The organism is Paraburkholderia kururiensis (assembly GCF_034424375.1).
Taxonomy (GTDB): domain Bacteria; phylum Pseudomonadota; class Gammaproteobacteria; order Burkholderiales; family Burkholderiaceae; genus Paraburkholderia; species Paraburkholderia kururiensis_A.
In genome coordinates this window covers 4181394-4238562 of sequence record NZ_CP139965.1, presented here as the reverse complement: position 1 = coordinate 4238562, position 57169 = coordinate 4181394, and the positions used below count along the sequence as shown (strand labels likewise).

Sequence of the window (57169 nt, the reverse complement as noted above, 5' to 3'; positions counted from 1 at the left end):
TGCGGCATTGCGGTGAAGCCTCCTGAATGATTGGTCCTGCGCGTGGGGCTCGAGCGCGGACCTGAACAAGAGAACAAATTCAGCACATCATCAGACTTCGACAGCTTACGGCGGCAGGTCGGGCCACGCCATGACGCGCACCATGCGCCACCGCAAGCGCGGCTCAGCACTCGACGATGTTCACCGCCAGGCCGCCGCGCGACGTTTCCTTGTACTTGGTCTTCATGTCGGCGCCGGTTTCGCGCATGGTTTTGATGACCGAGTCGAGCGACACGTAGTGGCTGCCGTCGCCGCGCAGCGCCATGCGCGCGGCGTTCACGGCTTTCACGGAAGCCATCGCGTTGCGTTCGATGCAGGGAATCTGCACCATGCCGCCCACGGGGTCGCAGGTCAGGCCGAGGTTGTGTTCCATGCCGATCTCCGCGGCGTTTTCCACCTGCTTCGGCGTGCCGCCCATGACGGCCGCGAGTGCGCCGGCCGCCATCGAGCACGCCACGCCCACCTCGCCCTGGCAGCCCACTTCGGCGCCCGAAATCGACGCGTTGAGCTTGTAGAGAATGCCGATGGCCGCGGCCGTCATTAGAAAGTCGAGCACGCCTTGCTCGTTCGCGCCCGGCATGAAGCGCGTGTAGTAGTGGAGCACCGCGGGAATGATGCCGGCCGCGCCGTTGGTGGGCGCCGTGACCACGCGCCCGCCTGCGGCATTCTCTTCGTTCACGGCGATGGCGTAGAGATTGATCCAGTCCACCATCGAAAGCGGGTCTTGCAGCGCGCGTTCGGGGTTGCCCGTGAGCGCGCGGTAAAGCTGCGGCGCGCGGCGCTTCACCTGGAAGGGACCGGGCAGCGTGCCGTCCGCGTCAGGATTGTTGATGCCGCAGCCGCGCGCCACGCACGACTGCATCACGTTCCAGATCTTCAAGAGGCCCGTGCGCGTTTCTTCGGCGGTGTGCCAGGCGCGCTCGTTCTCCCACATCAGCTGCGCGATGGTCTTGCCCGTGGCGGCGCACATGGCGAGCAGTTCGTTGCCGGTGCGAAACGGATGCGGCAGTTGATCGACGGCGGCGAGCACCTTCGTGTTCGGCGCGCCCGCCGTCACGACGAAGCCGCCGCCCACGGAGAGATACGTCGATTCGCGCAGCGTGGTGCCTTGCGCGTCGAACGCGTGCAGCTTCATACCGTTGGGATGCTCGGCGAGGGCCTGACGGAAGAAGCCGATGTGGTCCTTCTGCACGAACGGCACGGCGTGCCGGCCCAGCAGCGCAAGCGTGCGCGACTGCTTCACGGCTTCGAGGCGCGCGGCGATCGTATCGGGATCGACGGTATCCGGCGCATCGCCCATGAGACCGAGCATCACGCCGCGGTCGGTGCCGTGGCCTTTGCCGGTGGCGCCCAGCGACCCGTACAGATCCACTTTCACCGATGCGGTCGCGCCGAGCAGACCGTCGCGCTCGAGCCCCTGCGCGAACATCAGCGCCGCGCGCATCGGACCCACCGTGTGCGAGCTGGAGGGACCGATGCCGATTTTGAAGAGGTCGAACACGCTGACTGCCATTACTGCTCCTGGAACGAATGATTGAGTGAAAGTCTTCCGCCGCGACTCAGCGCGCCGGCAACGGCAAGCACACCGCGAGCCACGCCGGCGGCGTGGGCGCGAGCTTCAGCGCGATGGGGGCATAGCGTCCGTCGAGGCGCGCGGCCAGATGAAACAGTTCGGCCGCGTTCTTCGGGTCCCAATCGCCCGAATAGCCGGGCAGGCCGGCTTCGCGGCGCTTCGCGTCGAAGGCGACCGTGGAGTGCACGAACTCTTCGTGCGTCTTCTGACCGAGCGCGTACGGCGTGAGCCAGTTGAGCGCGGCGGCGAGCGTCGCGCCGCCTGGCGCGCGCTCGGACAGCCAGTTGCGGTTGTGCCGGCGCGCCGCGAGCGCGGCGGTGACGAGCGGCTGCAAATCGTACGTGACGTAGTGCAGCGCGTCGCGCTCCGCGAAATCGACGGTGGAGCCGTCCGGCTCGATGTTGTCGCCGACGTGCTCCACGAAAAGCCGCTGCGCGGCCGCAATCATCTTGCGGTTATCCAGCGTGAACGCCGCCATCGCGATCAGTTTGATGCGGTGGCTTTGCCAGTTGTTCCTGAACGTGCCCGCAAGCGGGCGCGGCTGCGCGTCGATCTGCGCGATGTAGCCGTTGGCGAACTTCGTGAGGAACGCCATCGTGGCGTTGCGCGTCTTCACGGGCAGCGCGCTCGCGGTCATGTCGTAGGCGAGGATCAGCCCTTCGAAATGCGTTTCGTCGATGGGATTGAAGCTCGGTTGATACGTGGTGACCCATGCGTAGAGCAGGCGGTCGACGAGCTTCAGAAAGCGGTCGTCCGTGGTGGCGCGCCAGGCGAGTGCGGCGTTGCGCATGAGATCGAGGTCTTTTTCGGCCTCCACGCTCTGGTCGTAGAGGCCTTCGTGCGGCAGCGTGCCTTCGGTGTGCAGCCGCGGCACTGCGTGAGGCACCTCGTTCACGCGCGCCTGCACGTCGGCCACCAACGCCTTGACGCCCGGGTCCGCGCTCGTGCGTTCGCTGCTTTGCAGCGCGGGCGCCGCACAGAAATTCATTGCCGCAAACGCCGCGGCCGCGGGCCATGCGAGCGTGCCACCGGTCGCAACCAGCACGGCGAGGCGAATCGCCCACGAGGAAGCCGCACGCCGCGAGCCGTGGACGGGCCTTGTTGTTGTCGTTCGCACCTTTCGCACCATGCGGGACTCCCGAGTCGAGCTGACAGGTGTGTGATGTTAACGGTTTGCGAGGCGCGAAGGCGAGTTTCCCGCGTCGCTATTGCGGCAGCTGCTCGCGGGTTGAATCGGAAAGTGAAGCGAAGGCGCTGCGGCGGCCCGGGAGCCGGGCCACCGCAGGCTGGCAGCGATTACGAATCGGCGTAGTCCGAGACCGGCACGCACGAGCAGAACAGATTGCGGTCGCCGTAGACGTTGTCCGCGCGGCCCACCGGCGGCCAGTACTTGTTGGCCAGCAGCGAAGGCACGGGGTACGCCGCCGTTTCGCGCGAGTACGCGTGCGGCCACTCGTTGGCCGTGACGACTGCTGCCGTGTGCGGCGCGTGCTTGAGCGGGTTGTCCTCGCGGTCGGCGCGGCCTTCTTCCACGGCGCGAATCTCTTCGCGAATCGCAATCATCGCGTCGATGAAGCGATCGAGTTCCTCTTTCGACTCCGACTCGGTGGGCTCCACCATCAGCGTGCCCGGCACCGGGAAGCTCATCGTCGGCGCGTGGAAGCCGTAGTCTGCGAGGCGCTTGGCCACGTCGTCCACGGTGATGCCGCTCGTTTCCTTGATGGGGCGCAGGTCGAGAATGCACTCGTGCGCGACGAGCCCGCCGGGACCCGAATACAGCACCGGGTAATGCGGCGCGAGCTTCTTTGCGACGTAGTTCGCGTTGAGGATCGCGGTTTCCGTCGCGGCGGTGAGGTTCTTCGCGCCCATCATCGCGATGTACATCCACGAGATCGGCAGGATGGATGCGGAGCCGTACGGCGCCGCCGACACCGCACCAATGCCCTGTTCCGCGCGACGATAGCCCGACGAAAGCTGGTTCGGCAGGAACTGCGCGAGGTGCGCGCCCACGGCGACGGGACCCACGCCCGGGCCGCCGCCGCCGTGCGGAATGCAGAACGTCTTGTGCAGGTTCAGGTGCGAGACGTCGCCGCCGAACTGGCCCGGCGCCGTGAGGCCGACCATCGCGTTCATGTTGGCGCCGTCCACGTAGACCTGGCCGCCGTGCGCATGCACGATCTCGCAGATCTCGCGCACGTTCTGCTCGAATACGCCGTGCGTGGACGGGTACGTGATCATGATGGCGGCGAGCTTGTCCGCATGTTGCGCGGCCTTCGCCTTGAGGTCTTCGATATCGACGTTGCCCTGCGCATCGCACGCCACGACCACCACCTGCATGCCGGCCATGTGTGCCGACGCCGGATTGGTGCCGTGCGCGGACGCCGGAATCAGGCAGACGTTGCGATGGCCTTCGCCGCGCGACGCGTGATACGCGTGAATGACGAGCAGACCCGCGTACTCGCCCTGCGAGCCCGCGTTCGGTTGCAGCGAGACCGCCGCGTAACCGGTGGCCGCAACGAGCATCTGTTCGAGCTGGTCGATCATTTCGCGATAGCCGACCGTCTGTTCCGCGGGCGCGAATGGGTGGATCTGACCGAACTCAGGCCACGTGACGGGCAGCATTTCCGACGTGGCGTTGAGCTTCATCGTGCACGAGCCGAGCGGGATCATCGAGCGGTCGAGCGCGAGATCCTTGTCGGCGAGGCTGCGCAGATAGCGCAGCATTTCCGTCTCCGAATGGTGACGGTTGAAGACGTGGTGCGTGAGGTACGCGCTCGTGCGTTCGAGTCCGGCCGGCACCGAGCCGAGTGCGCCCGAGGCGCTCGCCGTGAGTTCGGCGTCGAGCACATCGACTTGCGGCACGTCGGTGGCGAAGGCGGCTTGCGCGAACACGGCGAGCAGGTCGGCGAGGTCGGCGCGCGTCGTGGTTTCGTCGATGGAGACGCCCACGCGCGTGTCGTTCACGTGGCGCAGGTTGATGCGGCGCGCGAGCGCGGCGTCGTGCAGCGCCTGCGTGCGGGCGCCGGTTTCGAACGTGAGCGTATCGAAGAACGTTTCGTTGACGAGCGTGTAGCCGAGCTTCTTCGCGCCCGCCGCGAGCAGCGACGCGATGCGGTTCACGCGCAGCGCAATGGTCTTCAGGCCGCGCGGGCCGTGATAGACGGCGTACATGCTGGCCATGATCGCGAGCAGCGCCTGCGCCGTGCAGACGTTCGACGTCGCCTTCTCGCGGCGGATGTGCTGTTCGCGCGTTTGCAGCGCGAGGCGCAGCGCGGGCTTGCCTTGCGCGTCCACCGTCACGCCCACGAGGCGGCCCGGCATCTGGCGCTTGAATTCGTCGCGCACGGCGAGGTAAGCGGCGTGCGGACCGCCGAAGCCCACCGGCACGCCGAAGCGTTGCGCGTTGCCCACCGCGACGTCCGCGCCCCATTCGCCCGGCGGCGTTAGCACGGTGAGCGCGAGCAGGTCGGCCGCGGCCACCACATGGCCGCCGGCAGCGTGGATGGCTTCGGCCAGCGCGCGGTAGTCGCGCACGTCGCCGTTCACGCCGGGGTACTGCAGCAGCACGCCGAACGCGTTGGCGCTGGCGGCGTCGGCGGCGGGGCCCACCTTCACTTCGATGCCCACGGGCGTGGCGCGCGTCTTCACGACTTCAATGGTTTGCGGCAGCACGTCGTCGGCCACGTAGAACACGTTCGACTTCGGCTTGCCCACGCGTTGCAGCAGCGTCATGGCTTCCGCGGCGGCCGTGGCTTCGTCGAGCAGCGACGCGTTCGAGATGGCGAGGCCCGTGAGGTCCGTCACCATCTGCTGGAAGTTGAGCAGCGCTTCGAGGCGGCCTTGCGAAATCTCCGGCTGATACGGCGTGTAAGCCGTGTACCAGGCCGGGTTTTCGAGCACGTTGCGCAGGATCACCGGCGGCGTGTGCGCATTGTAATAACCCTGGCCGATGTACGTGCGGAACACCTGGTTCTTGTTCGCGAGTTCGCGCAGCGCGGCGAGCGCTTCGGCTTCGGAGAGCGGCTGGGCGAACGGGCCCAGCGGCAGCGGCTCGGCACGTCGGATCGCCTTCGGAATCACCGCGTCGATCAACGCGGCGCGCGATGCGAAGCCGAGCACGTCGAGCATCGCCTGCTGGCCGGCTGCGTCCGGGCCAATGTGGCGCTCGGCGAACGCGTCATGCACTTCGAGCGCGGCGAGTGAAAGGGGAGTGCGGTTCATCAGGTGATCCGGGTGGTCGAGCTTCATAAGGGTTCCTGCCGGCGCGGCGTTCCGGGGTCGCTACGTTGCGGCGATGTCGCTGCAACCTGGCGAAGGGCCGGAGGCGCCGCGCCTGTCGTGGTGACGGCTATAAAAACTGCGCGGACTACGGTTGAAGACTGAGGTTGAACTCAGGCGCCGATGGCTTTCTCGTAGCCGGCGGCGTCGAGCAGCTTGTCGGTGCTGGCGCCGGCAGCCGGCTTGATGCGGAAGAGCCAGCTTTCGTACGGCGCGCCGTTCACCTGGTCGGGCGTATCGACGAGGCTCGTGTTCGATTCGACGATCTCGCCCGAGACCGGCGCGTAGATGTCCGAGGCGGCCTTCACCGACTCCACCACGGCCACGCCGTCGCCCGCCGAAACGGTCTTGCCGGCTTCCGGCAGTTCGAGGAAGACGATGTCGCCGAGCGCTTCCTGGGCGTGGTCCGTAATGCCGACGGTCAACGTGCCGTCAGCTTCGGTGCGGACCCATTCGTGCGATTCGGTGTATTTCAGTTCGGCCGGGATGCTCATTGGATGCTCCTGTGCTTGATTCGGTAATGGCTAAAAAGAGGGCGGGACGCGCGCTGCTGGTGGGGCGATCCGGCCGCTTCAGCCGGTGAGCACCTTGCCGTTGCGCACGAAGGGCAGTTTTACCACGCTTGCGGGAAACGCCCGGTCGCGAATCTGCACCTGAACGGCGTCGCCGGGCTGCACGCCTTTCGGCACGCGGGCGAACGCAATGGATTCCTGCATGGTCGGGGAGAACGTACCGCTCGTGATTTCGCCGTCGCCCAGCGGCGTGATCACCTTCTGATGCGCGCGCAGCACGCCGCCTGCCTTGCCGTTTTCCTTTTGCAGGATCAGGCCGACGAACGCGCAGCGCGAGGCTTGCGCTTCGAGTGCTGCACGGCCCACGAAGTCGCGCGGGGTGGCGAGGTCGACCGTCCAGGCGAGGCCGGCGTCGAGCGGCGAGACCTGGTCGTCCATGTCCTGGCCGTAGAGATTCATGCCGGCCTCGAGGCGCAGCGTGTCGCGCGCGCCGAGCCCGCAGGGACGCACGCCTTGACGCACGAGCGCGTCCCAGAATTCGCAGACGAACGTGGCGGGCAGCACGATTTCGAAGCCGTCTTCGCCGGTGTAGCCCGTGCGGGCCACCATCAGTTCGCCGAACGGCGTGTTTTCGATCTTCGCGGCGTTGAAGGGTTTGAGCAGCTCGGTTGCGGTGCGCGTAGAGGGCGCGACCTGCCAGACTTTGTTGCGCGCGTTCGGGCCCTGCACGGCGACGATGGCGAGATCGCGGCGCGGCGTGATGGTGAGCCCGAAGCCGCGCTCGGCGTTGAGCGCTTCGAGCCAGGCGATGTCCTTGTCCGCCGTGCCCGCGTTGACGACGAGCCGGAAGCTGTCTTCGGCGAAGTAGTAGACGATCAGGTCGTCGATCACGCCGCCGTCGCGGTTCAGCATGCACGAGTAGAGCGCACGCCCCGGCGTTTGCAGCTTGCCGACGTTGTTGGCCAATGCGTACTCGAAGAAGGCGCGCACGCGCTCGCCCGCAAAGTCGATGACGCACATGTGCGAGACGTCGAACATGCCCGCGTCGGTGCGCACGGCACGGTGTTCGTCGATCTGCGAGCCGTAGTTGACGGGCATGTCCCAACCGCCGAAGTCGACCATGCGTGCATTGAGCGCGCGGTGCGTGGCGTTGAGCGGAGTGCGTTTGAGTTCGGTCATGGGGCCTCAGGCTTGGCTTGTTGAACAAGCGGCGAAAACAAAAAGGGCCATGCAGCGAACCTCACGCGGCGAAATGCCGGCGGACGGTTCGGTGCATGGCCCCTCTGTCCTCGATACCTGAGAGATTGCGTTGCCGTGGCGATCCAGCGATACACGGCGAAGCGCGCGCCCCTTCGGTGGGCAGCCTGCCCGCAAGGCTTGCGCCGGGGCTACTGCCGCTCTCCAGAGTTCGGACGGTGTGCCAGTTTTACGCCCGTTTCCGGGGGCGGCTGGCGGTCCGGCGCGCACGGTCCTTTTGCCTGAGAGTTTGCGGGTTGCCCCTTCGGCGGCGCCGGCTCAAAAAACCGGCGCGCTCTCCCGGCGCGCGTGGCGATTGTGAGGGAGCCGCCGGGGTCGTGTCAATTACTCGCCAATTATCCGCGAGGCGCCGTCCAGTTCCTGATTCAGCACGCGCTGTTCGTCAGCGGAAACGCCGCCGCCGTGCTGCGCGGCCATGTCGTGCGCTTCCTCGCGGATCACGTCGAGCCGGTGATGCAGCGAGTCGCCCTGGGGCTGCGGATAGAAGCCCTTGTCGACGCGCACGTCGATGCGGCGATGCAGGATGTCGATGCGGCTGTCGACCTGGTCCAGCCGGTCGAGGCCGATGTCGCGCGGCGGCGGCGCCGGAGTGGGGGCAGGCGCGGGGCGCGGCTGGGTCTGCGAAGGAGGGGGCGGTGCATGGGGTTTGCGCGGCGGCCGGGGGGCGACACAGGCGGCCAGAGCGGAAATCAGCGCGCAGGCGGCAAGCGCGCGGATCATGCGAGGCATTCCAGTTCTCCTTATAGCGATGATGGCGGGGGGGCTTATGGTTTTTCCAGGGAGCGCGAGCGACATCACGCGCACGCGAAAGCGAGCGTGCGGCCTTCTTCGGCGCTGCGGTTGGCCAGTTCAATGATGGTCATGACATCCACCGCGTCCTGTGCGCTGACGGGAAACGGCGCACCGTCGCGAATCGAGGCCGCCAGCGCCCGATAGAAGCCGATGTAGTCGCCGTCGCGCGTGGCATGCGCGCGCTCCACTTCCTGCTCGCCTTCGATCACGTGCAAGAGCCCCGGTTCATTGCCGCCGCCGAAGCCGGTGTCGCCGGGACGCAGCCCCGCCTTCAGCTGGTCTTCCTGGGTATCGAGCCCGTTCTTGCGGTAGCTGCCACGCGTGCCGTGAACCACGAAGCGCGGCGCGATGGCGGCGAGCGCGCTGGCGTGCAGCACCACCTGGTGCGCCGCGTAGCCGAGTTGCAGATGTACGTAGTCGGGCGCGGTGCCGTGATCGCGATGCGTCTTCACGGTGGCGGTGACGGTTTGCGGCGTGTCGAACAGCACGAGCGCCTGGTCAATGAGATGCGGGCCGAGGTCGAACAACAGACCGCCGCCGCGCGCCGCTTCTTCACGCCAGCGTTGACGCACGACCGGACGGAAACGGTCGAAATGCGATTCGAAGTGCGTGATGCGGCCCAGCTTGCCGCTTTCCACGAGGTCACGAACGGTGAGGAAGTCGCCGTCCCAGCGGCGGTTGTGGAACGGCGCGAAGAGGCGGCTCTGCTTCGCCGCGAGGTCCGCGAGCGTACGCGCTTCGGCGGCGGTGAGCGTGACCGGCTTGTCGACTACCACGTGCTTGCCGGCTTCGAGCGTGCGGCGCGCGAGATCGAAGTGCGTGTCGTTGGGCGTGGCGATGACGACGCATTCGATGTCGGCCAGCGCGAGCAGCGCGTCGAGGTCGGGCACCACGGTGGCCGAAGGGAAATCGGCGCGGGCGCGCTCGGCCTGGCCCGTGGCGATGGCCGCAACGGTCGCGCTGCCGCAATGCGCGATGACCGGCGCGTGAAACGTCTGGCCGGCGAAGCCGTAGCCCATCACACCTGTTTTCAGCGGAGAAGTCATGAAAGCTTCCTGCAAAAAAAGGCGCGCTGTCCTGCCACCATGGCGGCCGCGCGAGACAGCGATTGTGACACGCTGAAGGCGCGGGCGTTGCCGTATGACACGCAGGGCGCGGCCGTCCGATGCCGTGCTTGCCTCCGACTGAAGCCGGGGCGGTTTCGTCTCAGGCTGAAGGGGCTTGCGTCCGAAGGTAAAGGCGCGCCCCGTGTTAACATCGCGGCTCCAACTTCCGCCGCCGCGCGTGACTCGCGCCCGCGGCGGTGCCACCTGTCATTCCCCATTCCAGCAACGATGTCCGCAGGCCTGAATTCCGCCCAAAGCGAAGCGGTGCGCTATCTCGACGGTCCCTGTCTCGTGCTCGCCGGCGCGGGCAGCGGCAAGACGCGCGTGATCACCCAGAAGATCGCGCATCTCATCGAGGCCAAAGGCTTCGAGCCGCGCCATATTGCCGCCGTCACCTTCACGAACAAGGCCGCCGCCGAAATGCGCGAGCGGGTGGGCAAGCTGCTCGAAGGCAAGACGCTCACCACGCCGGGCAAGGAAGGCCGCAAGGTGCCGGTCAACCAGCTCACCGTGTGTACTTTTCACTCGCTGGGCGTGCAGATCCTGCGGCAGGAGGCCGAGCACGTGGGCCTCAAGCCGCAGTTCTCGATCATGGATTCCGACGACTGCTTCGCCATGATCCAGGAGCAGGTGGGCTCCACGGACAAGGGCTTCATCCGCAAGATCCAGACCATCATTTCGCTGTGGAAGAACGGACTCGTGACGCCTGAAGAGGCCATGGCCACGGCGTCGAACGAGGACGAGCACCAGGCGGCCATCGTGTACCGCAATTACGTCGCGACGCTGCACGCGTATCAGGCCGTGGATTTCGACGACCTCATCCGCCTGCCGACCGAGCTCTTCGCAAAGAACGAGCCCGTGCGCGACCGCTGGCAGAACCGGCTGCGTTATCTGCTGATCGACGAGTACCAGGACACCAACGCGTGTCAGTACGAACTGCTCAAGCTGCTGGCCGGACCGCGCGCCGCGTTCACGGCCGTGGGCGACGACGACCAGGCCATCTACGGCTGGCGCGGCGCGACGCTCGAAAATCTTGCGCAGCTCGGCAAGGACTTCCCGAAGCTGCACGTCATCAAGCTCGAACAGAACTATCGGTCCACCGTGCGCATTCTCACGGCGGCGAACAACGTCATCGCGAACAACCCGAAGCTGTTCGAGAAGAAGCTGTGGTCCGAGCACGGCATGGGCGACTCGATCACCGTGACCGGCTGCAACGACGAGGAGCACGAGGCGGAGTCCGTCGTCTTCCGGCTCTCGGCGCACAAATTCGAGCGGCGCGCGCAGTTTCGCGACTACGCGATTCTCTATCGCGGCAACTTCCAGGCGCGCATCTTCGAGCAGGTGCTGCGGCGCGAGCGCATTCCGTACGTGCTCTCGGGCGGCCAGTCGTTCTTCGACAAGGCCGAGATCAAGGACATCTGCGCCTACCTGCGCCTGATCGCGAACCCCGACGACGACCCCGCCTTCATCCGCGCCATCACCACGCCGCGCCGCGGCGTGGGCAACACCACGCTCGAAGCGCTGGGCGCGTTCGCGGGCCAGGCGAAGGTGTCGCTGTTCGAGGCCGTGTACATGGGCGGCATCGAGGCACGCCTGTCGGCGCGCCAGATCGAACCGATGCGCACCTTCTGCGATTTCATGCAGCGCCTGACCGACCGCGCGGACAAAGACCCCGCCACCACCGTGCTGGACGACCTCATGGAAGCCATCCACTACGAGGCCTACCTGTACGACGCGTTCGACGAACGTCAGGCGCAGGCGAAGTGGCAGAACGTGCTGGAGTTTCTGGAGTGGCTGAAGCGCAAGGGCACCAAGCCCGAGCAGGAAATTTCGGACGAAGGCGAGGCCACCGGCTACGACAACGCCGACGGCCTCGCGGACACCGGCAAGAACCTGCTGGGCCTGATCCAGACCGTCGCGTTGATGTCGATGCTGGAAGGTAAGGACGAAGACCCGGACGCGGTGCGCCTGTCGACCGTGCACGCGTCGAAGGGGCTCGAGTATCCGCACGTGTTCCTCGTGGGCGTGGAGGAAGGCATCATGCCGCACCGCGGCGGCGCGGACGACGAACCCATCGACGACGCGCGCATCGAGGAAGAGCGGCGCCTCATGTACGTGGCGATCACGCGCGCGCAGCGCAGCCTGCATCTGAACTGGTGCAAGAAGCGCAAGCGGGCGCGGGAGACCATCGTGTGCGAAGCGTCGCGCTTCATCGCCGAGATGGGCCTGGACGAAGCGCCGCCGCCCACCGAAGACGAGGCGCCGATGACGCCGAAGGACAGGCTGGCAAGCCTCAAGGCGCTGTTGCAGAAGGCTTGAGGGGAAGGGGGGCGAAGAGGCACCCATCGAGGCGCCCCCGAACCGAAGACCCTGCAGCGGGCAGGGCTCATTGCCGGCGGGGCGCGGATTGCCGGCTAGAGTGGCGATCCGTTCCAACCTCAGAGGCTATGTGAACACGCCGGCCACCGAACGCTATCGCGCCCTGCTCGAGGCGTACATCGACGCGAAAGACAACAACCGTCCGCAGCGAATTGGCGATGTATTCGCCCGCGACGCTGAACTCGCCTTTTCTCTCGCTACCGAAAACATCGCGTTTCCCTCGCGCGTAGCGGGCGCCGATGCCATCGCCAGGACGCTCGTGACCGACTTCGGCGCCCGCTACAGCCAGTGCCGAACCTACTACGTGTGCGATGCTTTGCAGCCGCGAAACGGAAGCATTGCGGGCCTGCCGTGGCTCGTCGTGATGCGTGAGCCCGAGGCCGGAGCGCTGCGGATCGGGCACGGCGTGTACGACTGGACGTTCTCGCCTGGCATTGACGGGACTGAGCCGCGCGTGGCGCACTTTCACATCCAGATTGCCCGTATGGACGTGATCGCGGACCACGACGCGAGGTTGCTCGCGCAAGTGCACGAGCGACTTCCCTACCCCTGGCTTTCCCCGGTCGCGCTGCGTGACGAGCTCGATGCGTTGAGACGCGCCGCGCCCGCTTTCGCGTTCGTGGCGCCGTTCACCGAGCCTGCGGTTCCGCTCGCTTCGCTCACTTCGCCGCGCTGACCATGTAATCGACGGCGGCTTTCACGTCCGCGTCGGACGCGTTCGAGCCGCCCTTCGGCGGCATCGCGCCCTTGCCGTGCAGCGCGTAGTTGTAGACCACGTCCATCGGGTCTTTCAGGCGCGGCGCCCAGGCTTCCTTGTCGCCGAACTTCGGCGCGTTGAGCACGCCCGCGGCGTGACAGGCCTGACACACCTGCTGATAGAGCGCCTTGCCGGCTTGGGACGCGTCCGCACTTTGCGTGGCGCCTGCCGCCGGAGTCGCGGCCTGCGGCGCGCTTGCGAGCGCGGCCATGGCAGCCGCCGCCTGCGCGCCGGCTGCGGATGCATCGGCGCCCGAGGCTGCCGCTGCCGTCGCTGTGCCGGACGCTCCCGCCGCAGCCGATGCGCCCTGCGCGCCGGCGGCCGGCTTCGGCGGATCCTGGAACTGTGCGCCGCCGTGATTGGCCATGTAGGCGACGGCGAGGCCGATTTCGTAGTCGCTGTAGTCGTCGGGGCTCGTGCCGCCGCGCGGCGGCATGGCGTTCTTGCCGTTGAGGGCGTTGTGCCAGAGCGTGTCGAAGCCCTGCGAGATGCGCGGTCCCCAGTCGCCCGAGTTGCCGAACTTCGGCGCCCCGGCCGCGCCCGCCGCGTGGCACGCGGAACAGACTGCCTGATAGACCTGCTCGCCGGTTTTGTAGACGTGCGGCGCGTTGGCGGCGCGCAGGTTCAGCTGGGCGATGGGCGCGATGCGCTGGGCGACGGCGGCATCGGAGAGCTCGTCGGTGCCCGCGCCCGTACGCGTCGAGTTGTCGACGTAGTAGGCGAGCAGCGCAATGACGATGACGGGAATGGCAAATCCGGCGATGACAGCGGCGATCAGCTGGCCGGGTGTTTTGATCGGGGCTCCGTGGGGTGCTTCGCTCATGCTTGTCTCGTCTCCGTTGATTTTGTGAGCGGTACAGCAGGACGGCAATGACATGATTCAGATCAAACACGAGCGATTATAGACGCAAGGTTTCGGCGCCGGTGTGCGCCGGCGGCACGTGTTCAGCAGGCGTTTACCCGAAACAGGGCGGGAACGGCGAGGGGCTTCTTGACCGCGATGGACGGCGCGAAAATTGCGCGCCAAGCCGCGCCGTTACGCGGTTTCGTCACGGCAGCGCGGTGGACGCAGGCGGCGAAAGCGGTTATTCTCTCGGTCTCGCTGAGCGCTGCAACCCCCGGTTGCGGCGCTTTCGTGTTGAAGCGCCCGTAGCTCAATGGATAGAGTACTGCCCTCCGAAGGCAGGGGTTGCTGGTTCGATCCCAGCCGGGCGCGCCAAGCTGGTCAAGGTTTCCGCCGTTTCGCTTCCCCTCCTGCTGCACCCAGATTGCAGCGACCTCGCAGCCAGATTCCGCAAGCCAACCGTCGTGCTTCATCCGGCGCGAGATGTTGCGCGCGTTAGATGGCTCATACCTCAGCCTCCTCACTGTGTTTTCCACTCGGCGGCGAGCTCCTTCACCGCGCGCAACGGTCGGCAGGACGCCACGATACCGTGCCTCACGTGTACGCAGGCGCCCCATCACGTCGATATGAAAGACATTCGGCTGTCGCCGAGCTAACGGTCTTCCCCGCCTACCTGCCACCCCATTAAGAACGATTCAGCGACGATTAAGCGCGTCGGTGCCGCCCCTGCCCTATGCTGATTTGGCACACACCGGGCTCGGCATATCGGCCAGGCCGCTTTCATGGAGAAAGGCATGTCAAGGCAAACGATCGCTGAATATCTCGCGAAGACACTCGCAGCCGCGGGCGTCGAGCGCATTTGGGGCGTGACGGGCGACAGCCTCAACGGGCTCGCATACAGCCTCGATCAGCTTGGAACAATACGCTGGATGCATACCCGTCACGAGGAAGCAGCGGCCTTCGCCGCAGGCGCGGACGCTGCCGCGAGCGGCCGCCTCGCCGTGTGCGCGGGAAGCTGCGGCCCGGGCAATCTGCATCTCATCAACGGATTGTTCGACTGCCACCGCAACCATCAGCCCGTGCTCGTGATTGCGGCCCATATTCCTTCGACGGAGATCGGTCTCGGCTACTTTCAGGAAACGCATCCCCAGGAGTTGTTCCGCGAATGCAGCCATTTCGCCGAACTGGTCACCAACGCGTCGCAATTTCCGCGCGTGCTGGAACGCGCGATGCGTACCGCTATAGACGAGCGCGGTGTCGCGGTCGTGGTGTTGCCGGGCGACGTCGCGTTGAGCGAGCTGCCCGATGCAGTACCGCGCTGGAGCGCCACGAGTCCGTCTGCCATCGTCCCCTCGGACGCGGAACTCTCGCGCCTTGCCGCACTGCTCGATCAGAGCGAGGCGGTTACGCTCATGTGCGGCAGCGGCGTGGCGGGCGCGCACGACGAAGTGGTCGCGCTGGCCGATGCGCTCGGTGCGCCGGTGGTTCATGCGTTGCGGGGCAAACCGTTCATCGAGTACGACAATCCGTTCGATGTCGGCATGACTGGGCTCATCGGATTCAGTTCGGGCTACCAGGCAATGATGTCGTGCGACACGCTGCTGCTGCTCGGCTGCGATTTTCCGTATCGCCCGTTCTATCCGCCCAGCGCGAAGATCGTGCAGATCGACTGGAAGGGACGGCAACTCGGGCGGCGCGCGCCGCTTGAACTCGGGCTTGTCGGTACGGTGAAGGAAACGGTGGCCGCGTTGCTCCCGAAGCTGCAACGCAAATCCGACCGGAGGTTCCTCGAGAAAGCTCGGGCGCACTACGTGTCGGCGCGTCAGGGGCTGGACGACCTCGCAACGCCTTCTTCGAGCGGTCAGCCGATTCATCCGCAGTACCTCACGAAGGTAGTCGATGCGCTCGCAGAGGACGATGCGATTTTCACCGCCGATGTCGGAACGCCCACGCTATGGGCCGCGCGTTACCTCACGATGAACGGCAAGCGACGGTTGCACGGCTCGTTCAATCACGGGTCGATGGCGAACGCCATGCCGCAGGCGCTGGGCGTCAAGGCTGCGCAGCCCACGCGTCAGGTTATTTCCCTTTCGGGCGACGGGGGCCTCTCGATGTTGCTCGGCGACCTGCTCACCGCGCGGCAACTCGACTTGCCAATCAAGGTGGTTGTCTACAACAACAGCTTGCTTGGATTCGTTTCGATGGAGTTGAAAGCCGCCGGTTATCTCGATACCAACGTCGATCTGAGCAAAACCGACTTCGCTGCCATCGCGCAGGCCGCCGGCATCTTCGGCGTTCGCGTGGAGGACTCGGAACAACTCGAATTGGCGCTGCAGCAGGCGTTCAATCACGCGGGCCCGGCCGTCGTCGACGTGGTGACCTCGAAGCACGAACTCGCCATGCCGCCGAAGATCGAACTGGCACAGGCCAAGGGCTTCAGCCTCTACATGTTGCGTGCTGTATTGAACGGACGCGGCGACGAGATCATCGAACTCGCGAAGACCAATTTGCGCTAAACGTTGCGGGTCGCCTCTCAAGAAAAACGACACAACGGGCGGCAACACTTCGCCGCCCGTTGGCAACCCGATGCGCTTCCACACGTCCTGGTTCACGAAACCTTCGGTCGACCGCGACGATAGCGAAGTGAAAGACTCCAGCCGCGTCACAGCCGGAAAGAAAGCTATTTGCAAATAAAAGAAAAGATTTTGTAGCCCTGATCGGCGCAACGGCTGTTCAGCGGGCTCTTTGCGAGACATTCAGGAATGCAGGACATTCCATGCGCTCAAGTCCCGATGAAAACCGCCGTAAAACATGCTCACCATCCGCCGCAAAAAAAGCGCGCAATTGCGCCGCATACAACGATTCGGCTCATCACGGACGCAGCATGCACACTCTCACACAAAGCATTCGATTCAAGATCGTTCTCGCCTTCACTGTCTGCATCGCGCTTATCATCGCGGTCGGCGTGTTTGGGCAAATGGGTCTTTCGCGGTTGAACTCGAACGTGAACAACACGTACACGGGCAACGTCATCCCGATCATCGACCTCTCCGACGTACGCGCCGCGCAACTCGATATCCGCCTGCAGGTTCGTCGCGCCGTGTCGTTTCGCGACCCCGCGGCGACGAAGGCCAGCCTCGAGTCGATGCGCGCGGATCTGGCGCAAATCGACAAGAGCTGGCACGACTACTATCCGGCCCGCGTCAGCAGCGCCCAGGAACATGAGATCGCGGACCGCTTGAACACCGCGCTGTCGCAGTTCAAGGCCGTTGCGGGCGAGCAGATCTCGGGGCTCGAGGCCGGCAACTATGACGCAGTGGCCGACCTCGTCACCAAAAACGCTCAGTTGAACACGGCGCTCGCCAGGTCGATCGATGAAGACTTCGTCGAAAACGAGCACGAGGCCAAGGAATCTGTTACGGACAGCGAATCGACTTTCGGCACCATCCGTTGGGTCTCCATCGCGCTGATTGGCCTCGGCATCGTGGGCGCCACGGGCGCCATGCTCTATCTTTCGCGCGCCATCACGAAGCCCCTCGGCGAAGCGGTGGGCGTGGCGAACCGCATCGCCGGCGGGCAGCTCGAGAACCGGATCACCGTGTACTCGCGCGACGAATTCGGTCAGTTGCTCGAAGCATTGAAGACGATGGACCAGCAGTTGAGCCAGACCGTGCGCGGCATCAAGTCGAGTGCCGAGTCCGTGACCGTCGCGGCGCGCCAGATTTCCGCGGGCAATACCGACCTTTCCGCGCGCACCGAAGAGCAGGCTGCGTCGCTCGAAGAAACGGCGTCCAGCATGACGGAGCTGACCGAAACCGTGAAGCAGAACGCCGACAACGCGCGGCAAGCGAACGGACTCGCCACGCGCGCCACCGATATGGCCGACGCAGGCAACGAGGCCGTGCAGTCCATGGTGGGCACGATCGAGCGCATCAGCAGCAGCTCGACGAAGATTTCCGACATCACGGGCGTGATCGAAGGCATCGCGTTCCAGACCAACATCCTCGCACTCAATGCGGCGGTGGAAGCCGCGCGCGCCGGTGAGCAGGGCCGCGGCTTCGCGGTGGTGGCGAGCGAAGTGCGCAGCCTCGCGCAGCGCTCCGCATCGGCGGCGAAGGAAATCAAGGAACTGATCGGTACCTCGGTCGCGATGATCAACGACGGCGCGAAGCAGGCCGGCGACGTGGGCTCCACGATGGCCGATGTCAAGCAGGCCATCAAACAGGTGTCGGATATCGTGGGCGAAATCGCGGCGGCATCCGAAGAGCAGAGCCGCGGCATCGAGCAGGTCAATCAAGCCGTCATGCAGATGGACGAAGTGACCCAGCAGAACGCGGCACTCGTCGAAGAGGCTGCCGCGGCCGCACATTCGCTCGAAGAGCAGGCGGTCAATCTGACGGGCGCAGTGGCCGTCTTCAAGCTCGCCGATGCGGGCCTTGCTTCCGTGTCTGCCATTGCGACGCACAGCAAGCCGCGCGTGCAGGCGGTTACGACGAAGGCCACCGCGCAAAAGGCCACCGCGCAAAAGGCAGCGGTAGTCACACGAGCTACGAAGCCTGTCGAGAAGCCACGGGTTGCTGCTGCAACGGCGATTCCCACGGCCGCACCCGTTGCAGTAGCCGCAACAGCAGCATCGACCCAGTCGAACCAGGACTGGGAGACGTTCTGATTACAGGCTTCGCGGTTGAGCAGAAAAACGCGTTGTTACGCTCCCATCGCGTTGCTTCGGAATTCGCTCAGCCATCCTTACCATCGGCCCGCGCCGAAGTCAGATAGCCCGCGTACCTGAGCAGGTAGACCACCAGCGCCGCACACCAACATCCCGCGGCGGCATCGATCCACGTGCCCGTCATCGCGGGCACAACGAGCGGCCCAAATACGCGCACCACGGCGGCCGCGATCATGAGCCAATAAGCCGTGATCTCGTACGGTCCTGCAACGAGCCTGCGTCCAGTGTGGCCCAACGCCGTGCGCGTAATCATGGCGATGATCGCGCAGCCCATCGCGCCCACCGTCAGCGCGTGGATGGCGAGCGAATGCGGTAGGACGTCGAACGCCGCCAGCGCGAGCATCGCGAAGCCGACGGGCAGCCAGAGGTAAGCGACGTGCAGAATCCAGAGAATGGGCCGCGCGCCGACGCGCCACGAGCGCCACCCGAAGATTCGGACGGCGTGGACCACGGCCGCTACTGCTGCGCAGGTGCCCACGAGTAACGCCGGCGCACCGGCTGCGTCCGCGGCGAGCGTCACGACCATGAGCGGCGCGGCCAGCGTTTCCACAGGCTGGAAGCGGCGCACCGTGAAGCCTGGAATGGCGTTCGTCGTGAACATCGGCACCACGCGGCCAGCGATGACGGCCACGAACATCACGGCGAGCCCGGTGGCCGCGTAGGCGGCGCGCAAGGCGAGGTCGGCGCGGCCGTCCCACGCCCACCCATGGAAGAGCGCATTCAACACGCCGAGCAGCGCGAGCGCCACGGCGAGGAACATGTTGCGTCGATTGCCGGCAGCCTTGAGCACGCGCAGCAGCACCACCGCCACCACGGGAAGAAAGAGCGAATCGACCACCGCGGCCACCGGTTCAGGTCCCGACCACACCAGCACACGCCCCGCTGCCCACAGCAGCCAGAGTGCGGCGAGCGGTGCGCCGCGCGGCGTATCGAGTTGCGTCCACGCGCGCACGGCCGTGAGCAGAAAGCCCACGACAATCGCGGCAATGAACCCGAAGATCATTTCGTGCACATGCCAGATCACGCCGCTGAGGGTCGGCGAACGGCCTGCCACCGCGGCGCCGTGAAGTCCCAGCAGCCACAGCGCGATCGCGATGGCGCCGAACACGGCGCCGCCGAGATAAAACGGCCGAAAGCCGAGACGCAGAACGGGTAGCGCCGTTCCAGGCCGATGTGGGTGGCCCGAAAAGGGCTCGCTGATTTTCATCATGTTGCTTCTCCTGACTCGTGGGCGCGATGCCGCTCCATGCCTGTGCACGCGCCCGCGCGACGACTACACGGCGCCGCCGTGACGCGCCATCATCCGTTCCTGTTCCACGCGCGCGGTGACGTCACGCGCGACCGCCACTGTTCCGCAGACCGTGCCTTGCTGGTCGCGCACCAGTGCAAAACTCATTTCGACGTAGAGCTTGCGTCCCGACTTGTCGACGGTACGCGTGACCGTGGCGCGGCCATGCAGACGCGTCGTGCCGCTCGCCATGGCTGCATCGAACCCGCGCCAGTGGGCGGCGCGCAAATGCTCGGGAATGATCAGGTCGAGCCGGCTGCCCAGGGCTTCGGCCGCGGTGAAGCCGAACAGCGCCTCGGCGGCGCGGTTCCAGCGCTCGATCGCACCCGACCGGTTCGCGTAGATCATGGCGTCGGCCATGTCGTCGATGATGCGTTCGCTCAATGCAGTGGCTTCTTCCATCGTGCTGCTCCCGGATCGGTTTCGCGCCGTTGCGTCTGTCACGGCTTACGTTGCTTCGCGAAGAAGCACCTATTGCTTCGGCATCCTGACGAGTGGCCGAACCGTCGCCGCACTTCCCAGCAGCCGCGCGAGCGTACTGCGTTCGGCGGCGATATCCGCCAGCGTGTACTTGTCCAGCTCTTCCATGTAGGCGCGCAACGCACGCCCCAGGACCCCGCGCAGACCGCATGCCGCGGTAATCACGCACTTGTTGCCCTCGGTGTCGAAGCATTCGACCATGCGGAAGTCGGGCTCCGTTGTGCGCACCACGTCGCCCACCGTGACGCGATTCGCGGGGCGGCCAAGCCGTAGTCCGCCGGTACGGCCCCGAATCGTGTCCAGGTAGCCGGCGCGGCCTAGCGCATGAACGATCTTCACGAGGTGGCCGCGCGCAATGCCGAGCGTGTCCGAAATTTCCTGAATCGTGACCAGCTCGTCGTCGCGCACGGCCACGTAGATCAGCACGCGCAAGCTGTAGTCCGTAAAGTCCGTCAGTCTCATGGAGCACCTTTAAGATATGCGGATACTATATCTTTTAAGCCACCTTTGCGCCACTCTACGGCGTGGTCGACATAACGAACTCTCGCAGCGAAGCGCGCAGACGTACTGATCGATATCAAGCCGCTGCGTCCCTGTAGTGCGACAATCCCCAAGGTGCGGCCCGCGTCGCGCAACGCTAAATGTTCTAACGTTGAGAAATCATATGGAGCAGGAGGCCGCGTCTCAACGCAACAGGGAGAAGTGACGAAGATGGGTAACGAAAGAAAAGCGCTACCGCTCGTGTATTCGTGCTCGGGCTGTTCGAGCGCCGCGCAACTGGCCAACCATGTGGCGCTGCAGCTGGACCGCCGCGGCAAGGCCGAGATGTCCTGCATCGCGGGCGTGGGCGGCGACGTTCCGGCCCTGCTGAAAGTCGCGCATTCGGGACGGCCTATCCTCGCCATCGACGGCTGCCCGCTCGTCTGCGTGAAGAGTGCGCTGGCCCGGCACGGCATCGAGCCGGCCAGGCATCTTCAGCTCGACCAGCAAGGCGTGAGAAAGCGCTTCCACATGGACTTCGATCCCGCTGACGCCGAGCGCGTACTCGCAGCAGCGGAGCAGGAAGCGCTTGAGCTTGCGGCCGAAGCGTCGGTTGTGTCGGTTGAGCCGACGCATCACATCGCCTGACTGGCAGACGTTATCCGGAAAACGTAGGCGGCTAAGGCGCCTTCCATTTTCCAGTAGGCGCCTTAGCCCATCCTGCACACTTCATCTGCCTCGACTCGCTGTCGCCTTCATTCGCATGCCGATGACGCGATGCGTCTGAGCCGCTGGCAGTCGCCACAACGTGTGCGCCGCCGGTTTCAGCCCTGCTGCCAACCTCAGCCGCTACACCCGCAGCCGCCGGCCGCCGACCCGCCCGCGCAACCCGCCGTTTCGCCCGCATCGTTTGCCGCCAGGGCAGCATCCAACGCGACGACGAAGTCGATCACGATCTGCTGTGGCCGGCGTTCCACGTACTCGATGCGCACCTGACTGCCGTAGCGCTGTTCGATCTGATACAGCAGCGGCAGCGGATCGTGGTCGTTGACGAAGCGCATGCGCTCGCCGTCCGCGAGCGATTCGATGGCGCCGAATATCGCGGCGTGCCGCAGCCGCTTCGCAATGCCGCGTGCGTCGAAGATGAAGGTGTTGAGGCTCGAACTGTCGGTCATGGAAAGCTCCGTTGAGAAGAAAAATTCAGGAGTGGGAAAGATCAGGATGCGTCCGCGTCGCGCGAGGGGCGTTGGGCGAACGCGCGTGGTTCACCGGCACGTGCGCCGTGGGAATCGTGCGGACCGCGCTTGCTGTTCGCGCCACGAGCGCCACGAGCGCGCCGCGCCGCCACTACCGCCGCGGCCAAGGTCAGCGCGAAGAGGGCAATCGCCGCGCCGCTCGCTGTGCCGCCCGCCAGGCGCAGCGCGAATGCATCGGTAAGCCCGCCCGTTACGCGCAGCGCGAGTGCGCCGTGGAGCGCGACGAGAGGCAGATAGAACGCCGGGAGGTACTTCACCGGCAACCGCGTGAGCGCCGGCAGGATGATGGGTGCGTGGCCGAACACCATCGAAAACACGAAGCCGAGTGTGAGCGCGTGCAGCGCTGCGTCGTGCCAGGGGTGGCCCGGCAACAGCGCGCCGCTGAAGCCGAGCACGCCGCTTACCGCGAGCCACGCGTAGCCGCTCAGCAGGCACACCGCAATGAACCGCGTGAGCCCGCGTTGACGTACGGTGTAGCGCGCGATGTCGTAGCGCACGAGCCACGCAGCGAGCAGCACGAGGCTCGCTGCAAAGAGCCGCATGCCGCTTGCGGGTTGCCACAGTGCCCACGGCAGGCTCGCGAGCAACCCCGCTACCGGCACACAGAAGCTATGCCGCGCGAAGCGCGGCAGACGCAGCATGCGCGTGAGTTCGAGGCGCTCGGCTGCGATGGTGAGCACGAGAAACGCGAGCCACGCGGGTACCGCATCCAGTGCGTTGTCTGTAGCGAACCAGACCACATTGCCGAACCATCCGCACAGCCCCGCCAGCGCGAGCATGTAGAGGTGAAACGCGCGCTGGCGTTGCAGCACGCGAACGTTCGCCGCGAGCGCGACGGTCGCGGCCAACACGAGCAACACTTGAGCGACCACAGGCGACACGCCCGCAACCAGCATGATCCCCGCGAGGATCGCCGCAGCAGGCGCCACGAAATAGAGACGCCGTTGCAGCGCGACCGCGCGTTCAAGGCTGACGAGTCCGCCGAAGAACACAGGCAGCATCAGCACGCCGTGCCACGCCGCATTCGCCGCCGCGTGCGCGGGCACGCTCACGCCGAGCCGCGCGAGACCCGCCAGCAAGGCGCACGCGAGCATCAGCGCGATCACGACGGCAGCAAGCGCCTTGGCACAGCGAAGGAGCAAACGCGCGGCGTTCATGTTGTCAGCTCTCGAGCCAGCCCAGCGCATCGCGCGCCGCGTCGCTCATCATGGCCGGGTCCCAGGCGGGTTCCCACACGAGTTCAACGTCCACTGGTACGCCGGCCGGTGCAGCAGCCTGCGCGGCGGCCTTGACGTCGTCGAGCATCATCTCGCCCATCGGGCATGCGGGCGACGTCATCGTGAGGTCGATTCTGATGCGGCCTTCCGCAAGAACGATGTCGTAGACGAGCCCGAGATCGACAACGTTCACGCCTACTTCGGGGTCCACCACGGTGCGCAGCGCTTCGCGCATTGCGGCAATGATCGTGTTCATGGCAATCCTCGATTCAATGCGAGTGCAGGGCGCCTGCGGTGCAGCGGTCCGTGCCGCACGCGCCCTTGCCGCTCAAACGCGTTGCGTAACCCGCTTCGCCGTTGCGACCGGTTGCAGTCGCGTAGGCTCCACGCGGCGCAGCAGACGCAGCGCGAACCAGCCCAGGTAGAGCACACCCGCGGCGAACAGCACGTCGCCAGGCACACGCATCCACACGAGGGCCTGCATGATGGGCGCGTGCACGATCTCAGGCGAACGCGCGTACCAGAGTCCCTTGCTGACGCTCGCCCACGCTTCGTAGATGCCCGAAGGCAGAATCGAGAGAAACACCATCATGAAGAGCCCCACGTTGAGCAGCCAGAAGGCGGGCTTGAGCAGCGTGTCGTCCCACGCGGCGCGCGGCGAGAGGCCGCGCAGGCAGAACAGCATCAGGCCGATGCCGAGCATGCCGTACACGCCGAAGAGCGCGGCATGGCCGTGGGCCGGCGTCATGTTGAGACCCTGCACGTAGTAGAGGGAGATGGGCGGGTTGATGGCGAAGCCGAGCAGCCCCGCACCCACCGTGTTCCACACGCCCACGGCCACGAAGCAGAGAATCACCCACTTGTAGGTCTGCACCCACGGTGCGGCTTCCGTTCTGCGATACGTGTGCCAGCCTTCCAGGCCGATCAGCGCGAGCGGCACCACTTCGCACGCGGAGAACACGGCACCCACGGCAATCACGGCAGTCGAGGCGCCGGTGAAGTACAGGTGATGCAGCGTGCCGAGAATGCCGCCCGAAAGGAACACGATGGTTTCGAGCACGATGGCGCGATTGGCGCTTTCGATGCGAATCAGCCCGAGCCGCGAGAAGATCAGCGCGATCACTGCCGTGGCGAAGACTTCGAAAAAGCCTTCCACCCACAGGTGCACGAGCCACCATCTCCAGTACTCGATCATCGAGTAGTGCGTGTGTTGGCCCCACGCGAGCGACGACGCGTAGAAGAGCCCGATGCAGGTAGCCGAGAGGAACACCATGGCGATCAAACCGCGGCCGCTCGTGTTGCGGTCCTTGAGTGCGGGCAGCAGCGCACGACCCAGCAGGAACAGCCAGAACAGCAGACCCACGAACAGCAGCAGTTGCCACACGCGGCCCATGCTCGTATAGGCGAGCCCTTGATTGCCGAGCCAGAAGCTGAAGTTCGTGCCGAGATGCTGCAACGAACCGATCCAGCCAAGCGCCGTGGACCCCGCCACGATGAAGATCAGCGCCCAGAACAGCACGTCGACGCCGAGCTTTTGCAGCTTCGGTTCGCGCCCCGAGAGCAGCGGCGCGATGTAGAGGCCCGTGGCAAGCCAGGCCGTTGCGATCCACAGCACGCCGAGCTGCGTGTGGATCGTGCGGCTCACCACCCAGGGCAGCACTTCGGCAAGCGGCAAGCCGAAGAAGGTGTGCCCCTCCACCGCGTAGTGCGCCGTGATGGCGCCCATCCCGACCTGCGTGAGCAACAGCGCGATCACCACGTAGAAGTACTTCTTCGTCGCGCGCATGGAGGGCGTGGGCTCGACGTTGAAGAGCGGGTCCGTAGCGGGCGTTTGCGCCGGCGTTTCGTCGCTGCTATGCGCCGTGTGGTACCACATCATGCCGGCGATGCCGCCGAGCAGCAGGATCACGCTCGCAATCGACCACATGCCGTTAGCCACCGTGGGCGTATTGCCGACGAGCGGCTCATGCGGCCAGTTGTTGGTGTACGTGATGTCCGATTGACCGGGCCGGTTCGTGGTGGCCGACCACGCAGACCAGAACACGAACGAGGCGAGCGCGGTGCGGTCCGCGGCATTCGGAACCGAGCCCGCGGTCATCGCGTATTGGTCGCGCAGCGTATCGAGCGAGGCGTCCGTGCCGAACAGGCCTTCGTAGTGCGCGGCGACCTCGCGAATGGCGACCGCCCGCGCGTCCGACACCGTGAGCCGGCCCGAGGCGGCGTCGTAGCGGTTGGCGCGCATTTCGCGTTGCAGCCGTGCGTCGAGCAAGCCTTGCTGATCGGCGGGAAGCGTTTGCCAGGTCTTGCCGAACTGCTGTTGGGCCCACACGTCGCGCAGCCGCAGCGCTTCGCGGTGCAGCCAGTCGGCGGACCAGTCGGGCGCCACATAGCTGCCATGGCCCCATACCGTGCCCACCTGTTGTCCGCCTGCGGCAAGCCACACCTGCTGGCCGCGACGGATCTGGTCGCCCGTGAAGAGCGGCTGGCCGCTTTCGGTCACGACCTCGTTCGGAATCGGCGGTGCCGACAGATAGATTTCCCTGCCCAGCCACAGCAAGGCCCCAAATGACAGCAGGCAGACGAGCCCGAGCCATGTCCATAAACGACGCGTAGATTGCACTTTCTTCTCCTTCCCAGCGGATGCCGCAAATGTGTCTGCGATCGCGTTGGGCTCGCAGGCGTTAAACATTCATTTTCAGTAAATGTTATTGGCATCATAGGTCGCGCCGGAAAGGGATGTAAAGCGCGAAAAGCAAGCTGAATGGCGGACTCACCATGGCGAGTCCGGACGAAAAATATATTGAAAATATGTATTTAGGCGCGTTGACCGTCGCAGCGGCGCAAGTGGGCTGCGCTGTTTGGTCACAGCCTCTTGAAGCGAGGCGCGTGGCGGAGAAACCGCGGAAGGCGGCGCGTGGGCGTGTCTATATGGAGGACGTTGCGGCGGCCGCGGGCTCGAACGCCTCCGCAATGCAGTCGATCAGCGTGCGCACGCGCCGCGGCTGCACGGCGCTTGCGGGATACACGATGCGCAGGTCGATGTCGCCCGCCGAATAGTCGGCGAGCAGTTCCACCAGCGCGCCCGAGGCGAGGTCCGCCTGCACGTCGAACAGCGACTTCAGCGCAATGCCGTGGCCGTCCAGACACCATTGGCGCGCGAGTCCGCCGTCGTTGGCCACGCGGCGGCCGCGCACCATCACGCGCTGGATCGTGCCGTCGATGCGAAACGGCCACTCGCCGTAAAGGTCCTGGCCGAAGCGCACCACGATGCAGTCGTGCGCCGTGAGGTCGCCCGGATGCTGCGGCGTGCCGTGCGCGGCGAGGTATGCGGGCGAGGCACACACAAGCCGGCGATACCCGCCCAGCGACCGGCTGCGTAGCGAGCTGTCCGCGAGCATGCCGTGGCGGATGGCGAAGTCGAGCCCCTGGCCGACCAGATCGACGTAGCCGTCGCTCAGGTGCAGGTCTACGGTGACGCCGGGATGGTCGGCCATGAAGGCGTCGAGGATCGGCACGACGCGCCGCCGCCCCATGTCGAGCGGCGCGCTCAGGCGAATGGGGCCGGAGAGCGTATGCATGCCGAGCCTGATGGTGCTTTCCACTTCCTCCGCTTCGGCCAGCAGCCGCCGCGCGCCGGCCACGAGCATGCGCCCTTCGTCCGTGAGACTGATGGCGCGCGTGGTGCGCACGAGCAGCGCCGCGCCGTAGTACTTCTCGAGCGAGGCCAGCCGCTCGGAGACCGTGGCAGGCGAAAGTCCGAAGTCGCGCCCCGCCGCCGCCAGCCCGCCTTTCTCCACGATGCGCAGAAACAGCGCGAGGTTCTCCAGAATCACTTTTCGGCACTCCCGAAATATTTTTTCGAAACCTACCCGATTATCAGGAAAAGCCGCAAGGGCTACAGTCTGCCGCGCAACAGCCATTCAACGGCATCGACGAATCAACCAGGAAAGGAATTCGCCATGGACATGGAATATCGCGCGCTTGGACAGTCGGGGCTCAAGGTGCCCGCGTTGAGCTTCGGGGCCGGCACGTTCGGCGGCAGCGGGCCGCTCTTCGGCGCGTGGGGCAACACGGACGCCACGCAGGCTCGCCGTCTGATCGACATCTGTATGGACGCGGGCGTGAATCTCTTCGATACCGCCGACGTGTACTCGAACGGCGCCTCCGAGGAAGTGCTGGGCGCCGCCATCAAGGGCCGCCGCGACCGCGTGCTGATCTCCACGAAAACCGGCCTGCCGACAGGCGATGGCCCGAACGACGCCGGCACCTCGCGCTTTCGTCTTGTCCGCGCGGTGGACGACGCGCTGCGCCGGCTCGGCACCGACTACATCGACCTGCTGCAACTGCACGCCTTCGACGCGGCCACGCCCGTCGAAGAAGTGCTGGCCACGCTCGACAGCCTCGTGCGTGCCGGCAAGCTGCGTTACGTGGGCGTATCGAATTTCGCGGGCTGGCAGATCATGAAGTCCCTCGCGGTGGCGGACCAGCACGGCTGGCCGCGCTATGTGGCCAACCAGGTCTACTACTCGCTGATCGGCCGCGACTACGAGTGGGACCTGATGCCCCTCGGCGCGGACCAGGGGCTGGGCGCGCTGGTGTGGAGCCCGCTGGGCTGGGGGCGCCTCACGGGCCAGGTGCGGCGCGGTGCGCCGCTGCCCGAACGCAGCCGCCTGCATGAAACGGCGAGCTTCGGGCCGCCGGTGGACGACGAGTATCTCTACCGCGTGGTCGATGCGCTCGACGACGTGGCCGCAGAGACCGGCAAGACGGTGCCGCAGGTCGCGCTCAACTGGCTGCTGCAGCGGCCCACGGTGTCGTCGGTGATCATCGGGGCTCGCAACGAGGCGCAGTTGCGGCAGAACCTGGGCGCCGTGGGCTGGTCGCTCACGGCGGAACAGGTGGCGCGCCTGGATGCGGCAAGCGCCGTTACGGCGCCTTATCCGTACTTTCCGTATCGACGGCAGGAGGCGTTTGCGAGGGTTAATGCGCCGATGCGGGGGTGAGGGGGGGAAATGCCTTAATGGGATTCGCCCGGCATCGCGTACAAGACCAGATCGGCGCCGTCGATGCCGTGATAGCGCATCGACAGCCGATACCCGAGCCGATGCAGCTGCAAGGGAATTTCGATCATGTCGGGCGCGTGATGATAGATGCTCACGGCGAGCATGGGCTTCTTCTCGCGCAGCAGGTCCAGCGATTCGGTGATGATGGCCGACTCCGCGCCTTCCACGTCGAACTTCACATAGCACGGGCCGTCCACGTCTTTCATGAAGTGTTCGAGCGTATGGCAGCGCACCACGACCTGTCCGTTTTCGGACAGCCGCGCCGCCATGTCGCCCGTCGCGTCGAACCGGAGTTCGCCTTCTTTGCCATCCACGGCCGCGTGGTGCGCGACGTGGTCGATGCCGAGCGCCTCGAGATAAGCCTGTAGTTTCGCGAAATTCTGTGGGTCCGCTTCGATCGCGACGATCTTGCCCGGACGCGGAAAGTGCTCGACGAAGAGCTTCACCGTGTCGCCGTCGAAGGCGCCCGCGTCGATGAAGCTCACTTTCTCCTCGAACGGCAGACCGATGCCGGCCGGGAAATACGGCGTGGCCGAATGCTCTTCGAAGTTCCATTCGAGCGTGAGGCGAAACGTGAGCTGTTCCAGGAACGTGCGACGCGATGTTTCATCGGCCAGCGCTTCGTACAGCGCCACGATGTCGTCGCGATAGCGGCGATAGACGTCCGGGTGCGCGGCATGGGCGAACGTCAGTTGCGGAAAGAGCCACGGAATATGCATGAACGACAGCGTGTTCGGGCCGAATCGCTGCAGCGTCTTGAGGTAGTCGTGGCGCGGGTTGTGAATGCACACGATCACCGTGGTCGAAGCATCGGGCCGCTCGCCGAACACCGGCAACCCTTCGATGATCGTGCCGCGCTTGCCCGGCGTGTCGTCGATGAATCCACGCGGCTCGACACCGATCTGCCGGAACTGCGCGAGCGCCGCGCGGCCCATGTTGCCCGCGCCGAGCAGACAGAAATTGTTCGGGTCGAACGCAGCTGTCTTCGCGTCGAGTTCGCGGGCCGCGCGTTCGAACAGCGCGTCGATGGTTTCGTGGAGAGAGGTCATAGCCTGTTGATCCTGCTTTGCCGCCATTCGATGGCGGACGGTGCCGTTTGCCTGCCCTGGCCGAAGAACACGCGTTGTTCGTGCGTCTTCAACCGGTCGCCGATCATGCCCATGAAGTCGTACTGCTGGGCCATGAACGGCGGCACGATGATGTGATTGACGGCGCGCCGCTTCGCGTTCGACGAATTCTTGCCGGTGCGGTGAAACAGCATGCTGTCGAACAGAATCCAGTCGCCGGGCTGCGCGTGCACGCACAACTGGTTTTCCAGCACATAGCGGTCGGACGGAAACTTCTCGACCTTGTGCGTGGCAGGCAGTACGTAAGTGCCGCCCGTGATGTCGTCGAACGGATCGACGCAAAGCAGCGCGCTCAACGCGAGACAGCGCGACGAAGTCCAGTGCTGGTAGTTCAGGTCGCGATGCCACGAGAACTGATAGTGGTTCGTCGTGGGCACGTTGATGATGGCGTTCTGCGAATACAGGATGTAGTTCCTGCCCAGCAGCGCATCTGCCACTGCGTGCACCTTCGGGTCCATCGCGACATCGATGAAGAGATCGAAATCGGCGCACGGCGCTCTCGCGATGTTCGCGTCGTTGATTCGCGCCAGGTTCTGTTCGCCGCCCAGCGCCTCGCACTGCTTCTGATACGACTTGTCCGAATACTCGGAGACGCGCGCGATCGTGGCGGCATCGAAGCTGCCGCGAATCACGCTATAGCCTTTCGTGAAAATCTCTTCGACACAGAAGTCGATGTCCGTGGCCGATGTGTGCCTTTCGGTGATGCCGTGGCAGATAACGTGTTGGTCGAGCGTGCTCATTGTCTGGGTGAGATATCAGGCGGTTCGATTCAAAGCGGCCACGAATAGAAGTCGTGCACGACGGTGCGTGCGCCGAACGCCTCTTTCTGGGCGATGAGCCCCGCATTCAGCTTCAATCCCTGTTCTTCGGTCGAAATGCCGAAGCTGAAGAATGTGCGGTCGTGATACTTCGCGATCAGTTCGGCTACTAGCAGATCCAGTGCGCCGATTTCGCGGCCATCGTCGGAATTCGCCATGTATTGCGTGTGGACCACGTGCCCGAAGTCGTACAGCACGACGCCGGCAAGCAGCGCCTCTTGCTGCTCTGCGACGTGCAGCGTGATGGCATCGGGAAAGCGGCCGGACAGTAATTCCAGTTCGGCGCACGAGTGAGTGGGCTTCGCGCCGAACTTCCCGAGCACCTGCGCAAGCAGCGCGTGAAAGCGCTCGAAGTCATGCGACTGCCGAACCGTGACGCCGCATTTCTTCGCCTTGTTGATAGCCCACTTGCGGCCCTTCGAAAACGAAAACGGTTCTTGCAGATGAATCACCGACGACGCATCGCGCCGAACCAGCTTCGCGCCGGCGCAGGTCAACGCGTAGAGATCGTTCTGGCAGGGCAGGCGGTGAAACACGGCCGGAACGGCCTTGTAGACGACGGTCTGCACGCCGAGCCCGCGGTAGTGTTCGCGAATGGCGGCAAAGGCGAGCAACGTGTCGTGCGTGCCCAGGTCCTCGGTGTGAAGCAGTCCGCCGTAGGTGAGCCCGCCGTGCGAACTCACGGTCTCGCCGCTGCGGCTCGCGGGAAAAACGGCCACGGGCTTCTGATTGCGCAACAGGATCAACGAACAGTCTTCGAACCGGTCCCGGTGGTAATCCATGTAGCCGCGCAGATGCAGCAGATTGCCGTTGCACGACTGCCGCACCGTCTGGTCCCAGAGGGCGGCGTCTTCGGTCGAATAGGGCTTGAGCGAGATCGTCGTGTCCACGGCGCGTTTGAGGTTCAGTGTGTCGCCGTGCGGCTCAGCGCGGTTCGATCTCGTCGAGCGTCACGCCCGTCGCTTTTGCGCAGCCGAAACCGTCGTAGCCCATGTTGTTGCCGTTGTAGAACATGTAGGTGTCGTTGCGCACGGTAATCAACGCGGGGTAGCAGAGCGTTTGGGAGTCCCAGCCCGTCGCGGAGAGCGCGATGCCGAGCTGATCGTCGTGCCGCGTCCAGCGCCTGCCATCGGGCGAGCGCGCGAGCCCCGGGAAGTAGTCGCCTTCGCGCGTGCCCTTCGTGTAATACATGACGTGCTCGCCGCCCATCACGTAGACGCGCGGCCGGCCGATGCGGTACTCGCTGCCGCGCACGTCGACGCAGAGGTCGCCTCGCCGCGGCACGTCGAGCAGGTCGTCGGCTTCCACGTAGCGAATGTGATATTGCGGAAACGGCTTGCCGTCGATGATTTCCCAATCGTCGCCGGATGCGTACCAGAGCCGCCAGCGGCCGTTTTCGAAGCGTGCCGTATGGATGGCGCCGATGGTGGACTGGCCCGCCGCGCGATCGAGAATGGGCGATTCGCTGAGGCGCGCAAACGAGTGGCCGCCGTCGGTGGAAAGCGCGACGCCGCTGAATGCGAGGAACTTGGCCTTCGCCACGAGTTGAAAGCCCACGTAGAACATGTACACGCCGCGCGGGCCGCGCACCACGTCGCCCAGAATGACGCCGTTGTCGTCGAAGCAGCCGTTGCGGCCGATGTCGAGCACGGGTGCATCGGCAACATGGAGAACGTGCCGCGGGTCTTCGGCGTCCACGTCCACGTAGCCGATGCGGCTTACGCCCGCTTCGTCGCGAAAGCCCGCATACACGCGAATCGTGCGGTCATCGAGCCTGAAAGGCGTGGGCGTGAGCGCCGAGTTCTTCATCCACGGCTTGCCTTGCGTCGCGGTATGAAAAACGGCGCCCAGTTTTTCCCAATGAATCGTCGTCATGTGCGTGCGGTGGAGGTCTTACAGGTCCACTTCGGTTGCGAGCTTGCCCGGCACCTGCTTCGCGCCCGTGGCAACGTAGATGCGGTTGGCTTCGGTGTCTTTGGTGATGAGGGCGCCCGAGCCGATCACGCATTGGTCGCCCACCTTCACGTGGTCGTTGAACGTGCTGTTCACGCCGAGGAAGCAGTATTCGCCAATCTCGCAGTAGCCCGAGATCACCACGTGCGACGAGATGAACGTGTGGTCCTTCACGACGCTGCGATGCCCCACGTGATTGCCGCTCCACAGAATGCAGTTGTTGCCGATGGTCACGAACGGCTGGATCACGTTGTTCTCGAAGATGAACGTGTTTTCGCCGACCACCGCGTTGCGCCAGACGAACGCGCGCGAGCTGATGTAAGTAGCGAAGCGGTAGCCCTTCTTCTTCGCGTCCAGGTAGAAACGCGTTCGCAACGCGTTGAGCTGCGACGACGGAATCGCCACGAACACGGTGTATTCCGAAGGCGGGTAGAGCGTTTCCAGCTCTTCGTACGCCACCACGGGTTTGCCGTTGAGTTCCGGCTGGCGGATGTAGTCGCGCTCCACCGAAAACGCCACGACCTCGTAGTCGGAATCGTGCGTGAAGTATTCGTCTGCGATCTCGGCCATTTCGCCGGCGCCGATCAATACGAGTTTGCTGGCCATCTTTGCTCCTCCTTCAAAGCCCCGGCTATGGATGACCGAGGCTGCTCACACCGCGTCTACCTGTACTGCGTCACCCGCACTTCAACCCGCGGGAATGAATGCGTGCCATTGCCCGAGGAAGCGGTCGTCGGCGCCCGGCACGCCTGCGGCCAGTTCCCGCATCAACGCGCTGAAGGGCGCCATGTTCGCCACGTCCGCCATGCGGGTTGCGATGATGGCGTCCACGGTCCGGTAGCACTGTGCCGCCTGTTCATGCTGCAACTTGCCGAGGCGCTGTCCTGCGACGCCCAGCGCGGCCCACGCGAGCACGGCGAGCTTGTACGCGTGGCTCGTCGTCTGCTGCGTGATCTGCTGGGGGCTCAGGCGGAAGTAGCCGAGCGGGTCGTTGATCACGCACAGCGGCTTTCTGAGACTCGCCGAGAGAAAGAGCCCGATGTCCGCGAGACCGACGTACGAAATGCCGGCGAGCGTCGTATCGAGCAGCAGGTTCGCAGCGTCGCGCGTGAACACCGCGTTCGAAAATTCACCGAGCCAGTTGTTGCACGCCGGCACCGTCAACGCGAAGGCAAGCTCGGGCGGCAGCGAAAACACGCGCTGCTGATGCTGGACGACCGCGTCCGGACGCGGCAACTGACTCACGGGCTAGCCGGACTCGAGCGCAGTCCACCGGCGGCTCACCGAGCAGTCGAACGCGCCGCCTGCATGCACCGCGGCGTGAAACGCGTAGAACTCGGGATAGATGACGTCGTCGTCGAAGAGCAGGTGGGCGAGCGGCGTCGCGCCATTCCAGGTCCTCAGCAAATGCCGGCAGTTTTCGATGCCGCCCGCGCGTGGACCCTGGATCACTTCGATGTTCATGTCCGCCGTCGCGCTCTTGAGCGGTTCGCTTTGCAACGCGGCGAGAAATGCGCCGTCCGGGCTGTCGTCGGAAACGATGACGCGCGCCGGCTTCAGCGTCTGGTGCTTGAGCGCGATCAGCAGCTCGTTGAGGTACTTCGGCTTGTAAGCCGGAATGAGGGTCGTGATGGTCATGAGTTTATGGGCGCGGTTTATGGGCCCGAAACGCCGCCGAAGTAGTCCATCACGGCCTGCGCGACGGTATGTACGTGCTCGGCCTGCAGATACGTGGCAAAGGGAAGGCTCAACACTTCAGACTGCAAACGCGTGGCGATGGGCAGATCGGGCCACGTCTCGTTTGCGTAGGCGCGCTGGTGATGACTTGCAATCGGATAGTGGACGAGCGTGCCGATGCCGCGTTCGGTCAGGTGCGCCTGCAACGCATCGCGATGCGGCGTCTGGATGACGAAGAGATGCCAGACCGGCCCCACATGCGGCAGCGCCACAGGCAATTGCAGCGGCGCCTTGGCGAGCGCCTCGGCATAAGCGCCTGCCAGCGCGGCGCGGCGCGCGTTGTCCTCGTCGAGATAACGCAGCTTTACGCGCAGCACGGCGGACTGCATTTCGTCCAGACGCGAATTGACGCCGGCCAGATCGTGCCGGTACTTCACCTCGGAACCGTAGTTGCGCAGCTTGCGCAACGTGGCGGCGAGTTCGGGGTCGTTCGTCGTAACGGCGCCGCCGTCGCCGAGTGCGCCCAGGTTCTTGCCCGGGTAGAAGCTGAATCCTGCGGCGTCGCCCAAACTGCCCGCACGCCGGCCGCGATAGCGGGCACCGTGCGCCTGCGCGGCGTCTTCGATCACACGCAAGCCGTGCTTGCGCGCAATCGCGTTGATAGGGTCCATGTCGGCCGGCTGGCCGTACAGATGCACCGGCATGATGGCGCGCGTGCGCGGCGTGATGGCGGCTTCGACGCGCTGCGGGTCCAGGTTGCAGGTCTTCGGGTCCGGTTCGACAGGGACGATGCGCGCGCCGGCCTGGCTCACGGCGAGCCACGTCGCGATGAACGTGTTGGACGGCACGATCACTTCGTCGCCGGGGCCAATGCCATAGGCGCGCAGAATCAGATGCAGCGCGTCGAGCCCGTTCGCTACGCCGATGCAGTGCTCCACGCCGCAATACGCGGCGAATTCGCGTTCGAAGGCGAGCGTTTCTTCGCCCAGCACGTAACGGCCGGAGTCGATGACGCGGCCCACCGCGCTACGGATTTCGTCTTCGTAGCGCGCGTTGGCCAGCTTGAGATTCAGGAAATCGATTTTCATGCGTCGTTGCCGGTGCGCCGGCGGCCAGAATGTGCCCGGACCGTTTGCTCAGACCGTGGCGGCCTCGGGGTTGCGCGCGAGACGCAGGAATTCGTCGTGATCGCGAATGTAGTCGGCGGGATCGAATGCTGCGGAGGCGAGCACCATGCACACGCCGCCCGACGAGAAGTTGTCGAGCGTGCGCCACATCATCGGGCAAATATAGAGGCCGTAATACGAGCGGTTCAGATGAAAGCGCCGTTGCCGGTCGCCGTCGTCGAGCACGATGTCGAAGCTGCCCGACATCGCGATCACGAACTGATGCAGGTTGCGGTGCGCGTGCGAGCCGCGGTCCGAGCCGCCCGGCACGTCGTAGAGGTAATAGACCCGTTTGATGTCGAACGGGACGTGGTTGTCGCCCTCAACGAACGTGAGATTACCGCGCGGGTCGGTAATCTTGGGCAGTTCGATGATCCTGCAGTCGTTGAGTGGCATGACCACGTTCCTCCTGGCTCTGTCCATTGACGTTGAGCGCGCGTGGCGCGGGAGCCGCCGCGCACGGCTTTATGACTGGTTAAAGCTTAGTCCCGCAGGGCGCCTTTCAATCCGCCAAACAGAGTGGGCGTTTTGCCCCAATTCCGTGAGTGGGCCGCAGAGCGGCTTTACTGCGTGACCGCGCGCCTTGCTTCGATAGCGGCGTCCAGCAATGCGCCGCGCGTGCGCTCGAAAAGCTCCAGGTAGCCGGCGTCGCCAGTTTCGATGGCAGCGAGCTTCAACGCGTCCAGCATGGCGAGTTCGCCCGGATAAGGGCACACGAGCGAGCCGGACATCGGCAGACTCAACGGATCGAAACGCGCGGCGCGCCAGTGCGGCTCGGTGGCGAGCAGCAAAGACGCGATGCGCTCGATCACGAACACCTTCGCAGGCACCATCGTGCTGCCGTAGGGCACCGGCCCGTTGAGCAGTGCGGCAAGCTCGCCGTTGCCGCCTTCCGCCACGCCAAGGAGCATTTCGCAGGCAAGCAGCCAGCGGCGCCAGAACGCGGGCGTGGCCACGAAGTAGTTGCAGAAGATGGCGGAGCGCGAGTCCATGGCGAGCGTGTGCGGATCGAACCCGGGTGCGACATAGGGCACCGCGCTTTCAAACACGCGCCAGATGTCGGGGTGATTGGTGGCCGCCTGCTCGAAGGTGTTCAGATGGAACGCGCCCTGATCGAAGTAGGGCGAGAAGCTGATGACGTCCGTATCGGCCGGCACGCTCGCAATGAACGCATTGACAACGCTGGAGTCGAGCAGCGTCTTCTGCGCGAAGCGCGGCGAAAAGAAGCCGTAGAGCGTGTCTTCCTTCAACGCGCGCGAGAACAGGAACATGCGGATGGGCCAGTATTCACGCCAGTCCGCGCGGCCGCCGCGGTTGTCGAGCGGAATGAAGCCGGGGTCGAGCAGCAGGCGTGTTTCGTCCGAGTAGAAAATCTGATGGATCTCGATGCGCCGGTTGCCGGCCGCCAGCCGTGATGATTCAAGCATGATCTGCCTCTGAAAGTTGCTCGCCGGTTGCCCGCGACTTGCTTGCGTCGTGTCCGCGCGAGGAGGGGCCAAGGGACCCACGCAAGGCAGGAGTTTGAATGCCGGGCGCCCGTTCTTATCGCTGGAACAGCAAGCCAATTCCTGCCTATTTCGGGGCCAAGGCTGCGACGTGGCCGATGGTTTCGGGCGCCAGGCGGCCTTGGCGATGTGCCGAAAACGCACGGCAGCCGGCCTTTGCGTGCCGGCGCTGCTGTCCAAAATGGGCTGGAAACAAGGTGCTTTTCCGTCGATTGAAAGCCGGACGTCAGCGCTAAGCTTGCTCATCCTCCGGAGGGCCGCCCATACGTGCCAGGCCGGGCCGTTTCCATTTTTCGTCTCTCCCCCATGAAGCCCATCCGCCTGGTTTGCGGCACCCGCCACAACGAAGCCGACTTCGTCGCGAACTCCGCGCTCGGTCGCTCGCTGAAGCTCTATCACCACACGCCGCCCGCGCAGCTGCTGCTGTTCGACAACAACTCGGCGGGCCTGTCGACCATCTACAACCGCGCCATCGACCATGCCGCGCAGAACCCGGCGATCCTCGTGTTCGTCCACGACGACATCTCGCTGTGCGACTTCTTCTGGATGGAGCGCATCTACGAAGCCGTGCAGCGTTTCGACGTGGTGGGCCTTGCGGGCAACACGCGGCGCGTGCCGCGCCAGCCGGCGTGGGCTTTCGTCACGCCGGACTTTCAGTGGGACGCGCGCGAGTATCTGAGCGGCGTGGTGGGGCACGGCAAGGGTTTTCCGTGCAATAACGTGTCGCGCTTCGGTCCGGCGGGCGTCGAATGCAAGCTGCTCGACGGGCTGATGTTGATTGCCGACAGCGAGCGCCTCGTGCAAAGCGGCGTGCGCTTCGACGAGCAGTTCGACTTCCATTTCTACGACATGGACTTCTGCCGCCAGGCCGAACTCAAGGGGCTGCGTATGGGCACCTGGCCTCTCAGCGTCGTGCACGAGAGCGGCGGCGCGTTCGGCACGCCGTCGTGGCGCGCCGGTTACGAACGCTATCTGCGCAAATACGGCGAATGAGCACGTTGCCCACGGCTTCGTTTCCTCAGGGCGCGCCGGCACCGGCCGGCGCCGTGCCGCCCATCGAAAGCGGCCTCGCGCTTCAGCACGTGGGGCGCTTCGCGGAGGCGGCGGCCGTCTACCGGCAGATTCTCGCGGCGCAGCCGAACCATCCGGACGCGCTGCATCTGCTCGGACTCATCGCGTATCACGAAGGCAACTACGCGCGCTCGATGGAGCTCATCATGGCCGCGCTCACCTACCGCGCGAGCGAGATCTACTACAGCAATCTGGGCAACGCCCTGGGCGCGATGGGCAAGCGCGCGGCCGCGATGGAAAGCTATCGCCAGGCCATTGCGCTCAAGCCCGACTACATCCACGCGCACAACAACCTCGGCAACATGCTGCGCGACGACGGGAAGTTTGCCGAGGCGGTGCAGTGCTTCAAGACGGTGATCGCGCTCAAGCCCGATCACGCGGAGGCCTACAACAACCTCGCCAACGCGCAGGTGGATCTGGGCGATCTGGACGGCGCGATTGCGAGCTATCGCCGCGCCATTGCGTTGCGGCCCGATCTCGCGTCGGCGCGCAGCAATCTGCTGTTCATCCTCAGCTATCGCGAGGACCTGAGCCCGGCGGGGTATCTGGACGAGGCGCGCGCGTTCGGCGAAGAGGTGAGTGCGCGGGCGCGGCCGTGGACGAGCTGGAACGTGCCGCTCGAGCCGCGTCGTGAAGGCCAGCCTTTGCGCGTAGGTCTCGTATCCGGCGACTTCAAGGTGCACCCGACGGGGCATTTTCTGGAGAGCATCCTCGCGCACGTCGATCCGCGTCGGCTGGAACTCGTGGCATATCCCACGCGCCGGCTCGAAGACGCGCTCACTGCGCGCATCAAGCCGCGCTTCGCCGCGTGGACGAATCTCGCTGCGCTCTCCGACGAAGCGGCGGCTCAACGTATTCGCGAAGATCGCATCGACATGCTCGTGGACCTCTCGGGCCACATGAACTTCAACCGGCTGCCCGTGTTTGCGTGGCGACCCGCGCCGTTGCAGGTCAGTTGGCTCGGTTACTTCGCGAGCACGGGGCTCGCGTCGATCGATTACGTGCTGGGCGACCCGCACGTGTTGCCCGCAGGCAGCGAGGCGCAGTTCGTCGAGAAGCTCTGGCGTCTGCCCGACAGCTATCTCTGCTTCACGCCGCCCGCGGAACAGGTGGCTGTCGGCCCGTTGCCGATGCTCGCGCAGCAGCACGTCACGTTCGGCTGCTTCAACCATCTGATGAAGATGAACGACGCGGTGGTGGCCGTGTGGGCGCGTGTGCTGCACGCGGTGCCGGGCTCGCGGCTCTTCCTCAAGGCGGCGCAACTCGATGCCGCGTTCGCGCGCGAGACCACGCTGCGCCGTTTCGCGGCGCACGGCATCGGCGCGGAGCGTCTGATTCTGGAAGGCCGCTCGCCGCGCAACGAATACTTCGCGGCCTACAACCGCGTGGACATTGCGCTGAGTCCGTTTCCTTATCCGGGCGGCACGACGAGCGTGGAAGGGCTGTGGATGGGCGTGCCGGTGCTGTGCCGTCGCGGCGACCGTTTCCTCTCGAACATCTGCACGAGCATGCTGCATTCGGCGGGGCTGCCAGACTGGATCGCCGAAGACAACGACGACTACGTTGCGAAGGCCGTGGCCTTTGCGCACGACCGCGAACGGCTGGCTGCACTGCGCGGCGCGTTGCGCGATTCGGTGCTGGCCTCGCCGCTGTGCGACGCAGCGCGTTTCGCGCGCAACCTGGAAGCCGCGTTCGACGGCATGTGGCAGGCGCGCGTGGCGAGCGCGTCGTGAGCCATGTGACGAACCGCAGCGCTACTTGATACACGGACACCCCATGCATGACATCGGCCGGCTGCTGAACACGGCGCTCGCGCACCACCAGGCCGGGCGCCTCGGCGACGCTCACAGCCTCTATCAGCAGATTCTTCGCGTGCAGCCGAAGCACCCTGATGCGCTGCACTTCATGGGCCTGCTCGCGTGCCAGCTTGCACAGCACGAGGCGGGCATCGTGCTGATTCGCGAATCGATTGCTGCGAACCCGAGCCCGATCTACTACAACAACCTCGGCAACATGCTGCGCGAGCATGGTCGGCTGCCCGATGCCATCGACGCCTATCGGCAGGCCATTGCGCGCAAGCGCGACTACGCGGAAGCGCACAACAACCTGGGCAATGCGCTGCGCGAGTCCGGCGATGCGGCCGCCGCGATGCAAAGCTGCGCGCAGGCCATCGAACTGCGGCCAGGCTATGCCGAGGCCTACAACAACCTCGGCAACGCGCTGAAGGACATGGGGCAGCTGGACGCAGCCGCAGCGAGTTACCGCAAGGCGATTGCGGCGAAGCGCGATTTCAGCGAAGCGCACAACAACCTGGGCAACATGCTGAAGGCGCAAGGGCAGATCGACGCGGCCATCGCATGCTATCGGGCGGCCATTGCCTGTGCGCCGCAACTCGCGGTCGCGCACGACAGCCTGGCCGGCGCGCTCATGCATCAAGGCGATATCGACGGCGCCATCGAAAGTTACCGGCACGTCGCGGCGCTTCAGCCGCAGGTGGCCGCGGCGCACAACACGCTCGGCAATGCGCTGAACGCGGCGGGTCGCGTGGGCGAGGCGGTGCCGTGCTACGAGCGCGCCATCGCGTTGCAGCCTGATTTTCCCGATCCGTATCACAACCTCGCGAATGCACTCAAGCGCGTGGGGCGGCCCGAACAGGCGCTTCAATACGCGCAGCGCGCCATCGCGCTGCGTCACGACTCGCCGTCGTTTCACAACAACCTGGGCACCATTCTCGCGGACCTCAATGCCTTCGATGCCGCCGTCGAAAGCTATCGCAAAGCGCTCGCGCTGAATCCCGATTTCGCGGAGTCGCATACGTGCGTGCTGTTCGGGCAGTCGTATTGCGCGGGTTGGTCGGCGAATGCGCATCTCGCGGACGCACGCTATTTCGGCGAACGCATGACGGCGCGAGCAAAGCCTTTCGACGCGTGGCCCGCGCTCGCGGACGGTGCGGATGCGGCGCAGGGCAAACGTCCGCTGCGCATCGGCTTCGTCTCGGCGGACTATCGCAAGCATCCGGTGGGCTACTTCCTGGAAAGCGTGCTGCGGCACCTCGACCGTACGCGTATCGAGCCGCTCGCGTACTCCAACGGCTTGCAGTACGACGAACTGACGGCGCGCCTGAAGCCGCAATTCGCCGCGTGGCAGGCCATCAACGAGATGAGCGACGAAGCCGTGGCGCGCCTCGTTCACGACGACCGCGTCGATATCCTCGTCGATCTTTCGGGGCATACCGGACGAAACCGCCTGCCCGTTTTCACGTGGCGCCCCGCGCCGCTCCAGGTGAGCTGGCTCGGCTATTTCGCGACCACGGGGCTCGCGCAGATCGACTACATCGTGGGCGACCGCTACGTGACGCCGCCCGAAGAGGAATCGCATTTCGTGGAGCGCGTGTGGCGGCTGCCGGACAGCTACCTCTGCTTCACGCTGCCCGCCGCCGACGTGCCGGTGGGCCCGTTGCCCGCGCTCTCGGCGCCGACGGGCGAGGTCACGTTCGGCTGCTTCAACAACCACAAGAAGCTCAACGACGGCGTGGTGCCGGTGTGGTCGCGCGTGCTGCATGCGGTGCCGGGTTCGCGGCTGCTGTTGAAGAACCACCAGCTCGCCGAACCGAAACTGCGCGAGCAGACGCTTGCGCGCTTCGCGGCCCACGGCGTGGGCGCGGACCGGCTGCTGCTCGAAGGGCCGTCGTCGCGCGATGCCTACTTCGCCGCGTTCAATCGCGTGGACATCGCGCTCGATCCGTTTCCCTACCCCGGCGGCACGACGAGCGTAGAAGGGCTCTGGATGGGCGTGCCCGTGCTGAGTCGCCGTGGCGACCGCTTCCTCTCGCATCTGGGCGAGACCGTGCTGCACACGGCGGGCCTGCCCGAATGGATTGCCACCGACGATGACGACTACGTCGCCCGCGCCGTGGCGTTCGCGCGCGATCTGCCGGCGCTCGCGGCGCTGCGTGCGGGCTTGCGTGAGCGCATCGTGGGCTCGCCGCTGTGCGACGCGCCGCGCTTCGCCAGAAATCTGGAAGCCGCGTTTGCGCAGATGTGGGAGCGTCGGCTCGCGCAAGGCATGGAGAGCACGCAATGAATGCAGGTGTGATGGACACGCCATCGCAGTGGGTCGAAAAGGGCCTGACGTTCCACCATGCAGGTCGGCTCGACGAGGCGCGCGCACTCTACGAACGCGCGCTGCAACAGACGCCGCGGCATGCCGATGCGCTGCATCTGCTCGGCGTGATCGCGATGCAGCAGGCCCGCTATGCCGACGCGCTCGACCTGATGGCGCGCGCTATCGAAATCAGCCCGCAGGCGATGTACTACGACAACCTGGGCTGCGCGTTGCGCGGCTGGGGCAAGCTGGAAGCGGCGGCGGAGAGTCACCAGCAGGCGCTGGCGCTCGACCCCGGCAGCGCAAGCGCGCACAACAACCTCGGTCTCGTGCTGTTGCAGATGCGCTTGCCCGCCGCCGCGGCGGCGAGTTTTCGCCGCGCCGTGGAATGCCGGCCCAACTTCGCGGACGCGCACTGCAATCTCGGCAACGTGCTGCGCGAGATGGGCGACCTGGAGCGCGCCGCGGAGCACTGCCGCACGGCGATTGCGCTGAAGCCTACGCTGGGCGAAGCGCACAACAATCTGGGCAACGCGCTCAAGGAGCAGGGCAAGCTGGCCGAGGCCGCCATCTGCTATCGCCAGGCGCTTGCGCTGATTCCGCACGACGCGCAGGTGCCGCTCAACCTCGGCATCGTGTTGCGCGAGCAGGGGCAGCATGAGGCGGCCATCGAGTGCTTCAAGCAGGCGGTGACGCTGCAACCCGCGTGGCACAACGCGTGGGGGAATCTGCTCTTCAGCCTGAGCTTCGCCGAAGGCACGTCGCCTGAGCAGTACCTCGCGGCGGCCATCGAATACGGCACGCGCGCCGCCGCGCAGGCGCGGCCCTACACGGACTGGCTCACGCGCAGCGCCGACGCCGGGCCGCTGCGTATCGGCTTCGTGTCGGGCGACCTGAGAACGCATCCGGTGGGCTTCTTCCTGGAAGGTGTGTTGGGTCAACTGGACCGAACGCGCGTGGAATTGCTCGCCTACACGACGAAGCCGAACGAAGACGACCTCACCGCGCGCATCAAGCCGCTTTTCAGCGGCTGGCGCAGTCTGATAGGACTCACCGACGAAGCCGTCGCACGCACCATTCGCGACGACGGCATCCACATCCTGCTCGATCTGGCGGGGCACACCGACGGCAGCCGCGTGTCGGTATTCGCGTGGAAGCCGGCGCCCGTGCAAGCAAGCTGGATCGGCTATTTTGCGTCGACCGGCCTTGCCGCCATCGACTACGTGCTCGGCGACGATTGCGTGCTGCCCGCGAACGAAGCGCATCACTTCATCGAGCGCCCGTGGCGTCTGCCGCGCGGGTATCTGTGCTTCACGCCGCCGGTCGAAGTGGCGAGCGACGCGGACACGGAGCGCGCCCGCCCGTTCACGTTCGGCAGCTTCGGCGACCTCGTGAAGGTCAACGATCGCGTGACGGCAGTGTGGGCGCAGATTCTGCGCGAGGTGCCGGATGCGCGTCTGTTCCTGAAGGCGAAGCAGCTCGGCGACGAAACCGAACGGCGCGCCACGCTGGCGCGCTTCGCGGCGCACGGCATCGAAGGCTCACGGATCGTGATGGAAGGCGCCTCGCCGCGTGCCGACTATCTCGCGGCGTACCGGCGCGTGGACATCACGCTGAGCACGTTCCCGTACCCCGGCGGCACGACGACGGCCGAAAGCCTTTCGATGGGCGTGCCCGTACTTTGCCGGCGCGGCGACCGCTTCCTCGCGCATCTGTGCGAGACGGTGGTGACGAGCGCGGGTCTCGAAGACTGGATCGCGGCCGACGACGAAGACTACGTCGCGAAGGCCGTCGCTCAGGCACGCGACCGCGAACGCCTCGCGGCGTGGCGGGCAGGGCTTGCGGCACGCGTGCAGGCTTCGCCGCTCTGCGACGCACCGCGCTTTGCGCGCACGCTGGAGGCCGCGTTCGAAGCGATGTGGCGCGCGCAAACGGGCGTAGGCGCATAGGCGCGTCCGCTTATAGCCGAGGCCTACGCCGCCTCTCGAGATAAAGCCGGAAAGAAAAAAGCCGCATTGCTGCGGCTTTCAGGGTGAATCGATATTCCCGCATTTCGTATGCGGTTGTGCTGGTTGTTCCCGTTATGCCGTGCCGGAGCGCGTTCGCTCTGGCGTCGCGTACCTCAAAGCTTTCCCGTCTGCTGATAGAAGCCCGCCGCGGCGATGCGCGTCAACGCGTCGCCGAGCTGGTTCGTCATGACGTCGCGGCCGGCCGTGGCGTGCCCCGTGATGGCGGCGTCGAACTGCTGGATCGCGCGAATCTTCGCCATCGCCTCGGGCGGCTGGTCCGCCGTGAGCGACATGATGAAGGGCGAGCGTTCCTCGGCCAGCTGGGCCGCGCGCAGCCAGTCGCCGGCCGACGCCGCGGCGCTCATGGCCTCGGTCAGTTCGTATGCGCGATCAAGCGATTGCTGTGACATCTGTTTCATCCTCGACGGGTTCGTCAGTGAGGCAGGTGAAGCGTTACGCCGTCTTGTTCAGCGTGCCGGCGCTGCCGTTGCCGCCGAACAGCTGGTTCAGGTACGTGGTGTTGCTCTGCATCGTCGTCATCAGCGTGTTGAGCGCGGTGAACTGCGCGTTGTACTGGCTGGTGAGCGTCGCCTGGTACGCGGTCAGATCGCTTTGCTGTTGCGTCAGGTTCGAGAGGTCCGAATTGAGCGCCGACGTGCGCTGGCTGATCATGCCGCCAGCCTGCGTGTACTGGTTCGCGTAGGTGTTGAGCGTCGTGCCGATGCCGTTCGTGGTGTTGAACAGTGCGGACACCGTGCTCGGGTTCGACGTGACCGCCGTCTGCAGCGTCGTGCTGTCGATCTTGATCGTGCCGTCGGGCTGGAGATCGAGGCCGATGGAAGCCAGGCTGTAGGTCGAGCCGCCCGTCGTCACGCCGCCGCTGATGATGCTCGCGAGGCCGTTCACGGCCGAGTTCGTCATTGCGTCGCCCAGCAGGGGGCCGGCCGTCGCGCTGCTCGTCGACGAAGCGGCGCTGTAGGACGTGAGCGACGACGTGGTCGAGACCCACGAGTTGTAGGCGTTGACGAAGTTGGTGATCGCGGTGACGGAGGCGTTGGTGTCGTTTGCCACAGTCAGCGTCTGCGTGGTGCCCACCGCTGCGCTCGTGAGGTTCAGCGTGATGCCCGTGAGCGCGGTGGTGTTGGTGTTGCTCGCGCTCGTGACAGCGTTGCCGTCGATGGTGAACTTCGCGTCCTGAGCGCCCGTGACCTGCGTGAAGCTCGACGTGTTGAGACCCGAATCCACACCGCTGCCCGCCGAAATGGACACCGTGTTCGCGGCGCCCGTGGCGTTGGACGTGAGCACGAGGTGCTGGCCGTCCGCGGCGGTAATGACGGTGGCGGTGACGCCGGGGTTGTTCGATGCGTTGTTGATGGTCGCAGCGAGGCCGCTCAGCGTGTTGTTCGCCGACGTGAGGTTCACGCTCATCGACGTGCCGCCCACGCCGACCGTTACCGTGCCGGTGCCGAGCGTCGCGTTGCTCGCATAGGCGCCCGACGAAATCTTGTTGGCCGTCGCGATCTGCGTCACGTTGATGGAGTACGAGCCGGCGACAGCGACGCCGTTTTTCGGTGTTGCGGTGATGCCGGTGCCCGAGAGGCTCGCCGTCAACTGCGTGAGCGAGGTGCCGTCTGAGAGGCCGGAAAGATTGGTTTGCAGTGCTGCAAGCGACGACTGGATCTGGCCGATGGCCGACAGTTCGGTGTTGTCGCTCGTCTGCGCGTTCGTGAGGGTCGCGGCCTGGCCCGCGGTCTTCGCGGTTACGAGGGCCGAGACGAGCGAGTTCACGTCGAGCGTCGACTTGGTCGCGCCGCTGATAACGGACTGCGCCGCTTGCGCGAGCAGTGAGCTCACATCGGTGGAGGTCGTCGAGGTGGTCGTGGTCATGCGTAGCTCCGTTCGTAACGAGCGGGTCAGGTCGCGGCGCCCGGATGGAGGCAGGGGTGTGTCCGTTTCCGGTCGAATGCCTGCGGGTTACTGTCATGCGGACAATGCACATCGGGAGGCCGTGCCTCCCGATGCCGCTGTTCGCGTTGTTTCTTTCATACCGCCGCGCCTTGCGTGCTGTCTGTTGCGTGCTGCCGAAGGCGCGGCGCCGGACACGCGGCCGCAAGCGGCGCGCGCCCGGAAGGTCAGGCTTACTGCAGGAGCTTCAGCACTTGCTGCGGCAGCGAGTTCGCTTGTGCGAGCACCGAGATACCGGCTTGTTGCAGCACTTGCGCCTTCGAGAGGTTCGCCGTTTCCGAAGCGAAGTCCGCGTCGACGATCTGCGACTGTGCGGCGCTCAGGTTGGTCGATTCCGTCTGCGTGTTCGTGATGGCCGACTGGAACGTGTTCTGCGTTGCACCGAGCGTTGCCTGGAAGTTGTTGACTTGCGCCAGCGCTGCGTCGATGGCGGTGATCGCGTTCTGTGCGCCCGACGTCGTCGAGATGTCGATGCCCGACACGCCCAGGCCCGACGCGTTCCACGTGGTCGAACCGAAGTTCGCCGTGATGGTCTGGTTGGCCGATGCGCCGATCTGGAAGTTCACGCTGCCGAGGCCGCCCAGCACGCTCTGGCCGTTGAACGTGGTTTGCGTTTCAACGCGGTTGATTTCCGTCAGACGCGTCGTGACTTCGGTCTGCAGGTTCGCTTGCGCTGCCGAGCCGAGCGAGCCGTCGCCCGATTCCACGGCCAGCTGGCGGATACGCTGCAGGTTGGCCACGGTCGACGAGATCGCGCCCGAAGCCGTTTGCACCATCGAGATGCCGTTGTTCGCGTTCATCACGCCCTGGTTCAGCGCGTTGATGGCGGCGGTTTGCGTGGTGGCGATGGCGAGGCCGGCGGCGTCGTCGGCGGCGGTGTTCACGCGCTTGCCCGAGGACAGACGCGTGATGGCTTGCGACAGGGCGCTTTGCGAGCCCGACAGGTTCGTCTGCGTCGTCAACGACAGAATGTTGGTGTTGATGTTCAGCATTTGCTTCCTCGTTTGGTATGTGCCTCGGATGTAGGCTGGTTTGGTTGTAGACGGCGCGCTTCTTGGCTGGCGCTGACCGTCTTTCCTGGTTGTCGGCGGCGGCTGCGGAAAACTTTAGGAAACTTGCGCCACAAATTGGGGGGCGAACTTACGCCAGGCTTGCGGCCGGGGCCGCGGGGCGGGCGCGTGTGACTGTTACGGGCCGTTGCGGGCGGGACTGTGAGGCCTGGCGAGGCGGCGTATGCTGAACGTTCGGTCAACGGGACTCGTGGGGTTTTGTCATGCAGAAACGCACCATTGGTACTTCGTCGCTACAGGTCGCGCCGCTGATGTTCGGCGGCAACGTGTTCGGCTGGACGATCGACGAGGCAACCTCGTTCTCCATCCTCGATGCATTTGCGGACGCGGGGCTCGACTTCATCGACACCGCCGACGTCTATTCGGCCTGGGTGCCCGGTAACGAAGGCGGCGAGTCGGAGACGATCATCGGCAAGTGGCTCGCGAAGAGCGGCAAGCGCGACAAGATCGTGCTCGCGACCAAGGTGGGCAAGCACGCGAAGCGGCGCGGGCTCTCGGCAGGAAACATCCTTCTGGCGGTGGAAGATTCCTTGCGGCGCCTGCAGACGGATTACGTCGACGTCTATTTCTCGCACGAAGACGACGGCGAGACGCCGCTTGCAGAGACGCTCGGCGCGTACCAGCGGCTGATCGAGGCGGGCAAGGTGCGGGTAATCGGCGCCTCCAACTACAGCGGGGCGCGGCTGGAAGAGGCGCTGGAGGTGTCGCGGCGCAACGGTCTGCCGCAATATCAGTTGGTCCAGCCTGAATACAACCTGTACGACCGGGCCGGCTATGAGGCGGACATCGAGCCTGTCGCGCTGGCACAACGGCTGGGCGTCGTGCCGTACTACAGTCTCGCGAGCGGGTTCCTGACGGGAAAATACCGATCTCGCGCGGATCTGGCGAAAAGTGCGCGGGGCAGCCGCGTGGAGCGGTATCTGGACCATCGCGGCATGCGCATCCTCGGCGCGCTCGATAGCGTGGCGGAGCGCCGTGGCTCGACGCCGGCGGCGGTGGCGCTTGCGTGGCTGATCGCGCGGCCCAGCGTTACGGCCCCTATTGCGAGCGCGACCTCGCTCGCGCAACTCGAGAGCCTGGTGGCGGCCGTTCACCTGAAGCTCGATCCGGCCGATATTCAGGCGCTGAATGACGCCAGCGCTTGAGCGGCGCAGTGAGTATCGGCCCCTGGGCACGACGCAAGTGCCTGAGCGGACTGACGAAAGTGTGGCCGGAGCCCGGTTTTTCTGCTATCCTACCCGGCGAATTGAGATCCTTGCCCGGTTTGGTCGCCCGCTGTTACAGCGGTTTTGGCAGCCGAATTGCTAGCCAAACCGGCGGTCAGGCGTGGAGTTACGTGTAGTTGCAAGACGCGTCTGACCGCGTTCCGCAGTGAACTCCCCACTTCTCTATTCCGGCCTCCGTGGCCGCCTTGCCTTTCGCTCCAATGTGGCATCGCCGCGCTGGATCGACCGGAGGGCCGGTGCGTGGGCGGCATTGCCGCCACGCCTTGAACCGTAAATTGACTCAGGAATGACATGACGACGATTGTTTTGAAGGAAAACGAGCCGTTCGAAGTGGCCATGCGCCGCTTCCGCCGCACCATCGAAAAGAATGGGCTGATCGCCGAACTGCGCGAGCGCCAGTCTTACGAAAAGCCGACCGCTGTGCGCAAGCGCAAGAAGGCGGCTGCGGTGAAGCGTCTGCACAAGCGTCTGCGCAGCCAGATGCTGCCGAAGAAGCTGCACTAAGGCAGTCTTCGCCGGCCACGCCGGCAGGCGGAACGAAAACGGCGGTGCGAGCTCTGTAGCTCGCACCGCCGTTTTTTTATGGGTTCTCTTGGGAGATCGATTGCCTGGTGTTGCTGAGTGGCGTATCGCTGCGTGTGACCAACGTGGCTGGTCGGTCTCGCGTTGAGGTGTCGGCGTTCGCCCCGCCACTCCACGCTTCACCTCAGGGGCAAGCATGCGGCGCGCGAAGCGCCGTTACGCGGCGCTTCTTACGCGGTCAGGCGAAAGCCCAAACTGACGCGCAATGGAGGTGAATCGGTCCTGCCATTCCCACGTGCCGAAGACGTCGTGCACGTTCTGCAGGCAACTGAGCAATTCGACCGTCGTGGGATCGTAGACATTGATGCGTGCACGCAGCAGTGCGCGCTTCAACGCGGCGACGCCGACGTCCATGTACGCAGGCGTTTCGTCGGAAGACTTGCCGATGTAGCGAACGGGAATGCCTTCCATGGCCGTCATGTAGTCGCGCGGCTTGATGAAGCTGCCCACCGGACAGCCTCCGCAGTACCCGCGATAGGCGCCGCCTCCACGCGGCAGCAGCGCAGCGCGCCCCTGGCCGAACAGGTGGCCGACGGCCTGATTGAAGATTTCCTGGTGCGTCAGGAAGTTGAGGTTGCTCATGTGCTGGTCCCCTGCGCCGTGCGCGTAGCCGTTTGTTTGTCTGTAACGGGATGTGGTCAGTATCCTGCGATCGGCGCCGCGCAAAGCTTCGACGAAGCGGACAAAAGTGCTCCAGTTCGACGCATGGATCGCGTGCCCCCGATTACGCGACATGCAACGTCGCGGCGGTCACAGTTATAGCGAGTTGTGGCACAGGAGGCGAAGCGTTCGGTGAGGCGGCAAGCACGCGCTATGCGAGGCGGCGCTAATACAGCCGCCTCGGCGACCCGTGCGAAGGCTTGCCGGGCAAGGCTTTGCTGGCATCGTCGGAGCACTTGTGCGGACTTTCCCCAATGTGGGTTTTCATCGCGCGATAGTGTTGCGCAAACACCGAAAGCCTGGCGCCGCGCGTGGTCCGCGCCTCATCCCTTTCTCATCCAGTAAATGGCGCGGTCCGTGCCTCTGTACGACCCGCACATCGGCCTGCCGCCTCACGCGTTCAACGGGCCTTCTTCGGGCGCATCTTTTTGCCGAGCGCGGCGCAGAGCGCCCGGCACGCGCAGTGGCGTTGATGGTCGTTGACCATGCCCACGGCCTGCATGAAGGCGTAGCAGATCGTGGTGCCCACGAACTTGCAGCCGTAGCGCTTGAGTGCCTTGCTGAGGGCATCGGAGACATCGGTCGAGGCCGGCGCATGGCCGTAGCTCTCCCAATCGTTCTGAATGGGCGAGTGATCGACGAACGACCACACGAAGCTGGCGAGCGAGCCATGCTCGGCGCGAATCTGTTGCACGGCGCGCGCGTTCACGACCACCGATTCGATCTTGGCGCGATTGCGCACGATCGCGGGATTGGCCACCAGCGTCTCGATCTGCTTCGGCGTAAAGCGCGCCACGGCGTCCACGTCGAATTGCGCAAACGCCTGGCGATAGCCTTCGCGCTTGTTCAAGATGGTCGACCACGACAGTCCTGCCTGCGCGCCCTCAAGCACGAGCATTTCAAAGAGATGGCGATCGTCCTGAGACGGCACGCCCCATTCGGTATCGTGGTAGTGCGCGAGCGCTTCGCTTGTTGCCCAGTTGCATCGCTGTGTCACGTGGCGGCCTCCGTCCGTCTGCGCCGATCTTGCGAGGTTTGTCGACCGGCGAGCCAAGCATAGCGGATAGAGCTGGCAGCGCAACCCGGCCGTTCGGCCGATTGCCGGCACGGTTCGGAGCAGATAGTCTCTGCGGCACGGCTCGATGTTTGGCTCAACCTTGCTTTGGCGAGCGGCTCTCGCAATGAACATGGAATCCACTTTCTATCTGGTTGGCGTCGACGGCGGCGGTACGGGTACGCGCGTGGTGCTCGGCGACGCGCAGGGTGTCGAGCTTGCGCAGGCGTCCAGCGGGCCCTCGGGGCTCGGGCTGGGCATCGGCTCCGCATGGCAGGCCATCGAGGCCGGCTGTCGCGACGCCTTTGCTGCGGTGGGCCGCCCGCTCGCCTGGTCTCACTGCGTGCTGGGCTGTGGGCTCGCGGGCGTCAACAATCGCGACTGGCTTGCCGCGTTTCGTGCGCAGGCTCCGCAGGTCGCGGCACTCGCAGTGGAAAGCGACGCGTACACCACATTGCTTGGCGCGCATGGCGGCGCACCGGGCGTGGTGGTGGCGCTGGGCACCGGCAGTATCGCGGCCGTACTGGACGAGGCTGGAGAGTGCCGCATCGCCGGGGGTTACGGCTTTCCGTCAGGAGACGAGGCGAGCGGCGCGTGGTTGGGTTTGCGGGCGGTCGGTTACGCGCAGCAGGCTCTGGATGGGCGCGCGCCCGCCGATGCGTTCGCTGCCGCATTGCTCGAGCAGATGGGCGCGCATGATCGCGACAGTCTGATCGTGTGGCTGTGCGAGGCGAACCAGACGGCGTACGCGCGTCTCGCACCCATCGTGCTGGCGCATCGCACGCATCCATTTGCTGTGAGTCTGCTTGCGCAGGCGGGCGAGGAAATCGGCAAACTTATTGCGGCGCTCGATCCCTCGGGCAGTTTGCCGGCGGCGCTGTGCGGCGGACTGGCTGGGCCGCTGACCCAGTGGGTGCCGGAACGGTATGCCATGCGGCTGCGCGCGCCACTTGCCGATTCGGCCCGCGGCGCGCTGCGCCTCGCACAGCGGGAAGCAGAGAGGCTCGGCATGGCGTGAGCCTTAAGACGCCAGCGCACACCACGCCGCTGAGCGGCGAGCGTCTGGAGAGGCGGCCAGAGAACATCGCCCCTCGGTGCTACCATTTTTGCTTCTCAATCTGCGGGACGTTTTTCATGTATCAGGTCATCGCCACCGATCTCGACGGAACCCTGCTCAACGCCGATCACCAGGTGGACCCGTTTACCGTGGATACCGTGAACCGGCTGGAGGCGAAAGGACTGCAGTTCGTGATCGCGACCGGCCGGCACTATGCCGACGTGGCGGGTATTCGCGAGGTGCTCGGCATCCGCTCGTATCTCATCACGTCCAACGGCGCGCGCGTGCATGCGCCCGACGACACGGTGATTCACGCGCGTAATCTCGAAGCAGCCACCGTGCGACGCATCGTGCAGCCTGAAATCGTGGGCGAGCATGGACGGGTGATCGTGAGCCTTTTCGCCGACGACGCCTGGTTGATCGACCGCGAAGCGCCGAAACTGCTGGCTTTCCACCAGGACTCCGGCTTCACGTATCAGGTGACTGACTTGACGCGGCACAGCGGCGAGGACATTGCGAAGGGGCTCTACGTCGGCGAGCCAGAGGACCTGGCCGAAATCGCGGCGCGCATCGAACGCGAATTTGGCGACGCTGTGTACATCACGTATTCGCTGCCCGATTGCCTGGAAATCATGGCCGCGGGCGTATCGAAGGGTCGCGCGCTTCTGGCGGTGCTGGCGCGGCTTACCGTGGATGCATCACGTTGTGTCGCGTTCGGCGATAACCTGAACGACATCGATCTGCTGGAGACGGCGGGCCATCCGTTTATGATGAACAACGCCAATCCGAAGCTCATTGCTCGCCTGCCGCACGTGCCGCGCATCGGCAATAACTTCGAAGCCGGCGTTGCACACCATCTACGCAAGCTCTTCGAGCTGGATGACGAACTGGCGTCGTAGGAAGGTGACTCGCCGAGGGCGGCCCGGCGAAGAGGGATCCTAAGCGAAGACGGGCTCTGGGCGAAGAGCGACGACCCGCAGAATGGGTAGACAACGCAACGGAGGCGCAGCGTGAGCGCGCATTGCACGCGCTCGATGTTGCGTCGCCCTGGTCGACATCGCTCGGCATTGCCTGGTTAACCGTGCCAGCCCCAGCCGCGGCCGCGATCGCGATCCCAGCCGCCGCGATCGCCGTCACGCCACCCGCGGCCGTCGCGGTCCCACCCACGATGATCCCAGCCGTCGTGCCACCGTGGTCGCCCGTAGTAGACAGGCTGCGGCGCGCTATAAACCGGCGCCGGCGCGACGTAGGCGGGCGCGGGCTGCACATAGACGGGGGCCGGTGCGCCCAGCGAGAGGCCGATGCTGAGGTCCGTGTGTGCCTGGGCGACACCGCACGCTCCAGCTGCGAGACCCGCTGCAACGAGTACTTGAGTGACGATGCGCTTCATGATTGTTCTCCTGTGACGCGACGTGTGTGTCGCACAGGTTCAATCTACGCGCGGCGAGGAGGGCGTTCTGCGACGAGATGTTACGGGGTGCAAGCGAGCGTCGCGGTGCCGAATGGCCGATCCACGAAGGGCCGGCGATGTCCCGCACCTATTGGGGTGGGCCAGGGTACCGCGACACGCGGCGCGACGGACAGTCGTGGCAGTGTGGTGACGCATCGGCTGTCGGCTGGCCAATCACGTTGGCACCCACTGCCGTAAACCAGCCTTACATCTGTACCAGTTCTTTAAATACGATTGAGCCTGAACACCCTCGGTCCGGCATCCGGACGAAAGCGTGCTCAGGGTGCCGACGCAGCCGAAGAACCCGCAGCCGACGACCCAACCGCGTCGCCACCCGGCAGCGCCGCGCACGGGCAGTCCGTTGCCCGGCCGTCCAGCCCTTCGTGGTCGTGCTTGAACGTCGCCTTTGGTGAGCCGCCGCGCCAGTCGAGTTTGACGACGTAGATGCTGTCGAAATCGTTGCTTGCCCACTTCGGCACGTCGGCGGGTGTGCCGCCATGCGCGGACATCAGCTGACGCACCAGTTGTTCGATCAGGCGATGCTCCCACGCAACCACCACGGTCTTATTGCGCCACGCTGGATCCACCAGCGTGTTGCCAAGCTGCTCGATGTGCGAATAGCCGTAGGGCGTTTGAACCGGCATGCCGAACGCGATTGCGGTGGGCTCGATGGTCGCGAGCGGGCGCACATAATTCCATGCATGTCCATTGTCGTTCTTCTTTTCGCCGGGATCGGGCGCGTAGATGGCATCCGGCTTGCCGAACTTCGCCGCGATGACGGCGGGCAGCGCCAGCGCGCGGTTGAGGCCTTGGCAATTGAGCTGTCCGAGTCCTTGGGACGGTTTCTCGCCGTGGCGCACGAACACGAGCGTCTCCACATCGCCCGATGCAGCCCATGCCGCGGCAGGTGCCATCGCGGCGCCAACGCCAGCGGCAAGCCATAACGCCATGGCGGGCAGGAGTGTGGTGGAACGCGGCATGGTGGGCACCGGAGGGGGGATCAAGATCGGACGATTCTAGCAGCGCGCTTCGGCACTTCTTCCCGTTGATCGCCGCACCTGTCGATGCATACTCGCGGCGTGACGGCCGGCGCCAACCCACCCGGAACGGACACAAAAAAGGGCGCCGAAGCGCCCTTTCGTCCATAAGCCCAGTCTGTCGAGCGGGTTTTTTAGCTTCGCTAAAAGCTGTCTCGAATCCCGGCTCACGCAGCGGGAGTTACGCGGCCGACGCGGCGGACACCGCCTGGCCTTCCGGCTTCTTCCCGGCCACGACCGGATAGATCACGCCGGCAATTACGGCGCCGATAATGGGCGCCACCCAGAACAGCCAAAGCTGGCCGATAGCCTCGCCGCCGACGAACAGCGCGGGGCCGGTCGAGCGTGCCGGATTCACCGACGTGTTAGTGACCGGAATGGAGACGAGATGGACGAGCGTGAGGCACAGGCCAATCGCGATCGGGGCGAAGCCGGCCGGCGCGCGCGTGTCCGTGGCGCCCAGAATGACGAAGAGGAAGAACGCCGTCATTACCACTTCACAGATAAACGCGGCGGCGAGCGTGTAATGGCCTGGCGAGTGGTCGCCGTAGCCGTTGGTCGCAAAGCCGCTTGCAACGAGGTCGAAGCCCGGCTTGCCGAGCGCGATCTGCGAGAGCACGAATGCGGCCAGCACGGCGCCTACTACCTGGGCCACGATGTAGGGAATGACGTCCCGTGCCGGAAAGCGCCCCGCAACGGCCAGGCCGACGCTGACGGCCGGGTTCAGATGGCAGCCCGAAATATGCCCGATGGCGTAGGCCATCGTCAGCACGGTAAGGCCAAAGGCGAGCGAGACGCCCACGAAGCCGATACCAAGGCCATGAACCGGCCCTGCGAAATTGGCGGCCAGCACGGCGCTGCCGCAGCCGCCGAAGACCAGCCAGAAGGTGCCGATCAACTCGGCCGCGAGTCGTTTGGACAGATGCATTGTGCTTGATCTCAAGTTAGGTCGATATGACGGCATCGCAAAATGCCAATGCCGAGTGCGCCGGATTCTACGGAGATTGCACGCTGCGGGATGTCAAGGATTGTAAATTCCAGAGAGAAAGCGTTTACTATTTCGCGATACCCTTCAGTAAATTTAACACTTGCCGATAACCAATAATTATCTGACGATATCGGCAGTGCAGTATTATCGTGCATTGCGAATTCCCTTATTTGCGGTTAATCTGCCGCCAACCTGCTTCAAGAAAAAGGGAGAATGGAAATGTCGCAGTACGCAGAACTCAAGGCTCAGATCGCCCAACTCCAGGCTCAGGCCGACGAGGCACGGCGAACTGAAGTGGCGGACGTGATTGCGTCGATCCGCCAGAAAATCGCGGAATACGGCCTGACCGCGCAGGACCTCGGATTCCCCACCGGCGCCCGCCGCGGCCGTCCGCCCAAGAAGGCGCCGCTGCCGCCGCGATACCAGGATCCGAAGACGGGCAGTACGTGGAGCGGTCGGGGCAAGCCGCCCAAGTGGATTGCCGGCAAAAATCGCGAGCGCTTTCTGATTACCCAGTAATTGGTGTGCGGCTGCGCACGCAGCGCGCGGCAACAGGGCCGCTTCGCCTCTTAAGGCGAAGCGGCTTTTTCGTGTTGCCATGCAACCGCTGAATGAAAAAAGCCGCCCTCTATGGACGGCTTTTCATGAAAAATCGACAATCTTTGTCATTTAACGCCAGGCAAACGATTCACTGTCGCAATCGCCTCGTATTTGCACAGACGTTACAGAGCCAGAAGGGCGACGGCATTGCGCCGCCCGCCAGACTTTTTTGGGACCGTAATATGCCGCAAGCTAAAAGACGGGTACGTTTGCAAGCGCGGGCCGGCCTGCACGACCGTCCGCTCAGCCTGCCGCCACCCGCCGCAGCACCGGCCGGCGCGTCGCCTCCAGCAAGGTGGCGTAGCTGTCCAGATAGTTCTGCGCCATGGTCTTCGACGTAAACCGGCGTTCGAACTGTTCGCGGATTGCGTCGCGCGACAGCTCGTCGATATGCGTCAACGCCGCCACGGCGCCCTGCACGTCCTCGACGATATAGCCGGTCACGCCCTGATCGATCACCTCGGGCACCGACCCGCGGTTGAATGCGATGACCGGTGTACCGCAGGCCATCGATTCGATCATCACGAGGCCGAACGGCTCCGACCAGTCGATCGGGAAGAGTAGCGCCTTCGCCCCGGAGAGGAACTCGGGCTTCTGCGCCTCGTTGATCTCGCCGATGAACTCCACGTGCGCCTGCGAGAGCAGCGGCTCGATATCGCGCTTGAAATATTCCTCGTCGACCTTGTCGACCTTCGCCGCGATCTTCAGCGGCAGGCCGCTTTGGGCCGCAATCTTGATGGCCGTGTCGACACGCTTTTCCGGACAGATGCGCCCGAGGAACGCCAGGTACTCCGGCTTGCGGTGCGCCTGCGGTGTCAGCAGTTGCGAGGGCAGGCCGTGGTAGACCGTGTTCAGCCAGTTCGCCTGCTTGAGCGGCTGGCGCTGCGAATCCGAAATCGAAATGACGGGCGCTTCGGAAAACGTATCGAAGACGGGCTGCAGTTCCGGCAGATCCAGGCGGCCGTGCAGCGTGGTCACGAACGGCGTGTCGAGCGAGGAGAACAGCGGGAACGGCAGGTAATCCAGGTGAAAGTGCAGCACGTCGAACTCGTGCGCGACGCGGCGCACCTGCTCGAGCAGCAGCACGTGCGGCGCCATGGCGTCGCGAATGGTCGGATCGAGCCGCAGCGCGCGCGGCCACGCCGCTTCCAGCCTGGCGGAAGTCACGGAATCGCCGCTCGCGAAAAGCGTCACGTCGTGGCCCAGTTCCACCAGGGCTTCGGTCAGATAGGACACGACGCGCTCAGTGCCGCCATACAGCTTCGGCGGGACGGCTTCATATAGCGGCGCGATTTGTGCGATACGCATTCTGTGATCTCCTTGAGAGGGCGACTGTGCCGCGACAGTGTGCGTTCGCACGGCAAAGCAACCGGATAAAAGGGGATGCAACGCACGCGACACGGAGCAAAAAGCTTGCCGCGGTTGCCGGCGCAGGCCGGCCCGTGTCCGATGCAATGTCGGGTTATCCCTTAAGACCCATTATCGGGATTGAGCCGCTCAATTCGAGGTATTTTGCATTCGCTTAATGTTGTTACAGCGCGAAATGGCGCCATGACTCACCGCGCGCGGCGGGGGCGAACGCCTGCACGACAAGGCGCGAAGGGCCGCGCGGCAAGGCGCCGGGAAGGCCTCGTTCACGTCGGCGGCTGTTACAACAGCCGCATGTCCGCCCCATGAAAAATCTCTATAATTCGTGCGCCATGCGCCAAAAAATCGGCGCAAATTCGGCCAAAAATGCCTTTTACATCCGCATTTATCCGGCCGAAGTCTCCAATCCTTTCCTGGCATTACCTTCCAGCCCGGCTGTAGGAAAAAATCTGACAGCATTTATGGAGTTTTCCGGCAACGCGCCGGGGCGTCTGTCCGATTTCCGATCCATTTCCCTTTGGCCACAATGCTCCCACGACCATAAACGGGCCGTTCGCTCTGTCTTGCGCAGAAGCGAGCGAGCAAACGTTTCCGCACCAGGCCTGACCAGCCAGCTTCGATTTCGGGGGAAC

General features: G+C 65.1%; 51 protein-coding genes, 1 tRNA gene, 1 pseudogene and 2 riboswitches (2 of these 55 only partly in view). Of the genes and pseudogenes, 17 read left to right on the top strand and 36 right to left on the bottom strand.

Features of this window, described 5'->3' with window-relative positions:
• The 8 genes from U0042_RS19070 to U0042_RS19035 form a co-directional block, all read right to left on the bottom strand.
• On the bottom strand, positions 1-8 hold the beginning of the coding sequence (locus U0042_RS19070; RefSeq protein ID WP_114813854.1) for a thiamine pyrophosphate-binding protein. Its footprint begins 1705 nt before the window's first position; 8 of the gene's 1713 nt are visible here — the first part of the coding sequence; its start codon is at positions 6-8; its stop codon lies off the left edge, out of view.
• A gap of 155 nt (positions 9-163) precedes the next feature.
• Positions 164-1552 (bottom strand): L-serine ammonia-lyase, encoded by a 1389-nt coding sequence (locus U0042_RS19065; protein ID WP_114813852.1) that lies wholly within the window; start codon positions 1550-1552, stop codon positions 164-166.
• A gap of 46 nt (positions 1553-1598) precedes the next feature.
• Positions 1599-2741, bottom strand: coding sequence for an alginate lyase family protein (locus U0042_RS19060; protein ID WP_114813850.1), 1143 nt, complete (start codon positions 2739-2741; stop codon positions 1599-1601).
• A 167-nt stretch (positions 2742-2908) separates the two neighbouring features.
• On the bottom strand, positions 2909-5860 hold the full coding sequence (gene gcvP / locus U0042_RS19055; protein WP_114813848.1) for an aminomethyl-transferring glycine dehydrogenase: 2952 nt from the start codon (positions 5858-5860) through the stop codon (positions 2909-2911).
• Between the two features lie 143 nt (positions 5861-6003).
• Entirely contained in the window at positions 6004-6384 is a 381-nt protein-coding gene (gene gcvH, locus U0042_RS19050) for a glycine cleavage system protein GcvH (protein WP_114813846.1), read from the bottom strand.
• A gap of 78 nt (positions 6385-6462) precedes the next feature.
• Complete coding sequence (gene gcvT, locus U0042_RS19045) at positions 6463-7581, bottom strand: glycine cleavage system aminomethyltransferase GcvT (protein WP_114813844.1); 1119 nt, start codon at positions 7579-7581, stop codon at positions 6463-6465.
• Positions 7582-7675: 94 nt separating this feature from the next.
• Positions 7676-7817: riboswitch (glycine riboswitch) on the bottom strand.
• Positions 7818-7859: 42 nt separating this feature from the next.
• Positions 7860-7951: riboswitch (glycine riboswitch) on the bottom strand.
• Between the two features lie 32 nt (positions 7952-7983).
• On the bottom strand, positions 7984-8388 hold the full coding sequence (locus U0042_RS19040) for a hypothetical protein (RefSeq protein WP_114813842.1): 405 nt from the start codon (positions 8386-8388) through the stop codon (positions 7984-7986).
• A gap of 65 nt (positions 8389-8453) precedes the next feature.
• Complete coding sequence (locus U0042_RS19035; RefSeq protein ID WP_114813840.1) at positions 8454-9497, bottom strand: oxidoreductase; 1044 nt, start codon at positions 9495-9497, stop codon at positions 8454-8456.
• Positions 9498-9785: 288 nt separating this feature from the next.
• Between U0042_RS19035 and U0042_RS19030 the strand changes: the two genes are divergently transcribed.
• Positions 9786-11876 (top strand): UvrD-helicase domain-containing protein, encoded by a 2091-nt coding sequence (locus tag U0042_RS19030; RefSeq protein WP_114813838.1) that lies wholly within the window; start codon positions 9786-9788, stop codon positions 11874-11876.
• Positions 11877-11976: 100 nt separating this feature from the next.
• Complete coding sequence (locus tag U0042_RS19025) at positions 11977-12612, top strand: hypothetical protein (protein WP_327204991.1); 636 nt, start codon at positions 11977-11979, stop codon at positions 12610-12612.
• Here the strand turns inward: U0042_RS19025 and U0042_RS19020 are convergent.
• A complete protein-coding gene (locus tag U0042_RS19020) occupies positions 12596-13516 on the bottom strand; it encodes a c-type cytochrome (RefSeq protein WP_114813836.1) in 921 nt (306 codons plus the stop codon). The two genes, U0042_RS19025 and U0042_RS19020, sit on opposite strands and share 17 nt — an antisense overlap.
• 320 nt (positions 13517-13836) lie before the next feature.
• On the opposite strand from U0042_RS19020, the gene U0042_RS19015 reads away from it, so the two are divergent.
• The 3 genes from U0042_RS19015 to U0042_RS19005 all read left to right on the top strand — a co-directional run bounded on the left by U0042_RS19015 (position 13837) and on the right by U0042_RS19005 (position 18206).
• Positions 13837-13912 (top strand) — tRNA-Arg (locus U0042_RS19015).
• A 419-nt stretch (positions 13913-14331) separates the two neighbouring features.
• A complete protein-coding gene (gene poxB, locus U0042_RS19010) occupies positions 14332-16053 on the top strand; it encodes a ubiquinone-dependent pyruvate dehydrogenase (RefSeq protein ID WP_114813834.1) in 1722 nt (573 codons plus the stop codon).
• 368 nt (positions 16054-16421) lie between these two features.
• On the top strand, positions 16422-18206 hold the full coding sequence (locus U0042_RS19005) for a methyl-accepting chemotaxis protein (protein ID WP_114813832.1): 1785 nt from the start codon (positions 16422-16424) through the stop codon (positions 18204-18206).
• A 67-nt stretch (positions 18207-18273) separates the two neighbouring features.
• Here U0042_RS19005 and U0042_RS19000 read toward each other — a convergent pair whose 3' ends face one another.
• The 3 genes from U0042_RS19000 to U0042_RS18990 all read right to left on the bottom strand — a co-directional run bounded on the left by U0042_RS19000 (position 18274) and on the right by U0042_RS18990 (position 20496).
• Positions 18274-19476, bottom strand: coding sequence for an NnrS family protein (locus U0042_RS19000; protein WP_419150443.1), 1203 nt, complete (start codon positions 19474-19476; stop codon positions 18274-18276).
• A gap of 63 nt (positions 19477-19539) precedes the next feature.
• Positions 19540-19956 (bottom strand): PAS domain S-box protein, encoded by a 417-nt coding sequence (locus tag U0042_RS18995; RefSeq protein WP_114813830.1) that lies wholly within the window; start codon positions 19954-19956, stop codon positions 19540-19542.
• 69 nt (positions 19957-20025) lie between these two features.
• A complete protein-coding gene (locus U0042_RS18990; protein ID WP_114813829.1) occupies positions 20026-20496 on the bottom strand; it encodes an Rrf2 family transcriptional regulator in 471 nt (156 codons plus the stop codon).
• Between the two features lie 249 nt (positions 20497-20745).
• Between U0042_RS18990 and U0042_RS18985 the strand changes: the two genes are divergently transcribed.
• The gene (locus tag U0042_RS18985) at positions 20746-21162 is read left to right on the top strand and encodes a putative zinc-binding protein (RefSeq protein ID WP_114813827.1); all 417 of its coding nucleotides are present in this window, start codon (positions 20746-20748) and stop codon (positions 21160-21162) included.
• Between the two features lie 287 nt (positions 21163-21449).
• On the opposite strand, the pseudogene U0042_RS18980 reads toward U0042_RS18985, so the two are convergent.
• From U0042_RS18980 to U0042_RS18960, 5 genes and pseudogenes are all read right to left on the bottom strand, one after another.
• A pseudogene (locus tag U0042_RS18980) lies at positions 21450-21689 on the bottom strand (DUF2249 domain-containing protein); the annotation flags it as partial.
• 41 nt (positions 21690-21730) lie between these two features.
• The gene (locus U0042_RS18975) at positions 21731-22927 is read right to left on the bottom strand and encodes a hypothetical protein (RefSeq protein WP_232833501.1); all 1197 of its coding nucleotides are present in this window, start codon (positions 22925-22927) and stop codon (positions 21731-21733) included.
• Between the two features lie 4 nt (positions 22928-22931).
• Positions 22932-23243: a metal-sulfur cluster assembly factor gene (locus U0042_RS18970; RefSeq protein ID WP_114813823.1), complete on the bottom strand. Its 312-nt coding sequence runs from the start codon at positions 23241-23243 to the stop codon at positions 22932-22934.
• Between the two features lie 72 nt (positions 23244-23315).
• The gene (locus tag U0042_RS18965) at positions 23316-25607 is read right to left on the bottom strand and encodes a nitric-oxide reductase large subunit (RefSeq protein ID WP_114813965.1); all 2292 of its coding nucleotides are present in this window, start codon (positions 25605-25607) and stop codon (positions 23316-23318) included.
• 304 nt (positions 25608-25911) lie between these two features.
• On the bottom strand, positions 25912-26820 hold the full coding sequence (locus tag U0042_RS18960; RefSeq protein WP_114813821.1) for a LysR family transcriptional regulator: 909 nt from the start codon (positions 26818-26820) through the stop codon (positions 25912-25914).
• 132 nt (positions 26821-26952) lie between these two features.
• Here U0042_RS18960 and U0042_RS18955 point away from each other — a divergent pair, with 132 nt between their 5' ends.
• On the top strand, positions 26953-27990 hold the full coding sequence (locus U0042_RS18955) for an aldo/keto reductase (protein ID WP_114813964.1): 1038 nt from the start codon (positions 26953-26955) through the stop codon (positions 27988-27990).
• Between the two features lie 14 nt (positions 27991-28004).
• Here U0042_RS18955 and U0042_RS18950 read toward each other — a convergent pair whose 3' ends face one another.
• The 10 genes from U0042_RS18950 to U0042_RS18905 all read right to left on the bottom strand — a co-directional run bounded on the left by U0042_RS18950 (position 28005) and on the right by U0042_RS18905 (position 36218).
• Positions 28005-29099 (bottom strand): FkbM family methyltransferase, encoded by a 1095-nt coding sequence (locus tag U0042_RS18950; protein ID WP_157977878.1) that lies wholly within the window; start codon positions 29097-29099, stop codon positions 28005-28007.
• Positions 29096-29917 (bottom strand): phytanoyl-CoA dioxygenase family protein, encoded by an 822-nt coding sequence (locus U0042_RS18945; RefSeq protein WP_114813816.1) that lies wholly within the window; start codon positions 29915-29917, stop codon positions 29096-29098. Before U0042_RS18945 ends, U0042_RS18950 begins: the two co-directional genes overlap by 4 nt.
• Positions 29918-29946: 29 nt before the next feature.
• Positions 29947-30885, bottom strand: coding sequence for a GNAT family N-acetyltransferase (locus U0042_RS18940; protein ID WP_114813813.1), 939 nt, complete (start codon positions 30883-30885; stop codon positions 29947-29949).
• A 34-nt stretch (positions 30886-30919) separates the two neighbouring features.
• Positions 30920-31870, bottom strand: coding sequence for a hypothetical protein (locus U0042_RS18935; protein WP_198665384.1), 951 nt, complete (start codon positions 31868-31870; stop codon positions 30920-30922).
• A gap of 18 nt (positions 31871-31888) precedes the next feature.
• Complete coding sequence (locus tag U0042_RS18930; protein ID WP_114813811.1) at positions 31889-32554, bottom strand: acetyltransferase; 666 nt, start codon at positions 32552-32554, stop codon at positions 31889-31891.
• An 81-nt stretch (positions 32555-32635) separates the two neighbouring features.
• Positions 32636-33193: a hypothetical protein gene (locus U0042_RS18925; protein WP_157977877.1), complete on the bottom strand. Its 558-nt coding sequence runs from the start codon at positions 33191-33193 to the stop codon at positions 32636-32638.
• Positions 33194-33196: 3 nt separating this feature from the next.
• Positions 33197-33586: a glycosyltransferase family 2 protein gene (locus U0042_RS18920; protein WP_114813808.1), complete on the bottom strand. Its 390-nt coding sequence runs from the start codon at positions 33584-33586 to the stop codon at positions 33197-33199.
• A 17-nt stretch (positions 33587-33603) separates the two neighbouring features.
• Complete coding sequence (locus U0042_RS18915; protein ID WP_114813806.1) at positions 33604-34713, bottom strand: DegT/DnrJ/EryC1/StrS family aminotransferase; 1110 nt, start codon at positions 34711-34713, stop codon at positions 33604-33606.
• Between the two features lie 48 nt (positions 34714-34761).
• A complete protein-coding gene (locus tag U0042_RS18910; RefSeq protein WP_114813804.1) occupies positions 34762-35187 on the bottom strand; it encodes a sugar 3,4-ketoisomerase in 426 nt (141 codons plus the stop codon).
• A 167-nt stretch (positions 35188-35354) separates the two neighbouring features.
• Entirely contained in the window at positions 35355-36218 is an 864-nt protein-coding gene (locus U0042_RS18905; protein WP_114813802.1) for a hypothetical protein, read from the bottom strand.
• 384 nt (positions 36219-36602) lie between these two features.
• Between U0042_RS18905 and U0042_RS18900 the strand changes: the two genes are divergently transcribed.
• The 4 genes from U0042_RS18900 to U0042_RS18885 are packed head-to-tail and all read left to right on the top strand — an operon-like array spanning position 36603 to position 43420.
• On the top strand, positions 36603-37289 hold the full coding sequence (locus U0042_RS18900) for a glycosyltransferase (RefSeq protein WP_114813800.1): 687 nt from the start codon (positions 36603-36605) through the stop codon (positions 37287-37289).
• Positions 37286-39100, top strand: coding sequence for a tetratricopeptide repeat protein (locus U0042_RS18895; RefSeq protein ID WP_114813798.1), 1815 nt, complete (start codon positions 37286-37288; stop codon positions 39098-39100). The genes U0042_RS18900 and U0042_RS18895 overlap by 4 nt, the downstream gene beginning before the upstream one ends.
• Before the next feature lie 43 nt (positions 39101-39143).
• On the top strand, positions 39144-41450 hold the full coding sequence (locus U0042_RS18890; protein WP_114813796.1) for a tetratricopeptide repeat protein: 2307 nt from the start codon (positions 39144-39146) through the stop codon (positions 41448-41450).
• A complete protein-coding gene (locus U0042_RS18885) occupies positions 41447-43420 on the top strand; it encodes a tetratricopeptide repeat protein (protein ID WP_114813794.1) in 1974 nt (657 codons plus the stop codon). Before U0042_RS18890 ends, U0042_RS18885 begins: the two co-directional genes overlap by 4 nt.
• A 173-nt stretch (positions 43421-43593) precedes the next feature.
• Here the strand turns inward: U0042_RS18885 and fliT are convergent, their stop codons facing one another.
• The 3 genes from fliT to U0042_RS18870 form a co-directional block, all read right to left on the bottom strand.
• The gene (gene fliT, locus U0042_RS18880; RefSeq protein ID WP_114813962.1) at positions 43594-43890 is read right to left on the bottom strand and encodes a flagellar protein FliT; all 297 of its coding nucleotides are present in this window, start codon (positions 43888-43890) and stop codon (positions 43594-43596) included.
• 43 nt (positions 43891-43933) lie between these two features.
• Positions 43934-45367 carry a flagellar filament capping protein FliD gene (gene fliD / locus U0042_RS18875; protein WP_114813792.1) on the bottom strand — a complete coding sequence of 478 codons (1434 nt, stop codon included), beginning with the start codon at positions 45365-45367 and terminating at the stop codon, positions 43934-43936.
• A 251-nt stretch (positions 45368-45618) separates the two neighbouring features.
• Entirely contained in the window at positions 45619-46437 is an 819-nt protein-coding gene (locus tag U0042_RS18870) for a flagellin domain-containing protein (RefSeq protein WP_042303184.1), read from the bottom strand.
• A 281-nt stretch (positions 46438-46718) separates the two neighbouring features.
• Between U0042_RS18870 and U0042_RS18865 the strand changes: the two genes are divergently transcribed.
• Together U0042_RS18865 and rpsU are read left to right on the top strand one after the other, a co-directional pair.
• Positions 46719-47660 carry an aldo/keto reductase gene (locus tag U0042_RS18865; protein WP_114813790.1) on the top strand — a complete coding sequence of 314 codons (942 nt, stop codon included), beginning with the start codon at positions 46719-46721 and terminating at the stop codon, positions 47658-47660.
• A gap of 372 nt (positions 47661-48032) precedes the next feature.
• Positions 48033-48245: a 30S ribosomal protein S21 gene (rpsU, locus tag U0042_RS18860; protein ID WP_017772172.1), complete on the top strand. Its 213-nt coding sequence runs from the start codon at positions 48033-48035 to the stop codon at positions 48243-48245.
• Positions 48246-48479: 234 nt separating this feature from the next.
• On the opposite strand, the gene U0042_RS18855 is transcribed toward rpsU, so the two are convergent.
• Together U0042_RS18855 and U0042_RS18850 are read right to left on the bottom strand one after the other, a co-directional pair.
• The gene (locus U0042_RS18855) at positions 48480-48905 is read right to left on the bottom strand and encodes a hypothetical protein (RefSeq protein WP_114813788.1); all 426 of its coding nucleotides are present in this window, start codon (positions 48903-48905) and stop codon (positions 48480-48482) included.
• Between the two features lie 478 nt (positions 48906-49383).
• Positions 49384-49980, bottom strand: coding sequence for a DNA-3-methyladenine glycosylase I (locus tag U0042_RS18850; RefSeq protein WP_114813786.1), 597 nt, complete (start codon positions 49978-49980; stop codon positions 49384-49386).
• A gap of 190 nt (positions 49981-50170) precedes the next feature.
• Here U0042_RS18850 and U0042_RS18845 point away from each other — a divergent pair, with 190 nt between their 5' ends.
• Both U0042_RS18845 and U0042_RS18840 read left to right on the top strand, forming a co-directional pair.
• Complete coding sequence (locus U0042_RS18845) at positions 50171-51055, top strand: BadF/BadG/BcrA/BcrD ATPase family protein (RefSeq protein ID WP_114813784.1); 885 nt, start codon at positions 50171-50173, stop codon at positions 51053-51055.
• A gap of 116 nt (positions 51056-51171) precedes the next feature.
• Complete coding sequence (locus tag U0042_RS18840) at positions 51172-51993, top strand: Cof-type HAD-IIB family hydrolase (RefSeq protein ID WP_114813782.1); 822 nt, start codon at positions 51172-51174, stop codon at positions 51991-51993.
• A gap of 176 nt (positions 51994-52169) precedes the next feature.
• Here U0042_RS18840 and U0042_RS18835 read toward each other — a convergent pair whose 3' ends face one another.
• From U0042_RS18835 to aqpZ, 3 genes are all read right to left on the bottom strand, one after another.
• Positions 52170-52484: a hypothetical protein gene (locus tag U0042_RS18835; protein WP_114813780.1), complete on the bottom strand. Its 315-nt coding sequence runs from the start codon at positions 52482-52484 to the stop codon at positions 52170-52172.
• A gap of 338 nt (positions 52485-52822) precedes the next feature.
• Complete coding sequence (locus tag U0042_RS18830; RefSeq protein WP_114813961.1) at positions 52823-53494, bottom strand: histidine phosphatase family protein; 672 nt, start codon at positions 53492-53494, stop codon at positions 52823-52825.
• Between the two features lie 268 nt (positions 53495-53762).
• Entirely contained in the window at positions 53763-54509 is a 747-nt protein-coding gene (gene aqpZ, locus U0042_RS18825; RefSeq protein ID WP_114813778.1) for an aquaporin Z, read from the bottom strand.
• 279 nt (positions 54510-54788) lie between these two features.
• Here aqpZ and U0042_RS18820 point away from each other — a divergent pair, with 279 nt between their 5' ends.
• The gene (locus U0042_RS18820; RefSeq protein WP_114813776.1) at positions 54789-55088 is read left to right on the top strand and encodes an H-NS histone family protein; all 300 of its coding nucleotides are present in this window, start codon (positions 54789-54791) and stop codon (positions 55086-55088) included.
• A 324-nt stretch (positions 55089-55412) separates the two neighbouring features.
• Here U0042_RS18820 and U0042_RS18815 read toward each other — a convergent pair whose 3' ends face one another.
• Positions 55413-56477, bottom strand: a complete 1065-nt coding sequence (locus U0042_RS18815; protein WP_114813774.1) for a glycosyltransferase family 4 protein — start codon at positions 56475-56477, stop codon at positions 55413-55415.
• Positions 56478-56842: 365 nt separating this feature from the next.
• Here U0042_RS18815 and U0042_RS18810 point away from each other — a divergent pair, with 365 nt between their 5' ends.
• Positions 56843-57169, top strand: partial view of a hypothetical protein gene (locus U0042_RS18810; protein WP_157977876.1) — the 5' portion only. The gene runs 24 nt beyond the window's last position; 327 of the gene's 351 nt are visible here — the first part of the coding sequence; its start codon is at positions 56843-56845; its stop codon lies beyond the right edge, outside the window.

Bases quoted from the DNA above. Each gene is read 5' to 3' on its own strand.
- U0042_RS18895 (WP_114813798.1), top strand. From the start codon at position 37,286: ATGAGCACGTTGCCCACGGCTTCGTTTCCTCAGGGCGCGCCGGCACCG.
- U0042_RS19020 (WP_114813836.1), bottom strand. From the start codon at position 13,516: ATGAGCGAAGCACCCCACGGAGCCCCGATCAAAACACCCGGCCAGCTG.
- U0042_RS18905 (WP_114813802.1), bottom strand. From the start codon at position 36,218: ATGCTTGAATCATCACGGCTGGCGGCCGGCAACCGGCGCATCGAGATC.
- U0042_RS18985 (WP_114813827.1), top strand. From the start codon at position 20,746: ATGGGTAACGAAAGAAAAGCGCTACCGCTCGTGTATTCGTGCTCGGGC.
- gcvH (WP_114813846.1), bottom strand. From the start codon at position 6,384: ATGAGCATCCCGGCCGAACTGAAATACACCGAATCGCACGAATGGGTC.
- U0042_RS18840 (WP_114813782.1), top strand. From the start codon at position 51,172: ATGTATCAGGTCATCGCCACCGATCTCGACGGAACCCTGCTCAACGCC.
- gcvP (WP_114813848.1), bottom strand. From the start codon at position 5,860: ATGAAGCTCGACCACCCGGATCACCTGATGAACCGCACTCCCCTTTCA.
- U0042_RS19065 (WP_114813852.1), bottom strand. From the start codon at position 1,552: ATGGCAGTCAGCGTGTTCGACCTCTTCAAAATCGGCATCGGTCCCTCC.
- aqpZ (WP_114813778.1), bottom strand. From the start codon at position 54,509: ATGCATCTGTCCAAACGACTCGCGGCCGAGTTGATCGGCACCTTCTGG.
- U0042_RS19035 (WP_114813840.1), bottom strand. From the start codon at position 9,497: ATGACTTCTCCGCTGAAAACAGGTGTGATGGGCTACGGCTTCGCCGGC.
- U0042_RS18890 (WP_114813796.1), top strand. From the start codon at position 39,144: ATGCATGACATCGGCCGGCTGCTGAACACGGCGCTCGCGCACCACCAG.
- U0042_RS18870 (WP_042303184.1), bottom strand. From the start codon at position 46,437: ATGCTGAACATCAACACCAACATTCTGTCGTTGACGACGCAGACGAAC.
- U0042_RS18835 (WP_114813780.1), bottom strand. From the start codon at position 52,484: ATGAAGCGCATCGTCACTCAAGTACTCGTTGCAGCGGGTCTCGCAGCT.
- U0042_RS18815 (WP_114813774.1), bottom strand. From the start codon at position 56,477: ATGCGTATCGCACAAATCGCGCCGCTATATGAAGCCGTCCCGCCGAAG.
- U0042_RS18945 (WP_114813816.1), bottom strand. From the start codon at position 29,917: ATGAGCACGCTCGACCAACACGTTATCTGCCACGGCATCACCGAAAGG.
- gcvT (WP_114813844.1), bottom strand. From the start codon at position 7,581: ATGACCGAACTCAAACGCACTCCGCTCAACGCCACGCACCGCGCGCTC.
- rpsU (WP_017772172.1), top strand. From the start codon at position 48,033: ATGACGACGATTGTTTTGAAGGAAAACGAGCCGTTCGAAGTGGCCATG.
- U0042_RS19060 (WP_114813850.1), bottom strand. From the start codon at position 2,741: ATGGTGCGAAAGGTGCGAACGACAACAACAAGGCCCGTCCACGGCTCG.
- U0042_RS18955 (WP_114813964.1), top strand. From the start codon at position 26,953: ATGGAATATCGCGCGCTTGGACAGTCGGGGCTCAAGGTGCCCGCGTTG.
- U0042_RS18995 (WP_114813830.1), bottom strand. From the start codon at position 19,956: ATGGAAGAAGCCACTGCATTGAGCGAACGCATCATCGACGACATGGCC.
- U0042_RS18915 (WP_114813806.1), bottom strand. From the start codon at position 34,713: ATGAAAATCGATTTCCTGAATCTCAAGCTGGCCAACGCGCGCTACGAA.
- U0042_RS18900 (WP_114813800.1), top strand. From the start codon at position 36,603: ATGAAGCCCATCCGCCTGGTTTGCGGCACCCGCCACAACGAAGCCGAC.
- U0042_RS18920 (WP_114813808.1), bottom strand. From the start codon at position 33,586: ATGACCATCACGACCCTCATTCCGGCTTACAAGCCGAAGTACCTCAAC.
- poxB (WP_114813834.1), top strand. From the start codon at position 14,332: ATGTCAAGGCAAACGATCGCTGAATATCTCGCGAAGACACTCGCAGCC.
- U0042_RS18935 (WP_198665384.1), bottom strand. From the start codon at position 31,870: ATGACGACGATTCATTGGGAAAAACTGGGCGCCGTTTTTCATACCGCG.
- U0042_RS18970 (WP_114813823.1), bottom strand. From the start codon at position 23,243: ATGAACACGATCATTGCCGCAATGCGCGAAGCGCTGCGCACCGTGGTG.
- U0042_RS18855 (WP_114813788.1), bottom strand. From the start codon at position 48,905: ATGAGCAACCTCAACTTCCTGACGCACCAGGAAATCTTCAATCAGGCC.
- U0042_RS18975 (WP_232833501.1), bottom strand. From the start codon at position 22,927: ATGAACGCCGCGCGTTTGCTCCTTCGCTGTGCCAAGGCGCTTGCTGCC.
- U0042_RS19000 (WP_419150443.1), bottom strand. From the start codon at position 19,476: ATGATGAAAATCAGCGAGCCCTTTTCGGGCCACCCACATCGGCCTGGA.
- U0042_RS19005 (WP_114813832.1), top strand. From the start codon at position 16,422: ATGCACACTCTCACACAAAGCATTCGATTCAAGATCGTTCTCGCCTTC.
- fliT (WP_114813962.1), bottom strand. From the start codon at position 43,890: ATGTCACAGCAATCGCTTGATCGCGCATACGAACTGACCGAGGCCATG.
- U0042_RS18950 (WP_157977878.1), bottom strand. From the start codon at position 29,099: ATGACCTCTCTCCACGAAACCATCGACGCGCTGTTCGAACGCGCGGCC.
- U0042_RS18865 (WP_114813790.1), top strand. From the start codon at position 46,719: ATGCAGAAACGCACCATTGGTACTTCGTCGCTACAGGTCGCGCCGCTG.
- U0042_RS19040 (WP_114813842.1), bottom strand. From the start codon at position 8,388: ATGCCTCGCATGATCCGCGCGCTTGCCGCCTGCGCGCTGATTTCCGCT.
- U0042_RS18885 (WP_114813794.1), top strand. From the start codon at position 41,447: ATGAATGCAGGTGTGATGGACACGCCATCGCAGTGGGTCGAAAAGGGC.
- U0042_RS18990 (WP_114813829.1), bottom strand. From the start codon at position 20,496: ATGAGACTGACGGACTTTACGGACTACAGCTTGCGCGTGCTGATCTAC.
- U0042_RS19030 (WP_114813838.1), top strand. From the start codon at position 9,786: ATGTCCGCAGGCCTGAATTCCGCCCAAAGCGAAGCGGTGCGCTATCTC.
- U0042_RS18910 (WP_114813804.1), bottom strand. From the start codon at position 35,187: ATGCCACTCAACGACTGCAGGATCATCGAACTGCCCAAGATTACCGAC.
- U0042_RS18930 (WP_114813811.1), bottom strand. From the start codon at position 32,554: ATGGCCAGCAAACTCGTATTGATCGGCGCCGGCGAAATGGCCGAGATC.
- U0042_RS18830 (WP_114813961.1), bottom strand. From the start codon at position 53,494: ATGGCGTTATGGCTTGCCGCTGGCGTTGGCGCCGCGATGGCACCTGCC.
- fliD (WP_114813792.1), bottom strand. From the start codon at position 45,367: ATGACCACGACCACCTCGACGACCTCCACCGATGTGAGCTCACTGCTC.
- U0042_RS18820 (WP_114813776.1), top strand. From the start codon at position 54,789: ATGTCGCAGTACGCAGAACTCAAGGCTCAGATCGCCCAACTCCAGGCT.
- U0042_RS18845 (WP_114813784.1), top strand. From the start codon at position 50,171: ATGGAATCCACTTTCTATCTGGTTGGCGTCGACGGCGGCGGTACGGGT.